Source organism: Tepidiphilus baoligensis (assembly GCF_012911495.1).
In the GTDB taxonomy this organism is placed as follows: domain Bacteria; phylum Pseudomonadota; class Gammaproteobacteria; order Burkholderiales; family Rhodocyclaceae; genus Tepidiphilus; species Tepidiphilus olei.
On record NZ_JAAAUB010000014.1, the window covers coordinates 1 to 47,962 of the forward strand.

Annotated in this window: 47 protein-coding genes, 1 tRNA gene, 1 rRNA gene and 1 pseudogene; 23 read left to right on the plus strand and 27 right to left on the minus strand. The window is 65.4% G+C overall.

Features of this window, described 5'->3' with window-relative positions:
* The first annotated feature begins 94 nt into the window (after window positions 1-94).
* The 5 genes from rrf (at window position 95) to GV368_RS09020 (ending at window position 3,859) form a co-directional block, all read left to right on the plus strand.
* A 5S ribosomal RNA gene (rrf, locus tag GV368_RS09000) occupies window positions 95-209 on the plus strand.
* A gap of 263 nt (window positions 210-472) precedes the next feature.
* Complete coding sequence (gene rssA / locus GV368_RS09005; protein ID WP_142805115.1) at window positions 473-1,354, plus strand: patatin-like phospholipase RssA; 882 nt, start codon at window positions 473-475, stop codon at window positions 1,352-1,354.
* Window positions 1,351-2,799, plus strand: a complete 1,449-nt coding sequence (locus tag GV368_RS09010; RefSeq protein WP_169116296.1) for an FAD-binding oxidoreductase — start codon at window positions 1,351-1,353, stop codon at window positions 2,797-2,799. The genes rssA and GV368_RS09010 overlap by 4 nt, the downstream gene beginning before the upstream one ends.
* Complete coding sequence (gene ispB, locus GV368_RS09015; RefSeq protein WP_169116297.1) at window positions 2,796-3,770, plus strand: octaprenyl diphosphate synthase; 975 nt, start codon at window positions 2,796-2,798, stop codon at window positions 3,768-3,770. The genes GV368_RS09010 and ispB overlap by 4 nt, the downstream gene beginning before the upstream one ends.
* 12 nt (window positions 3,771-3,782) lie before the next feature.
* A tRNA-Pro gene (locus GV368_RS09020) sits at window positions 3,783-3,859 on the plus strand.
* A gap of 8 nt (window positions 3,860-3,867) precedes the next feature.
* Here GV368_RS09020 and fliR read toward each other — a convergent pair.
* The 4 genes from fliR to GV368_RS09040 form a co-directional block, all read right to left on the minus strand.
* Complete coding sequence (gene fliR / locus GV368_RS09025; RefSeq protein WP_169116298.1) at window positions 3,868-4,671, minus strand: flagellar biosynthetic protein FliR; 804 nt, start codon at window positions 4,669-4,671, stop codon at window positions 3,868-3,870.
* Between the two features lie 133 nt (window positions 4,672-4,804).
* Complete coding sequence (fliQ, locus tag GV368_RS09030; RefSeq protein WP_142811176.1) at window positions 4,805-5,071, minus strand: flagellar biosynthesis protein FliQ; 267 nt, start codon at window positions 5,069-5,071, stop codon at window positions 4,805-4,807.
* 9 nt (window positions 5,072-5,080) lie between these two features.
* A complete protein-coding gene (gene fliP / locus GV368_RS09035) occupies window positions 5,081-5,833 on the minus strand; it encodes a flagellar type III secretion system pore protein FliP (protein ID WP_142811178.1) in 753 nt (250 codons plus the stop codon).
* Window positions 5,830-6,183: a FliO/MopB family protein gene (locus tag GV368_RS09040; RefSeq protein ID WP_169116299.1), complete on the minus strand. Its 354-nt coding sequence runs from the start codon at window positions 6,181-6,183 to the stop codon at window positions 5,830-5,832. The genes fliP and GV368_RS09040 overlap by 4 nt, the downstream gene beginning before the upstream one ends.
* Before the next feature lie 170 nt (window positions 6,184-6,353).
* On the opposite strand from GV368_RS09040, the gene GV368_RS09045 reads away from it, so the two are divergent.
* Window positions 6,354-7,127 carry an oxygen-binding di-iron domain-containing protein gene (locus GV368_RS09045; protein WP_169116300.1) on the plus strand — a complete coding sequence of 258 codons (774 nt, stop codon included), beginning with the start codon at window positions 6,354-6,356 and terminating at the stop codon, window positions 7,125-7,127.
* A gap of 62 nt (window positions 7,128-7,189) precedes the next feature.
* Here the strand turns inward: GV368_RS09045 and GV368_RS09050 are convergent, their stop codons facing one another.
* The 6 genes from GV368_RS09050 to tkt all read right to left on the minus strand — a co-directional run bounded on the left by GV368_RS09050 (window position 7,190) and on the right by tkt (window position 13,290).
* A complete protein-coding gene (locus tag GV368_RS09050) occupies window positions 7,190-7,615 on the minus strand; it encodes a DUF1841 family protein (RefSeq protein ID WP_169116301.1) in 426 nt (141 codons plus the stop codon).
* Entirely contained in the window at window positions 7,596-8,264 is a 669-nt protein-coding gene (gene nth, locus GV368_RS09055) for an endonuclease III (RefSeq protein ID WP_169116322.1), read from the minus strand. The genes GV368_RS09050 and nth overlap by 20 nt, the downstream gene beginning before the upstream one ends.
* An 88-nt stretch (window positions 8,265-8,352) precedes the next feature.
* Entirely contained in the window at window positions 8,353-9,030 is a 678-nt protein-coding gene (locus GV368_RS09060; RefSeq protein WP_206673371.1) for an RnfABCDGE type electron transport complex subunit B, read from the minus strand.
* Window positions 9,027-10,211, minus strand: coding sequence for a phosphoglycerate kinase (locus GV368_RS09065; RefSeq protein ID WP_169116302.1), 1,185 nt, complete (start codon window positions 10,209-10,211; stop codon window positions 9,027-9,029). The genes GV368_RS09060 and GV368_RS09065 overlap by 4 nt, the downstream gene beginning before the upstream one ends.
* A gap of 10 nt (window positions 10,212-10,221) precedes the next feature.
* Window positions 10,222-11,241 carry a type I glyceraldehyde-3-phosphate dehydrogenase gene (gap, locus tag GV368_RS09070; protein ID WP_169116303.1) on the minus strand — a complete coding sequence of 340 codons (1,020 nt, stop codon included), beginning with the start codon at window positions 11,239-11,241 and terminating at the stop codon, window positions 10,222-10,224.
* Window positions 11,242-11,271: 30 nt separating this feature from the next.
* On the minus strand, window positions 11,272-13,290 hold the full coding sequence (gene tkt / locus GV368_RS09075) for a transketolase (RefSeq protein WP_169116304.1): 2,019 nt from the start codon (window positions 13,288-13,290) through the stop codon (window positions 11,272-11,274).
* Window positions 13,291-13,401: 111 nt separating this feature from the next.
* Between tkt and GV368_RS11665 the strand changes: the two genes are divergently transcribed.
* From GV368_RS11665 to GV368_RS09090, 3 genes are read left to right on the plus strand one after another with little or no spacing between them, the layout of a single operon-like run.
* On the plus strand, window positions 13,402-15,924 hold the full coding sequence (locus tag GV368_RS11665; RefSeq protein WP_328514251.1) for a DNA translocase FtsK: 2,523 nt from the start codon (window positions 13,402-13,404) through the stop codon (window positions 15,922-15,924).
* On the plus strand, window positions 15,921-16,577 hold the full coding sequence (locus GV368_RS09085) for a LolA family protein (protein ID WP_169116305.1): 657 nt from the start codon (window positions 15,921-15,923) through the stop codon (window positions 16,575-16,577). Before GV368_RS11665 ends, GV368_RS09085 begins: the two co-directional genes overlap by 4 nt.
* A complete protein-coding gene (locus tag GV368_RS09090; protein WP_142805001.1) occupies window positions 16,574-17,875 on the plus strand; it encodes a replication-associated recombination protein A in 1,302 nt (433 codons plus the stop codon). The genes GV368_RS09085 and GV368_RS09090 overlap by 4 nt, the downstream gene beginning before the upstream one ends.
* On the opposite strand, the gene GV368_RS09095 is transcribed toward GV368_RS09090, so the two are convergent.
* Complete coding sequence (locus GV368_RS09095) at window positions 17,870-18,151, minus strand: hypothetical protein (RefSeq protein WP_169116306.1); 282 nt, start codon at window positions 18,149-18,151, stop codon at window positions 17,870-17,872. The two genes, GV368_RS09090 and GV368_RS09095, sit on opposite strands and share 6 nt — an antisense overlap.
* 197 nt (window positions 18,152-18,348) lie before the next feature.
* Here GV368_RS09095 and serS point away from each other — a divergent pair, with 197 nt between their 5' ends.
* From serS to GV368_RS09120, 5 genes are read left to right on the plus strand one after another with little or no spacing between them, the layout of a single operon-like run.
* Window positions 18,349-19,635 carry a serine--tRNA ligase gene (serS, locus tag GV368_RS09100; protein WP_169116325.1) on the plus strand — a complete coding sequence of 429 codons (1,287 nt, stop codon included), beginning with the start codon at window positions 18,349-18,351 and terminating at the stop codon, window positions 19,633-19,635.
* Between the two features lie 27 nt (window positions 19,636-19,662).
* Window positions 19,663-20,787 (plus strand): NAD(P) transhydrogenase subunit alpha, encoded by a 1,125-nt coding sequence (locus GV368_RS09105; RefSeq protein WP_169116307.1) that lies wholly within the window; start codon window positions 19,663-19,665, stop codon window positions 20,785-20,787.
* Between the two features lie 13 nt (window positions 20,788-20,800).
* Window positions 20,801-21,106: an NAD(P) transhydrogenase subunit alpha gene (locus tag GV368_RS09110; RefSeq protein WP_142805005.1), complete on the plus strand. Its 306-nt coding sequence runs from the start codon at window positions 20,801-20,803 to the stop codon at window positions 21,104-21,106.
* Entirely contained in the window at window positions 21,103-22,479 is a 1,377-nt protein-coding gene (locus tag GV368_RS09115) for an NAD(P)(+) transhydrogenase (Re/Si-specific) subunit beta (RefSeq protein WP_169116308.1), read from the plus strand. The genes GV368_RS09110 and GV368_RS09115 overlap by 4 nt, the downstream gene beginning before the upstream one ends.
* 11 nt (window positions 22,480-22,490) lie before the next feature.
* Window positions 22,491-22,814, plus strand: a complete 324-nt coding sequence (locus GV368_RS09120) for a hypothetical protein (protein ID WP_169116309.1) — start codon at window positions 22,491-22,493, stop codon at window positions 22,812-22,814.
* 24 nt (window positions 22,815-22,838) lie between these two features.
* Here GV368_RS09120 and GV368_RS09125 read toward each other — a convergent pair whose 3' ends face one another.
* The gene (locus GV368_RS09125) at window positions 22,839-24,320 is read right to left on the minus strand and encodes an EAL domain-containing protein (protein WP_169116310.1); all 1,482 of its coding nucleotides are present in this window, start codon (window positions 24,318-24,320) and stop codon (window positions 22,839-22,841) included.
* 203 nt (window positions 24,321-24,523) lie between these two features.
* Between GV368_RS09125 and GV368_RS09130 the strand changes: the two genes are divergently transcribed.
* Entirely contained in the window at window positions 24,524-24,961 is a 438-nt protein-coding gene (locus tag GV368_RS09130; protein ID WP_169116311.1) for a MaoC family dehydratase, read from the plus strand.
* A 56-nt stretch (window positions 24,962-25,017) separates the two neighbouring features.
* Here GV368_RS09130 and folE2 read toward each other — a convergent pair whose 3' ends face one another.
* The 11 genes and pseudogenes from folE2 to tsaE all read right to left on the minus strand — a co-directional run bounded on the left by folE2 (window position 25,018) and on the right by tsaE (window position 36,423).
* Window positions 25,018-25,824, minus strand: a complete 807-nt coding sequence (gene folE2 / locus GV368_RS09135) for a GTP cyclohydrolase FolE2 (protein ID WP_169116312.1) — start codon at window positions 25,822-25,824, stop codon at window positions 25,018-25,020.
* Window positions 25,825-25,886: 62 nt separating this feature from the next.
* On the minus strand, window positions 25,887-27,755 hold the full coding sequence (gene dxs, locus GV368_RS09140; protein WP_169116313.1) for a 1-deoxy-D-xylulose-5-phosphate synthase: 1,869 nt from the start codon (window positions 27,753-27,755) through the stop codon (window positions 25,887-25,889).
* A 6-nt stretch (window positions 27,756-27,761) separates the two neighbouring features.
* A complete protein-coding gene (locus GV368_RS09145) occupies window positions 27,762-28,664 on the minus strand; it encodes a polyprenyl synthetase family protein (protein ID WP_169116314.1) in 903 nt (300 codons plus the stop codon).
* Window positions 28,661-28,900 (minus strand): exodeoxyribonuclease VII small subunit, encoded by a 240-nt coding sequence (xseB, locus tag GV368_RS09150; RefSeq protein ID WP_169116315.1) that lies wholly within the window; start codon window positions 28,898-28,900, stop codon window positions 28,661-28,663. Before xseB ends, GV368_RS09145 begins: the two co-directional genes overlap by 4 nt.
* Window positions 28,897-29,838, minus strand: a complete 942-nt coding sequence (gene ispH, locus GV368_RS09155; protein WP_142805014.1) for a 4-hydroxy-3-methylbut-2-enyl diphosphate reductase — start codon at window positions 29,836-29,838, stop codon at window positions 28,897-28,899. Before ispH ends, xseB begins: the two co-directional genes overlap by 4 nt.
* Window positions 29,839-29,845: 7 nt before the next feature.
* Window positions 29,846-30,274 carry an FKBP-type peptidyl-prolyl cis-trans isomerase gene (locus tag GV368_RS09160; protein ID WP_142805015.1) on the minus strand — a complete coding sequence of 143 codons (429 nt, stop codon included), beginning with the start codon at window positions 30,272-30,274 and terminating at the stop codon, window positions 29,846-29,848.
* Window positions 30,271-30,786, minus strand: a complete 516-nt coding sequence (gene lspA, locus GV368_RS09165) for a signal peptidase II (RefSeq protein WP_142805016.1) — start codon at window positions 30,784-30,786, stop codon at window positions 30,271-30,273. The genes GV368_RS09160 and lspA overlap by 4 nt, the downstream gene beginning before the upstream one ends.
* Window positions 30,783-33,595 (minus strand): annotated as a pseudogene (gene ileS, locus GV368_RS11550) (isoleucine--tRNA ligase). Before ileS ends, lspA begins: the two are co-directional and overlap by 4 nt.
* Window positions 33,592-34,545, minus strand: a complete 954-nt coding sequence (locus tag GV368_RS09175) for a bifunctional riboflavin kinase/FAD synthetase (RefSeq protein ID WP_142805018.1) — start codon at window positions 34,543-34,545, stop codon at window positions 33,592-33,594. The pseudogene ileS and the gene GV368_RS09175 overlap by 4 nt, the downstream one beginning before the upstream one ends.
* A 58-nt stretch (window positions 34,546-34,603) precedes the next feature.
* On the minus strand, window positions 34,604-35,965 hold the full coding sequence (locus GV368_RS09180; protein ID WP_142805019.1) for an N-acetylmuramoyl-L-alanine amidase: 1,362 nt from the start codon (window positions 35,963-35,965) through the stop codon (window positions 34,604-34,606).
* Entirely contained in the window at window positions 35,938-36,423 is a 486-nt protein-coding gene (gene tsaE / locus GV368_RS09185; RefSeq protein WP_169116316.1) for a tRNA (adenosine(37)-N6)-threonylcarbamoyltransferase complex ATPase subunit type 1 TsaE, read from the minus strand. The genes GV368_RS09180 and tsaE overlap by 28 nt, the downstream gene beginning before the upstream one ends.
* A gap of 15 nt (window positions 36,424-36,438) precedes the next feature.
* On the opposite strand from tsaE, the gene queG reads away from it, so the two are divergent.
* Both queG and murI read left to right on the plus strand, forming a co-directional pair.
* A complete protein-coding gene (gene queG, locus GV368_RS09190) occupies window positions 36,439-37,542 on the plus strand; it encodes a tRNA epoxyqueuosine(34) reductase QueG (protein WP_169116317.1) in 1,104 nt (367 codons plus the stop codon).
* A complete protein-coding gene (gene murI, locus GV368_RS09195; RefSeq protein ID WP_142805022.1) occupies window positions 37,539-38,357 on the plus strand; it encodes a glutamate racemase in 819 nt (272 codons plus the stop codon). The genes queG and murI overlap by 4 nt, the downstream gene beginning before the upstream one ends.
* A gap of 17 nt (window positions 38,358-38,374) precedes the next feature.
* On the opposite strand, the gene GV368_RS09200 is transcribed toward murI, so the two are convergent.
* From GV368_RS09200 to GV368_RS09215, 4 genes are read right to left on the minus strand one after another with little or no spacing between them, the layout of a single operon-like run.
* Window positions 38,375-39,250: a sulfurtransferase gene (locus GV368_RS09200; RefSeq protein WP_169116318.1), complete on the minus strand. Its 876-nt coding sequence runs from the start codon at window positions 39,248-39,250 to the stop codon at window positions 38,375-38,377.
* Window positions 39,231-39,599, minus strand: coding sequence for a SpoIIAA family protein (locus GV368_RS09205; protein WP_142805024.1), 369 nt, complete (start codon window positions 39,597-39,599; stop codon window positions 39,231-39,233). The genes GV368_RS09200 and GV368_RS09205 overlap by 20 nt, the downstream gene beginning before the upstream one ends.
* A 30-nt stretch (window positions 39,600-39,629) precedes the next feature.
* The gene (locus GV368_RS09210) at window positions 39,630-40,991 is read right to left on the minus strand and encodes a sensor histidine kinase (protein ID WP_169116319.1); all 1,362 of its coding nucleotides are present in this window, start codon (window positions 40,989-40,991) and stop codon (window positions 39,630-39,632) included.
* Window positions 40,988-41,716, minus strand: a complete 729-nt coding sequence (locus GV368_RS09215) for a response regulator (protein ID WP_142805026.1) — start codon at window positions 41,714-41,716, stop codon at window positions 40,988-40,990. The genes GV368_RS09210 and GV368_RS09215 overlap by 4 nt, the downstream gene beginning before the upstream one ends.
* A gap of 184 nt (window positions 41,717-41,900) precedes the next feature.
* Between GV368_RS09215 and GV368_RS09220 the strand changes: the two genes are divergently transcribed.
* From GV368_RS09220 to secG, 6 genes are all read left to right on the plus strand, one after another.
* On the plus strand, window positions 41,901-42,437 hold the full coding sequence (locus GV368_RS09220) for a Spy/CpxP family protein refolding chaperone (RefSeq protein WP_169116320.1): 537 nt from the start codon (window positions 41,901-41,903) through the stop codon (window positions 42,435-42,437).
* Window positions 42,438-42,587: 150 nt separating this feature from the next.
* Window positions 42,588-44,507: an ATP-dependent zinc metalloprotease FtsH gene (ftsH, locus tag GV368_RS09225; protein WP_142805028.1), complete on the plus strand. Its 1,920-nt coding sequence runs from the start codon at window positions 42,588-42,590 to the stop codon at window positions 44,505-44,507.
* The gene (gene folP / locus GV368_RS09230) at window positions 44,507-45,352 is read left to right on the plus strand and encodes a dihydropteroate synthase (RefSeq protein WP_169116321.1); all 846 of its coding nucleotides are present in this window, start codon (window positions 44,507-44,509) and stop codon (window positions 45,350-45,352) included. Before ftsH ends, folP begins: the two co-directional genes overlap by 1 nt.
* A 58-nt stretch (window positions 45,353-45,410) precedes the next feature.
* Complete coding sequence (gene glmM / locus GV368_RS09235; protein ID WP_142811209.1) at window positions 45,411-46,796, plus strand: phosphoglucosamine mutase; 1,386 nt, start codon at window positions 45,411-45,413, stop codon at window positions 46,794-46,796.
* The gene (gene tpiA, locus GV368_RS09240; protein ID WP_142805031.1) at window positions 46,793-47,554 is read left to right on the plus strand and encodes a triose-phosphate isomerase; all 762 of its coding nucleotides are present in this window, start codon (window positions 46,793-46,795) and stop codon (window positions 47,552-47,554) included. Before glmM ends, tpiA begins: the two co-directional genes overlap by 4 nt.
* A gap of 9 nt (window positions 47,555-47,563) precedes the next feature.
* On the plus strand, window positions 47,564-47,911 hold the full coding sequence (secG, locus tag GV368_RS09245; RefSeq protein ID WP_142805032.1) for a preprotein translocase subunit SecG: 348 nt from the start codon (window positions 47,564-47,566) through the stop codon (window positions 47,909-47,911).
* Window positions 47,912-47,962: the final 51 nt, after the last annotated feature.

Below are 47,962 nucleotides of genomic sequence, written 5' to 3' on the forward strand. Positions count from 1 at the left end.
TGCCCGTGCGGCTTGATCCTATAGCCGTGCCATGCACCCCAGATCACACACCCCCACCCAACACCCCCTTGCCCCGCTTGTGACCCCGTCACTGTCTGACGCCCATGGCGCGCCGGCCCCACGCCTTCCCATCCCGAACAGGACCGTGAAACGGCGCCGCGCCGATGATACTGGAGCTCCGCCTCCGGGAACGTAGGTCAGCGTCAGACATCCCCTACGCCGCACACCAAAACCCCCTGCCAAACGGTAGGGGGTTCTTGCGTCAACCTCGTGGGAGACGCTGAATAATTGGCTGCACGGGCGAATCGCTGCGTTGCGCGGTGCTCGCTCCCTCGCCTATCCACTCGATATGTCTCGGTCGCTGCGCTCCGTGCGCCTTGCGCTTCANTGCTCGCTCATTTCTTCAGCGTCTCCCTTGTGCGCCTTTCCTTGAGCTAAACTGGCATTTTGTGTTTGTTTTTTGGTGCGTCCTATGTCGCGAATCGGTATTGCACTTGGCTCTGGAGCGGCGCGTGGATGGGCTCATTTCGGTGTGATTCGTGCCTTGCGTCGTCTCGGAGTGAAGATCGACGTGATCGCAGGGACGTCGATCGGTGCCATCGTCGGGGCGGCCTATGCTTCGGGGCGCTTCGATGCCATGCAGCAATGGGTAGAATCGCTTTCCTGGGTCGATGTGCTATCGCTGATGGACGTTTCCCTGCGCGGCGGTGCCCTTCAAGGCGACCGGGTGATCGACTATTGCGCAGAGCATTTCTTCGCGTCGCGATTCGATGAATTGACGATCCCTTTTGGTTGTGTGGCCACGGAACTGACGACCGGGCGTGAAGTCTGGCTACGGGAAGGCCCGTTGCGTCCAGCGGTGCGCGCTTCCATTGGGCTTCCTGGAATGTTCACGCCGACCAAGCTGCACGGCCGTTGGTTCGTCGACGGTGGGCTCGTCAATCCCGTGCCCGTGAGCTTATGCCGTGCACTGGGAGCCGAACTGGTCATCGCCGTCGAGTTGGGATCGAGTCGGATGGGGCGGCATTTCCGTTTACCCAACGGTAACGGTAGTGTGGAACGCTGGAAGAACCGCTTGTTCGCCATGGTGGGGTTGACTTCCTCGGGCGAGGCGGACCAAGCGGAATCGTTGCCGCCGATCGCTGCGGTGCTGGCCACTTCGGTCAACATCATGCAGATGCGTATCGCGCAGTCACGTTTGGCGGGGGACCCGCCCGAGGTGTTGATTTCGCCTCGAGTGGCAGATTTGTCGATCCTCGATTTTCACCGCGCAGCGGATGCGATCGAGGAGGGCGAGGCGGCTGTACAGCGGGTAGAGTGGCAGATTGCCGAATTGCTGGAGAGCGCGCGATGAGCGCTTCCGATCTGCTTCGTTCCCTGGCGCGCTGTGTGGGTGAGGCACACGTGCGTTGCGCCGAGTCTGAGATGGCTGCTTTCCTTCTCGACTGGCGTGGGCGATATCGCGGCCGAGCCTTGGCGGTGGTTCAGCCTGCCACGACAGACGAAGTGGCGGCAGTGGTGCGCCATTGCCGCGTGTATGGGGTGCATATCGTTCCCCAGGGCGGAAACACGGGGTTGGTGGGCGGCGCGACACCGCTCGAAGAGCAGGCCCCGGCGATCGTGCTGCACCTGGGGCGTTTGCGCCGAATCCGTAGCCTGGAGCCGCAGGAGTTCACCGTGGTCGCCGAAGCGGGGGTGACGGTACGGGAGGTGCAGGAGGCGGCGCGTTCGGCGAACCGCCTGTTTCCCTTGTCGCTCGCCTCGGAGGGCAGCGCCACGGTGGGTGGAGTGTGCGCGACGAACGCGGGGGGCGTACACGTCCTGCGTTACGGCACGACGCGCGATTTGGTGCTGGGCCTGGAGGTGGTGCTTGCCGACGGCAGCGTGATTTCTTCGCTCCAAGGCTTGCGCAAGGACAACACCGGCTATGCGTGGAAGCCCCTCTTCGTGGGCTCGGAAGGGACTTTGGGCGTCATCACCGCGGCGACCTTCAAGCTCTTTCCCTTGTCCACCGAAGTCGTGACTGCGTGGGTGGCCGTACCGGATCCGGCCGCGGCGGTGAGGCTCTTCTCCTGGCTGCGTGAGACGGTGGGCGAGGGGCTCGAGGCGTTCGAGCTGATGGGCCGCACGACGCTCGAGCTGGTATTGAAACACATTCCCCAGGCGAGGGTGCCCTTTTCGGGCGAACCTCCGGCATGGTCCGTGCTCGTCGAATTCGCCGAAGCCGGGCGAGGGGCGCAGTTGCAAGAGCGGGTAGAGCGGGCGATGACCGTGGCCATCGAGCGGGGTTGGGTGCAGGATGTGGCGCTCGCGGCCAATGAAGCGCAACGCCGGGCGTTGTGGGCGTTGCGTGAGAATGCCTCCGAAGCGCAGCGTTTCGAGGGATTCAGTTTCAAGCACGACGTCTCTCTGCCGATCCGGGCGCTTCCAGAGTTCATCGCCGAGTGTGAGGCGCGCCTGCGCCGGCATTGGCCCACCGTGACGCTCGTCTGTTTCGGGCATCTCGGCGACGGCAATCTGCACTACAATGTCTTTCCCACCGGGATCGAACCAGCCCAATGGCCGCTCATCGAACCGCGGCTCTCGGGATTGGTGCACGACACCGTGGCCGAATTCGGCGGTTCGATTTCGGCCGAGCATGGCATCGGACGCCTCAAGGCCGAGTTATTGCCGCGCTACAAGTCCGAGGAAGAGCTTTCTTTGCTGCGCCGGCTCAAGGCAGCGATCGATCCAGAGAACCTGTTCAATCCGGGCAAGGTCGTGCGTGGCGACGACCGCCCGTGTAGCGAGGAAACATGACGCCGACGATCAAGGAGATCCTTGCGCCGCTGCAGCCGGACATGGCGCGCACCGACGAGGTGATCCGGCGCGAACTGCATTCGGATGTGGCGCTGGTGCGCAGCATCGCCGATTACATCATCGCCGCCGGCGGTAAGCGCTTGCGCCCGGCGCTGCTCTTGGCGGTGGCCCGCGCCTTGGGCTATGACGGGCCGCACCATGCCACCCTCGCTGCCGTGGTCGAATTCATCCATACCGCCACCTTGCTGCACGACGACGTGGTCGACGAATCCGATCTGCGCCGAGGGCGTGAGACGGCCAATGCCGTCTTCGGCAACGCCGCGGCGGTCCTGGTAGGGGATTTTCTCTATTCCCGCTCGTTCCAGATGATGGTTTCGGTGGAGAGCATGCGGGTGATGGCGGTGCTCGCCGAGGCGACCAATGTCATCGCCGAGGGCGAAGTGCTGCAGTTGATGAACCAAGGCAATCCCGAGACCACGCTCGAGGATTACTTCCGCGTGATCGAATACAAGACCGCCAAGCTCTTCGAGGCGGCGGGCCGCCTGGGGGCGATTCTCGCCGGGGCGACGCCCGAGGTCGAGGAGGCGATGGCGGCCTTCGGCCGGGAACTCGGCTGTGCTTTTCAAATCATTGATGATGTGCTCGACTATGCGGCCGATCCGGCGGTGTCGGGCAAGAACGTGGGCGACGACCTCGCCGAGGGGAAACCGACCCTGCCGCTGCTGCACGTGCTGCATCATGGCACGACGGTGCAAGCGGACCTCGTGCGGCAAGTCATCGAGCACGGGGGGAGAGAGCATCTTTCCGCCGTGCTCGAGGCGATCGCGGAAACGGGAGCGCTGGAGGTCTCGCGCCGCGTCGCCGAGCGCTATGCCACGGCGGCCAAGGCGCGACTGGCGTGCTTTTCCCCTTCCCAATTCCGGGAATCATTGCTACAATTATCAGACTTTGCGGTGAATCGTTCTGCATGAATCGCAAAACGTCGGGGAATAGCTCAGCCTGGTAGAGCACTGCGTTCGGGACGCAGGGGCCGGAGGTTCGAATCCTCTTTCCCCGACCACCTCTTTTTCATCTTCCGCCGAATGCCTGGATTACTTGCCCGACGGCCTCGATGCCTTCGGCGAATCCCTGTTGCAGTATCCCTCCCATGGGGCTCAAACTCGCCAGCAAGGCGAGAAAACCCATCGTGATCGTGATGGGGAATCCGATCGCGAAGAGATTGAGCTGGGGGGCGGTGCGTGTGAGTATGGCCAGCGCGATGTTGGTGAGCAGCACCACCGCCGTGATCGGGAGCGACAGCAGAAAGGCGAATGCGAAGAGTGTCACCGGATAATGCAGCATCACTGCCATCCCTTCTTGCAGGGCGAGATCGGCGCCGAGGGGAATCCAGTCGAAGCTGACGACGATGGCATGCAGCAGCATCAGGTGGCCGTCGAGAGCAAGGAAGAGCAAGGTAGCTACCACCGCGAAGAATTCGTTCAGCACCGGTGTCTGGGTGCCGGAGGTGGGGCTATAGAACACCGCGAAAGACAACCCCATCTGGAATCCGACCATGGCGGCAGCCAGGTCGATCGCGGCGAAGATGAAGCGCAACACGAAGCCGCAGGTGATGCCGATGAGCAGTTCTTGGGCGATGATCGGATAGATCAGCCAGGAGTCGAGCGGAATGGATGGGGCAGGCGGCAGTACCGGCGCGATGGCCACCGTGATCGCCAGCCCCAGTACCAGGCGAATGCGGGTGGGTAGCGCTCGATTGGAGAATACCGGCGCCACCGCGAGTAGGGACAGGATGCGCACCGCCGGGAAGAAGTAAGCGGAGATCCATGCCGACCATTGTGCTTCCGTGATCGTCCACATTGCTTCAGGGCCCATGAATGGATGTGCTGCGCGGACAGAGTGCTTTTTCGCCCGCCGTGCGTTCCTCGCTTGCCGTCTCGATGGATCTCGTCGTGGCTTTTCGGGCGTTTGCTACGCTCTCTGCCGGCAATGATCGATTCACGGATCTTCAGCCGATGAGCGAGGGAAGCGAGGAGAGCAGCCGCGTGAGGTAGTCGGTGATCGTCTGACCCATCCATGGGCCCATCACGATGAGGGTGGTGAAGACGGCCACGAGCTTGGGGACGAAAGTGAGCGTCATTTCGTTGATCTGAGTGGCGGCCTGGAAGATGCTCACCAGCAGACCCGTGGCCAGGGCAGCGATGAATGGCGGGGCACTCAGTAGCAGGGCCGTGATCACGGCGTCGCGAGCGAAATCCATCAGCATGGGGGTCATGGTGGGTCCTCAGACGAGTGCGAAGCTTTTGACGAGCGAACCGATGAGCAGGGTCCATCCGTCGACGAGTACGAAGACGAGGAGCTTGAAGGGGAGCGCGACGATCACCGGCGACATCATCATCATCCCCATCGACATCAACACGGAGGCGACCACCATGTCGATGATCAGGAATGGGAGAAAGACGATGAAGCCGATCTGGAACGCCGTCTTGAGCTCGGAGGTGACGAAGGCCGGTATGATGACGCGCAGTGGCAGGTCCTCTGCCCGTTCGACCGGTGGCGTCTTGGCCAGGTCGGCAAAGAGGGTGAGGTCGTTGTCGCGCACCTGGGCGAGCATGAAGCGCTTGGTCGGAACCGCGGCGCGCTCCAGTGCCTGCGTGAAATCGATCTGGTTCGCTTGGAGAGGTTGCCAGGCTTCGACGTAGATCCGTTCGGCCACCGGCGCCATGATGAAGAAGGTGAGGAAGAGCGCCAGGCCAATCAATACCTGGTTCGGTGGCGAGGTTTGCGTGCCGAGTGCCATACGCAGCAACGAGAGCACGATGATGATGCGGGTGAAGCTCGTCATCATCAGGATTGCGGCGGGGATGAAGGTGAGGGCGGTGAGCAGCAGCAGCGTCTGCACCGTGAGGGAGTAACTTGTGCCACCGTCGCTGGCCGGGGTGGCCGTGGCCAGCGGAAGCCCTTGGGCGGCCGCGAGCGAGGGGAGGAGCAGGGCGGCAAACCCGAACAGCGCGATGTGCGCCCGTTCCGCTCTCATCGGCGTGCTCCTTCGCCTTCGCTGGTGGCAGGGGAGGGGGGTGCAGTGCGGCGTTCGTCGATGGCGGCGTTGAGCTGCTCGGTGAATGGAGTGGGCGGTTCGGGCAGGCGTTGTAGTAGCGTGATGGAGGAGGGGGTGACGCCGAGCAGTAGCCGTATGCCTTCGGCTTCGAGCAGGACGACGCGCTCGCGCGTGCCCACTGCGATCACCCCGACGATGCTCAGTCCCGTGCGTGCCCCTCGGCGACGCTGCAAGTTTTTCATGGCCGTGAAAACTGCCCATAGGGCGACTGCGGTCAAGCCGAGACCGAGTGCGAGCTGAGCCATGGGGTGAATCCAGTCGTAGGTCATGATGGAGCTCTCCTCGAAGATAGGATGGCATGAAAGGATGGAGACCATGTCCGGAAAAGAGGGGAGAACCCGAGGGTTTTCCTCGCTTCGCAGAAAAATACACGCCTCTTGGTGTGAAGTCCCCCGCTTCTTGGTAGAATGTTCGTATATCCGTTCCGTGGGATGGGATCATGGCGGTCGAACTATACAATGACGGAAAGCATATCTGTCTGGCGTTCTACGACCTGGTCGATGAGCAGGGGGATCATGCCGTTCAGTGCAATCAGTTCCTCGTCATCGACAACGGTCACGCGGCGCTGATCGATCCGGGCGGGAACATGACCCATACTGGTTTGTTGATGGGCATGAGCCGCTACTGTCGTCCGCAGAACGTCGACTACATCTTCGCGTCGCATGCCGACCCGGACATCATCGCTTCGGTGAACAAGTGGATGGTGACCACGCACGCCAAGGTCTTCATCTCCAAGCTGTGGACGCGTTTCGTACCCCACTTCACCACGGGCAAGGATTATTCTTCTCGCATCATCGGTATTCCCGATCCCGGTATGCGCATCCCACTCGGCAATAGCGAGCTCGTCGCCGTGCCGGCGCACTTTTTGCATTCGGAAGGGAATTTCCAGTTCTACGATCCCGTCGCCAAGATCCTCTTCTCGGGAGACTTGGGCGTGTCGCTGGTCGATCACGAGCAGGCGGCGAAACCGGTGGAGGATTTCGATCGCCACATCCCCAAGATGCAGGCTTTCCATCAGCGCTACATGATCTCCAACAAGATCTTGCGCTTTTGGGCCAACATGGCGCGTCAGATCGAGATCGAAATGTTGGTGCCGCAGCACGGGCAGCGTTTCGTCGGCAAGGAGATGGTACGTCGATTCATCGACTGGATCGAGACCTTGCCCTGCGGCGTCGATCTCATGACCCAGGACGCTTATCGCATCCCGCTCTGAGAGCGCCCTGAGCGCGGGCATACGAAGGCCGACGGAACCGCATTCCGTCGGCCTTCGGCGTTTCAGCGCCGGGTACGGCGGATGCGTTCGATATAGCGGGCGTTGTCGGGAGGGCGGCGGTCGCGCTGGGCTTCGTGTAGCGTTTCGCCCAGGGCTTCGAGTACGTCGTGCAAGGCTTCGTGGAGATCGCCACGCACGGCGAGCCGTTCCTGCCAGGCGGCGCGGATGCCTGGGGGCTGGTCGATCGAGAGCTGCTCGGCGATCGCCAGATGTAGCGACAGGTGCAGGAAGGGGTTGAGGCCGCCGTCTTCCGGCGTGTAATCGCGCGCGAGCGCCGCCTCGTCTTCCAGCAGAGGGAAATACTCCGGGTGCAGGGCGATCACGTCGGCGGCCATCGCCTCGATCGGCTCGAGCGGCTGCTTGTCGCGCCATTTGCGATAGGCTTGGGCAAAGAATCGCCGTACCTCGTCACGGTTGGGCGTGAACATCGTTTGTCTCCCTAGTGCCGGGGGGCTTGTGCGGCCAATGGCAGAGGTCATGAACCGGGCAGGCGTCGCAGCGCGGTGCCCGGGCGGTGCACGTATAGCGACCGAGCAGGATGAGCCAGTGATGCGCATGCCGCCGAAAGCGCGGCGGGATGCGCGCTGTGAGCGCTTCTTCCACGGCCCGGACAGTCTTGCCCGGGGCGAGGCCGGTGCGGTTGGCGACGCGAAAGATGTGGGTGTCGACGGCGATCACGGGGTGTCCGAAAAGGGTGTTGAGCACCACGTTGGCGGTTTTGCGCCCCACGCCGGGCAGGGATTCGAGGAAGGCCCGGTCGTCCGGGATCTCGCCGCCCGTGGTCTCCAGCAGCCGGCGCGAGAGTTCGTAGAGGTGTTTCGCTTTGCTGCGGTAGAGGCCGATGCGGCGGATGTGCTGGGCGATGCCTGCTTCACCCAGCGCCACCATGGCGCGCGCATCCGGTGCGACGGCGAAGAGGGTGCGCGTGGCCTCGTTGACGCTCTTGTCGGTGGCCTGCGCCGAGAGGACGACCGCGGCGAGCAACTGGAAAGGGGTGGCGTATTCGAGCTCGGTCGTGGGATGGGGATCGAGCGCGGCGAGTCGCTCGAAGAAGGCTTCGATCTCCTGCGGCGTCATGGGCGGGGCGGGGTCGGCAGCGGCCGCTTCCCCTGCACCGAGGCGTTTGCGCTGGCGGCGCCGTGCCTGCGTTCCGTCGGCCGTTGTTTCAGGGGGTCGAGCCATGCGTTTTTCCGCTTCGGGCACGCGCGAGGGCGGCCGCCACGAGCGTGCGTTTGAGCCGGTCTTCGTCGCGTGGACGGTGGATGCGCTTGCGGGGATCCTCGCCGCGTTCGAGCCGGGCCTGGCGACGCAGGAAACGCGCGCGCGAGGCGCTCGCTTCGGGAAAGGCGGGCACGGGCAGCAGGACGATGCAGTCGACGGGGCAGGGTGGTAGGCACAGGCCGCAGCCGGTGCATTCGTCCTCGATCACCGTGTGCATGCGCTTGGGTGCGCCGAGGATGGCGTCCACGGGGCATGCCTGCAAGCACAGCGTGCAGCCGATGCAATCCGCTTCGACGATACGGGCGACCTGGGGCGCTTGCGGTGGGCCGACTTCGGGATCGAGGGGGGTGGCGGGTACGCCGAGCAGGCTCGCCAGCCTACCGATGAGCGCTTCCCCGCCCGGAGGACAACGATTCGGCGTGGTCTCGCCGCGTGCGAGCGCCTCGGCATAGGGGCGGCACGCGGGGTAGCCGCAGCGGCGGCACTGCGTTTGCGGCAGCAGGGCGTCGATCTCGTCGGGCGTGGGCATCGTTTTTGGGTCGAAGAGTCGGGAAAAGACCGGTGCGGCGTCGACCGTCCGGGCCGAGAGGAGGTTCCCGGCCTGGACGGAATCAGGGCTCAACCGTCGCAGCGCGCTTCGAGCGCGGCGATGGCGGGCAGTTTTTTACCTTCGAGGAATTCGAGGAAGGCTCCGCCGCCGGTGGAGATGTAATCGATGTCCTTTTCCACGCCGAACTTCTTGATGGCAGCGATGGTATCGCCGCCGCCGGCGAGTGAATAGGCTTCCGAGTGCGCGATGGCGGAGGCGAGCATCTTGGTGCCGCCGGCGAACTGGTCGTATTCGAACACGCCCAGTGGTCCGTTCCACACGACGGTGCCGGCGTGCGCGACGATGTCGCAATAGCGCGAGGCGGTCTTGGGACCGACGTCGAGGATGCGGTCGTTCGGGCCGACTTCATCGACTGGGACGCGGTTGGCGCGCGCAAACGCCGAGACTTCGTCGGCGACGACGACGTCGACGGGCAAGGGGACTTCGGAGCCGCGCGCGGCCATCATGTCCATGATCGCCTGCGCTTCCACCACGAGTTCCGGCTCGGCGAGCGATTTGCCGATGCGCTTGCCCGTGGCGAGGAGGAAGGTGTTGGCGATGCCGCCGCCGACGATGAGCTGGTCGACTTTCTCGGCGAGCGACTTGAGGATGGTGAGCTTGGTCGAGACCTTGGCACCGCCGACGATGGCCACGAGCGGACGCTTGGGATGTTCGAGCGCGCGCGAGAGCGCCTCGATCTCGGCGGCCATGAGGAGGCCGGCGCAGGCGACGGGGGCGAAGTGGGCGATGCCCACGGTACTGGCTTCTGCCCGGTGTGCGGTGCCGAAGGCATCGTTCACATAGACGTCGCACAGGGCGGCATATTTGCGCGCGAGTGCCTCGTCGTTCTTCTTCTCGCCGACGTTACAGCGTACGTTCTCGAGCAGCACCACTTCACCCGGCTGGACGGTGAATCCGCCATCGACCCAGTGCTCGATGAGCGGCACCGGCCGACCGAGGAGCTCCGAGAGCCGCTCGGCGATGGGTGCGAGCGAGTCTTCGTGGGTGCAGGCACCTTCCTTGGGGCGGCCGAGATGGGATGTGACCATGACCGCGGCGCCTTGCTGCAGGCAGTATTCGATCGTCGGGACGGAGGCGCGGATGCGGGTATCGTCGACGATGCGCCCGGTCTCGTCTTGAGGCACGTTGAGGTCGGCACGGATGAAGACGCGCTTGCCGCGCAGTTCGACGTCCTTGAGGGTCTTGACGCGCATGGTCGGCTCCTCAGGCGCAGGTGGCGAGCGCCTTGGCGGCGTCGAGCATACGGCAGGAATAGCCCCATTCGTTGTCGTACCAGGCGAGCACTTTGACGAGCGTGCCCTCGATGAGGCGGGTTTGCGTCGCGTCGAAAATGGCGGAGTGGCCGTCGTGGTTGAAGTCGCAGGATACGAGCGGATCGTCATTCACCGCGAGGATGCCCTGGAGCGGACCCGCGGCGGCCTGGCGCATGAGTTCATTGATCTCGTCCTTGCTCGTGGGGCGGCTCGCGGTGAAGGTGAGATCGACGAGCGAGACGTTGAGGGTGGGCACGCGCAGGGCGAAGCCGTCGAATTTACCCGCGAGCGCCGGCAGCACCAGCCCGACGGCCTTGGCGGCCCCCGTCTTGGTGGGGATGATGTTCATCGCCGCGGCGCGGGCCCGACGCAGATCCTTGTGGCGTGCGTCGATGAGCTGTTGGTCGAGCGTGTAGGCGTGCGCCGTGGTCATCAGGCCCCGCTCGATGCCGATGTGTTCATGGAGCACCTTGGCCACCGGTGCGAGGCAGTTGGTGGTGCAGGAGGCGTTCGAGACGACTTGCATCTCGGGGCGCAGGATGCCGTGGTTCACGCCATAGACGATGGTGGCGTCGACGTCGTCGCCACCGGGCGCGGAGATGAGGACTTTTTTCGCCCCTTGTTGCAGATGGATCCGGGCCTTTTCCTTGGTGGTATAGGCGCCGGTGCATTCCAGCAGCACATCGACGCCGTGTTCGCCCCAAGGGGTTTCGAGGGGATTCTTCGTCGAGTAGAAGGGGATGCGGTCGCCGTCGACGATGAGCGTCTTGTCCCCTTCGGTGGCCACGGGGAAGGGGAAACGGCCGTGGGTGGTGTCGTATTTGGTGAGGTGCGCGTTGGTGGGTAGGTCGCCCGAGGCGTTGATCGCCACCACCTCGAATTCGTCGCGCCGGCCGAGCTCGTAGAGGGCGCGCAGGGTACAGCGGCCGATGCGGCCGTAGCCGTTGATCGCGATGCGGATTTTGCTCATGGGTCGCTCCTTGAAGGATGAAAGACGGGATCAGCGCGACAGCAGCAGTTTCGCCCGGGCGACGACGTGATCGACCGTGAAACCGAAGAACTCGAACAGGCGCGGCGCAGGAGCGGAGGCCCCGAAGCGGTCGATGCCGAGCACGTCGCCGTGACCACCGACGTAACGCCACCAGCCTTCGCCCGAACCGGCTTCGATGGCGAGTTTGGGCACGTCCGGCGGCAGCACCGCGTTACGGTATTCGATCGGCTGCTGGTCGAAGCGCCGTGTGCAGGGCATGGAGACGACGGTTGCGGCGATGCCGGACTGCGCCAGCGCCCCGCGCGCGTCGAGCGCGAGGGACACTTCCGAGCCGGTGGCGATCAGGATGAGGTCGGGGGTACGCTCGGCCTCTCGCAGCACGTAACCGCCACGCCCGATCGCTTCGATCTGCTGCGGCGAGCGTTCGATGAAGGGGAGGTTCTGGCGCGACAGCAGCAGGGCCGAGGGCCCGTCGGTACGCTCGAGCGCCAGGCGCCAGGCCACCGCAGTCTCGACGCTGTCGGCCGGACGCCAGACGTCGAGATTGGGGATGAGGCGCAGCGAGGCGGCGTGTTCGATGGGCTGATGCGTGGGGCCATCCTCGCCCAGGCCGATGGAATCGTGCGTGAGCACGAAGATCTGCCGCTGGCGCATGAGCGCGGCCATGCGAATGGCGTTTCTCGCGTAGTCGGAGAAGACGAGGAAGGTGCCGGTGAAGGGAATGTGGCCGCGATGCAGGGCGATGCCGTTGGCAATCGCCACCATGCCGAATTCGCGCACGCCGTAGTGGAGATAATTGCCTTCTCCCTCGGGTGTGACGGGACGGGCGCCAGGCCAGTCGGTGAGGTTCGAGCCGGTGAGGTCGGCCGAGCCACCCAGGATCTCGGGGAGGATCTTGGCATAGGCAGCGATGGCGTTCTGGCTTGCCTTGCGCGTGGCGATGTGCTCGCGCCGGGTGACGGTGGCGCGGATCACCTCGTCGGCCAGATCCGGCCAGCGCAAGGGCAAAAGCCCGGCGACGCGACGTTCGAACTCGTCGGCGAGTTCCGGATAGGCCCGGCGATAGGATTCGAAGCGTTCCAGCCAGGCGGCCTCGCGTTCGCGACCGGCTGTGCGCGCATCCCATTGGGCGTAGATCTCTTCGGGGATCTCGAAGGGGCCGTAGGGCCAGCCGATCGCTTCGCGTGCGGCGGCGATCTCGGCCTCACCCAAGGGGGCGCCGTGCACCTCGCTCGTGCCTTGTTTGTGGGGGGCGCCGGCGCCGATCACGGTGCGACAAATGATGAGGCTGGGGCGCTCGGTCTCGGCTTTGGCGAGCGTGATGGCCGCATCGATCGCGCTCATGTCGTGCCCGTCGATCGCCTCGATCACCTGCCAGCCGTAGGCGCGGAAGCGCGCGGCGGTATCTTCGGTGAACCAGCCTTGCACCTGGCCGTCGATGGAAATCCCGTTCGAATCGTAGAGGACGATGAGCTTGCCGAGCTTCCAGGTGCCGGCAAGCGAGCAGGCTTCGTGCGAGACGCCTTCCATGAGGCAGCCGTCGCCGACGAAGACGTAGGTGTGGTGATCGACGAGGGTGTGCCCGGGGCGGTTGAATTCGCGGGCAAGGAGCTTTTCCGCGAGCGCCATTCCCACGGCGTTGGCCAGACCTTGCCCGAGCGGCCCGGTGGTGGTTTCGACGCCGGGCGTCTCGCCGTATTCGGGGTGTCCCGGTGTTTTGCTGTGCAGCTGCCGGAAGCGCTTGAGATCGTCGAGCGAGAGGTCGTACCCGGTGAGATGCAGCAGTGCGTAGAGCAGCATGGAGGCGTGCCCGTTCGAGAGAACGAAACGGTCGCGGTCGCACCACTGGGGGTTGGCGGGGTTGTGTTTGAGGTGCTTGCGCCACAGCACCGTGGCCATCTCGGCCATGCCCATGGGGGCGCCGGGATGGCCGGATTTCGCCAGTTGCACCGCATCCATGGCGAGCGCGCGCAGGGCGTTCGCGAGCGGGCTGAACGTGCGCGGCGGGCGCGAGGCAGGCTGAGTCATCCGTTCGATCGTCCAGCGGGAAAAAGAGCCGTAATTATCGCTCAAAACGGGGCGCCCGCGAACTCGGGGCAGGCAGGTCGCTGGCGTATAATTTGCCGTGACTTCTTTTTCTTGGATACGGCTCGCTCGATGAATTGGATGACGACCTTGCGTTCGTCTCGTGGGGTGCGGGAGATCGCCTGGTTGGTGCTCGCCGCCTTGGGAGGGTATTTCGCGCTCATCTTGTTCGGCTATTCACCGTCCGATCCCGGATGGTCGCATGAGGCGTCGACCGAGACGATCGCCAATCCCGGCGGCCGGGTGGGGGCTTGGTTGGCGGATCTCTGCCTGTCGATCTTCGGGGTGTCCGCTTGGTGGCTTTTGGCGTTTGCCCTGCGCGGTCTGTGGTCGGCGTGGCGTCTGTGGCAGGGGGATGAACGCTCGACCGCGGGGTGGCGTGCTTCCATGGCCCTCGCTGGTGCGGGCTTGCTCGTGCTGCTCTCGAGCAGCAGTGCCTTGGAGGCCCTGCGCTTTCATGGGCACGGCATCGTGTTGCCCGCGGGGGCCGGCCCCGGGGGGTATCTGGGGGGAGAGCTCGCTCAGACCGTGGCGCGCTATTTCGGGTTCACGGGAGGGACTTTGCTGTTGCTCGTGGCGTGGATGGTGGGGGTGAGTCTGACGTTCGGCCTTTCTTGGCTCGACGTGTGTGAACGCGTCGGGGCTTGGGTGGAGACGGGTGTGCATCGCTTGCAAGGCCGCTGGGAGCGTCAGCGGGCCGAATCCTTGCGCGACATGGCTGCGGTCACGGTTTCGTCCGTACGGGCTGACGGAGAAGGGGGTGTGCGTGCTCGCTGGGAACGGTGGCGTGCCCGCATCGTGCAGGCAGGGCAAGGACTGCGCCGTTGGGCCCGGAGGGAAAGGTCGCCCGATTCGAGCCTGCCCCGGCAGCGGGTCGAGCCGGATCTTTCTGCTCCACCGGGGAAGGATACGGACGGGGCGTTCGATGCCACGGCCTCCGAGCCCGTGTCCACGATGCACACCGGTGCCCCGAGGTCCAGCCCGAAACGGCACGGGCGACGAGACCGAGACGAGGGAGAGAGCGTTTTGCAAAGTTCGCCCCCGTCCTCGAGTTCCGCCCTCGGCGCTCAAACTCCCTCTCAAGCGTCCGCCCCCCTGGAGCCGCGGCCGCCTTTGGCTCTGCTGGATGCACCGACGCTCGGCGGTGTGTCGGTGAGCGCCGAGGCGATGGCGGCCACCGCCCGGCTCATCGAGAGCAAGCTCGCCGAATTCGGCGTACGCGTGCAGGTGGTCGGAACGATTCCCGGGCCGGTGGTGACGCGCTACGAGATCGAGCCGGCCACTGGAGTGAAAGGGGCGCAGATCGTCAATCTGGCCAAGGACCTGGCGCGGGCGCTGTCGCTCGTATCCATTCGTGTGGTCGAAATCGTGCCGGGGAAATCCTGCATGGCGTTGGAAGTACCCAACCCGAAGCGCCAGATCGTGCGTCTGAGCGAAGTGCTCGATTCGCGCGCCTATCGCGAGATGGCCTCGCCCCTGACGCTGTGTCTGGGCAAGGACATCGCCGGACAGCCGGTGGTGGCGGATCTCGCCAAGATGCCGCATCTCCTGGTGGCCGGGACCACCGGTTCGGGTAAGTCGGTCGGCATCAACGCCATGATCCTGTCGCTCATCTACAAGTCGACGCCGGAGCAAGTGCGGCTCATCATGGTCGACCCGAAGATGCTGGAACTGTCGATCTACGAGGGGATCCCGCACTTGCTCTCGCCGGTGGTCACCGACATGCGGCTCGCGGCCCAGGCGCTCGACTGGTGCGTGGGCGAGATGGAGCGGCGCTACAAGCTGATGGCTGCGCTGGGGGTGCGCAACATCGCCGGCTACAACGCTTTGCTCGAGCGGGCGCGGCGCGAGGGCGAATATCTTGGCAATCCCTTCTCGCTCACGCCGGATGCACCCGAACCCTTGGAAAAGATGCCTTACATCGTCGTCGTGGTCGACGAGCTCGCCGACCTGATGATGGTGGTGGGCAAGCGCATCGAGGAGCTCATCGCCCGACTCGCGCAGAAGGCGCGGGCGGCCGGCGTCCACCTCATCTTGGCGACCCAGCGTCCTTCGGTGGACGTGATCACCGGGCTCATCAAGGCCAACGTGCCCACGCGCATCGCCTTTCAGGTTTCTTCCAAAGTGGATTCACGCACCATCCTCGACCAGATGGGGGCCGAGACCTTGCTCGGCATGGGGGACATGCTCTATCTCGCGCCTGGAACCGGTCTGCCGCGTCGGGTGCACGGGGCTTTCGTCGCCGACGACGAGGTGCATCGGGTGGTCGAATACCTCAAGCGGCTCGGACCGCCGCAGTACGTCGAGGCGGTGCTCGCCGAGCCGGAGGAGGGAGAGGAAGGAGGGGTGGAAGGTCCGGACGGGGGCGAGGAGAGCGACCCCTTGTACGATCAGGCGGTGGAGGTGGTGCTGCGTACGCGCCGCCCGTCGATCTCGCTGGTGCAGCGGCATCTGCGCATCGGTTACAACCGCGCGGCGCGGCTCATCGAGGCGATGGAACGCGCGGGACTGGTATCGCCGCCGGAGCACAACGGCAACCGCCAGGTGCTGGTGCCGGCACGGGGAGAAGAGGCGTGACGAAGGTGTTGGCCGGATGGGGGGTTGCGTTGTGGATGATGTTTGCCGGTGTGGCCCTTGCCCAGCAACCGGCAGTGGCCGAGGAGGCGGTGCGAAGGCTCGAAGCGTTCGTGTCGCAAACGAATGCAGCACAGGGGCGATTCCGTCAAGAGGTGCTCGATCGTCAGGGGCGAGTGCTGCAGCGTGCCGAGGGACGATTCCTCTATGAACGGCCGAGCCGTTTCCGCTGGGAAGTGCACTCGCCGGCGAAGCAGCTGGTGGTGAGCGATGGAACGGTCGTGCAGGTCTGGGATCCGGATCTGGAGCAGGTGATGGTGATGCAGTTCACCCACGCGCTCTCTGGCTCGCCCGCGGCGATTCTCGCAGACTCCCAAGCCTTGCATCGCGAGTTCGTCCCGGAGGGTGGGGAGATCGATGGCGAGCGCTGGGCGGTGCGCCTGCGGGCGCGTTCGGCCGAAGCGGGCATCGAGCGCGTCGTGGTCGAAGGCGAAGGAGAGCGGTTGCGGCGCATGCGCATCGAGGATCATTTCGGCCAGACGAGCGAGATTACGTTCACCGAGTTTCAGCGGGCCTGGTCGGTGCCGCCGGCCGAGTTTGCCTTTACTCCGCCGCCCGGCACCAAGGTGCTGGAAAACCACCCGGGGCGGCGATGAGCGGGGAGGCGCGCGCGCCGCTCGCCGAGCGCATGCGTCCGCAGCACCTCGACGAGGTGGTGGGGCAGGAGCATCTGCTCGGTCCGGGCAAGCCGCTGCGGGTCGCCTGGGAGCAGGGGCGGCTTTTTTCCATGATCCTGTGGGGACCGCCCGGGGTGGGAAAAACCACACTCGCCCGCTTGCTCGCGCAGGCGGTGGGGGCGCGCTTCATCGCCCTGTCGGCCGTCATGGCGGGGGTGAAGGAGATCCGCGCGGCGATCGACGAGGCCCGTGCCGAGCGCGAACGCGGCGGCACGACGGTGCTCTTCGTCGATGAAGTGCACCGCTTCAACAAGGCGCAGCAGGACGCCTTCCTGCATCAGGTCGAGGAAGGCTTGGTGACCTTCATCGGGGCGACCACCGAGAACCCTTCCTTCGAGGTCAATTCGGCGCTGCTGTCGCGCACCACCGTGTTGCGGCTCGAACCCCTGGATGCAACGGCACTCACGACGCTGCTCGCGCGTGCCGAGGCGCGTTTTCCCGAGGAGGCGGTTCCTTTGGACGAGGCGGCGCGCGCCATGCTGGTCGAACTCGCCGACGGGGATGCGCGGCGGCTGTTGAACGACGTGGAGTGGCTGTGGCAGGCGGCGCGGGCACGAGGGCAGGCGGTGATCGACGTGCCGTTCGCGCGTTCGGTGATGGGCGAGCGGCTGCGGCGCTTCGACAAGGGGGGCGACGCCTTCTACGACCAGATCTCGGCCCTGCACAAGGCGGTGCGCGGATCCGACCCCGACGCCGCGCTCTACTGGTTCGTGCGCATGCTCGACGGTGGCGCCGATCCGCTCTATCTGGGGCGGCGCATCGTGCGCATGGCCAGCGAAGACGTGGGTCTTGCCGATCCACGCGCGCTCACGCTCGCCCTCGATGCCTGTGCCGCTTACGAACGGTTGGGTTCTCCCGAAGGGGAGCTGGCGCTCGCCGAGGCGGTGGTGTACCTGGCCTGTGCACCGAAGTCGAACGCCGTGTACCTCGCGTACAACGCCGCGCGTGCCTTCGTGCGTCAGGACGGCTCGCGCCCGGTTCCGCTGCATCTGCGCAACGCCCCGACCCGGCTCATGAAGGAGTTGGGCTTCGGCAAGACTTACCGCTATCCGCACGACGAGCCGGAAGGGTACGCCGCCGGCGAGCGTTATTTCCCCGACGGCATGACGCCGCAGCGCTGGTATCGACCCGTGGAACGGGGGCTGGAGGCGAAGATCCGCGCCAAGCTGGAGCACCTGCGTGAATTGGATGCGCAGGCGCAAGAGCGCCGTTCATGAACCGGCGTTGGCAGGGGCGTGCAAGGGATGGTCGGCGAGCAGCCGCTTGCAGGCCTCATGGGCGCGTTGGGCCTTGGTGGCGTCACCTTGCGCCAAGGCTCGCTCGGCGATCTCGAGCAGCCAGTTGGTCAGCACGACGATGCCTTCGTCGGATTGGGAGAGGCTGCAGGCGATGAGGCCGGCAGCTTCGGCGGGAAGATCATGGTGCTCGGCCAGCAGCCCGATTTCTTCTTCGGTGAGGCTGCAGTAGTCGAGGCAGTCGCGTAACGTGAGCATGGCGAGGGGCCCTTCGAAAATATGCCGCACCGGTCACTGTAGGCGCTGCAACTCATTATTGCCAATGATTTTTTTGTTTCGGAATGATGTTCCGTCTTTGACCCTGACTATCGATCGTTTCTTCGCGCCCGATCGTTGTCGGATATGGGCAGAACTGGTATCGTTGCACCCCGTCAGACGATTGATCAGGATGTGTGATGCTCGACGTTCAGTGGTTGCGCACCCGGCTCGACGAAGTGAAGGCGGCGCTCGCGCGGCGTGGCGCGAAGATCGACTGGTCCCGGTTCGAGGCGCTCGAGTCCGAGCGCAAAGACCTTCAGACCCGCACGCAGGAGCTGCAGGCGCAGAGAAATGCCCTCTCGAAGGAAGTCGGGCGGCGTAAAGGGCGAGGCGAGGACGCCTCCGAGGTGCTTGCCCAGCTTGCCCTGATCACCGCGGAGCTCGACACCTGCGAAGAGCGCCTTTCGGCCCTGCTCACCGAGTTGGAATCCTTCCTCGCCACCTTGCCCAACCTTCCGCATCCTACCGTTCCCGATGGGACGAGCGAGGCCGACAACGTGGAGGCGTCGCGCTGGGGTACCCCGCGGACGTTCGATTTTCCCGTGCGCGATCACGTCGATGTGGGCGCGCCACTGGGGTTGGACTTCGAGGCGGCGGCGAAGATTGCCGGAGCGCGCTTTGCCGTGATGCGTGGCGACCTGGCGCGACTGCATCGGGCGCTGGGGCAGTTCATGCTCGATCTGCACACGCGCGAGCACGGGTACCTCGAAGTCTATGTGCCCTATCTCGTCAATGCGCGCAGTCTCTTCGGCACCGGACAGCTACCCAAATTCGCCGAGGATCTCTTCGCCGTCCCGCGCGATCCGGAAAACTTCTACCTCATTCCGACGGCCGAGGTACCGGTGACCAACCTCGTGCGCGACGAGATCCTCGAGGAGCGCGATCTGCCCCTCAAGTTCGTCGCGCACACGCCGTGTTTCCGCTCGGAGGCCGGCGCCTATGGGCGCGACACGCGGGGCATGATCCGCCAGCATCAGTTCGACAAGGTGGAGCTGGTGCGCATCGAGCACCCGGACCGCTCCTGGGAGGCGCTCGAGGAGCTCACCGGGCACGCGGAGGCGGTACTGCAGCGCCTGAATCTTCCCTACCGGAAAGTGGTCTTGTGCGCCGGCGATCTTGGGTTTTCGTCGGCGAAGACCTATGATTTGGAAGTATGGCTGCCGGGGCAGAATACCTACCGCGAGATTTCTTCGTGTTCGAACTTCGAGGCGTTCCAGGCCCGCCGCTTGCAGGCGCGATTCCGCCCCGCCGGCGGCAAGGGCAAACCCCAACCGGTACATACCTTGAATGGCTCGGGATTGGCGGTGGGGCGTACGCTGGTGGCGGTGCTGGAAAATTACCAGCAGCGCGACGGTTCGGTGGTGGTGCCCGAGGCGCTGCGTCCGTGGATGGGGGGGCAGGAGCTGATCGAGCCTCATCGGTGATCAAATGGAGAGAAGAGAGGGGATGACATGGGTGTGATCGTGGGGGTGGCAAGCGCGCCGCAGCCGCAGGAGCGGCGGATAGCGCTGGTGCCGGATCTGGTGAAGAAATACGAGGCGTTGGGGGCAAAGGTCGTGATGGCCAGCGGTGCGGCCAAGCGGGCGCATTGGGCTGACGAAGCCTTTGCCGGCGTGGAAATCCTGTCCGAGCCGGAGGAGGTGTTTCGCCGCGCGCAGTTGGTGCTGTGCGTGCAGCCGCCGCGCGACGAGGAACTCGCGCTCATGCCCGAAGGCTCGATCCTGGTGGGGGCGCTGCAGCCTTGGGCGAGCCGGGAGCGGGTCGAGCGGCTGATCGAACGGCGCATCACCTCCTTCGCCCTGGAGCTCTTGCCGCGCATCTCGCGCGCGCAGAGCATGGACATCCTTTCTTCCCAGGCGACGGTGGCCGGCTACGAGGCGGCGCTGATCGCCGCCGACCACAGCCCGAAGTTCTTCCCCATGCTCACCTATGCCGCCGGCACCATCCGTCCGGCCAAGGTGCTGGTGATCGGCGCCGGCGTGGCGGGGTTGCAGGCGATCGCCACCGCCCGGCGGCTGGGCGCGGCGGTGGAAGCCTACGACGTGCGCCCCGACACGCGCGAGCAGGTGGAGTCGCTTGGGGCGAAGTTCCTCGATACGGGGGTGCGCGCCGTGGGCGAGGGTGGCTATGCGCGCGAGCTCACCGAAGAAGAGAAAGCACTGCAGGCGGAGAAACTCGGCAAGGCCGTGGGGCAGGCCGATGCGCTCATCACCACCGCCTCCATCCCCGGGCGACCGGCGCCGCGCATCATCACCGCCGAGATGATCGCGCGCATGCGTCCCGGCGCCGTGGTGGTGGATCTGGCCGCGGAGACGGGAGGCAACGTCGAGGGGACGGTGCCGGGCGAGAAGACCTGGATCGGGGAAGTGCTGGTGATCGGTCCGACTTTTGTGCCGAGCCGTATGCCGGTGCATGCTTCCGAGATGTTCGCCAAGAACGTGTTCAATTTCGTCTCGCTCTTCCTGCGTGATGGGGTGTCGTCGCTGTCGTGGGACGACGAGGTGCTCGCCGGCACCTGCATGACACATGCCGGCGAGCTCAAGAGCGAGCGGGTGCGCCAATGGTTAGGACTGTGAGGAGGGGGCTGCGATGGACGGTATGAGCGCGTTGTTCATTTTCATGTTGGCGGCGTTTACGGGCTATGAGGTGATCGCGCGAGTGCCGGTCATTCTGCACACGCCGTTGATGTCCGGGTCCAATTTCATCCACGGCGTCGTCTTGATCGGGGGGATGATCGTACTAGGGCAGACCCCACCGGATGATGCGGCCTCGCTTGCCATTGGCTTCATCGCCGTGCTCTTGGGGGCGGCCAACGCGGCGGGGGGCTACGTCGTCACCGAGCGGATGCTGGCAATGTTCAAGTCGAACAAAGGTGCCGGGGAGAGCGGGCGATGAGTACGTTCATCCAGTTCGTCTATTTCCTCGTGGCCGTTGCTTTCATCGTTGGCTTGAAGGCGATGAGCTCGCCAGCCACGGCGCGCCGTGGCGTGCAGTGGGCGGGTTATGCCATGCTCGCGGCGGTGCTGGTCACGTTCTATCTGCCGGGGATGCACAACTACGGTCTGATGATCACCGCGATCGTGATCGGCGCAGCGATCGCCTGGTATCTCGGCAAGACAGTGAAGATGACCGACATGCCGCAGATGGTGGCGATCTACAACGGCATGGGCGGGGGCGCGGCGGCGGCGATCGCTGCGGTGGAGTTCATGCGCGCAGATGCGGTCCATCATCCTTCGGTCGGCTTGCTCGCGGCCTTGGGGGCGATCATCGGGGCGGTGGCTTTTTCCGGCAGCTGCGTGGCTTTTGCCAAGCTGCAGGGGCTCTTGAAGAAGACCTACCGGGTGCCGCAGCAAAACAACGTGGCCTTCTTCCTCGCCCTCTTCACTTTTGGCATCGGACTGACGATCGGGTTTTCTTCTCATCCGGGCGGGTTCGAGCTCACGGTTTTCTTCCTCCTCGCCCTGGCGCTGGGGGTGCTGCTGACCTTGCCCATCGGTGGGGCGGACATGCCGGTGGTCATTTCGCTCCTCAATGCCTTTACGGGCCTGGCAGTCGGTTTCGAAGGGTATGTGCTCGCCAACCCCTTGCTCATCGTCGCGGGGACGGTGGTCGGAGCTTCCGGCACCTTGCTCACCCTCCTCATGGCCAAGGCGATGAACCGCTCGATCCGCACCGTGATCTTTGCGCCGATCACCGGCGAGGCGCAGGAGGCAGAGGGTGAAGTGACGGGTTCGCTCAAAGAGTATTCGCCCGACGACGCGGCGGCCACCCTGCGCTATGCGCAGAAGGTGATCATCGTGCCGGGCTACGGCATGGCAGTGGCCGGCGCCCAGCACAAGGTATGGGAGATGGCGCAGCTCCTGGAAGAGGCGGGAGTGGAAGTGAAGTTCGCCATCCACCCCGTGGCCGGGCGCATGCCGGGGCACATGAACGTGTTGCTGGCCGAGGCCGGGGTGCCCTACGACAAGATCTTCGATCTGGAGGAGATCAACGCCGAGTTCGCCCAGACCGACGTCGCCCTGGTGATCGGGGCCAACGACGTGGTCAACCCCGCGGCGCGTACCAACAAGGCGAGCCCCATCTACGGCATGCCCATCCTCAACGTCGACCAGGCGCGCGAGGTGCTGGTGATCAAGCGCGGCAAGGGAACGGGCTACTCGGGCATCGAGAACGAGCTCTTCTACCGCGACAACTGCCACATGGTCTATGGCAGCGCGCAGGAAGTGGTGGCGCGCATCATCCAGCGCCTCAAGGAGCTGGAAGCCTGAAGCGGGCGGCGATGCGATATGTCGTGGTCGTGGCGTGCGTGCTCTCCGGTGGCGTTTTCGCGCAGGGGACCGCGCCGCCGCAGGCGGTGCCGCCACTTGCCGCTCCGGAAGTACGGCGGGACTTGCCGACTCCGCCGTTGCGCGAGGGGCCCGATCCGGGTTTTGCCGGTATTTGGGCGACTTCCATCGACTTGCAGACGCTCGCCCTGATGCTACAGCTGCGCGACTGGTGCCTGAACCGCAGCATTCCGGACGAAGTGCTGGAGCGCCAGCTCGGGCGACTCGGCGCGCTCACCGGCCGCGAGGAGGATTGCCGGACGGTGTTGTCGCGCTGATCCTTTCCCTGGCGCCGAGGCCGATCAATCCATCCCCTTGACGTGTAAAGGTTCGCCCGAGGTGACGGCCGGGCCGAACCAGGGGCCTTGTTGCAATCGAACGCCCAGCGCGGTGAGGAAATCGCGTTGTCCCGCCGTGGCCACGCCTTGGGCGCGGACTTCGAGATGCATGGCCTGCGCGAGCGATACCGTTCCCCCGACGAGGGCTTCGAGCCGTTCGTCCCGCCCGAGTCCCGCGACCCACGCAGCAGGCAGCATCACCCCGCTCCAAGGGAGGCGGGCGAGTTGCTCGAGCGGCAAGGCGGCCTCGTCGAGACCGGCGGCGATCCAGCGGATGCCGCGTCGGGAGAGGGCGAGCAGCGTCGCGGCCGCCTCGGTGTCGAGTGCGGCACAGGCGGGCAGATCGAGCGCGAATTCGAGCGCCTCGGGACGGATGCCGGCGGCGAGCGCCGCCTCTACCGCCGGGGGAAATTCGGGGTCACGCAGTGCCTCGGCCGCCAGGGTGAGCGTGAGCCGCCCCGGAATGCGCGCCGCGAGCTTGGGCAGTCTGGCCAGGGCATAGCGGGTGAGCTGCGGTACGGCCTGGGCGCGGCGTGCGAGTTCGGTGAGCCGTTCGGGGGCCAGGCCGGCGGTGGCAGGGTGATTCCACACGAGTCGGGCGTGGGCGCCGGCAAGCCGACGCTGCTGGAGATCGACGAGCGGTTCCAGCTGCAAGGCGAAGGATTCCGCCGGGCTTTCCCTCAGGGCAACGGCGAGTGGATCGAGCGACGGGGCCGACCGGGCGGGAGAGATGGTAGCAGGAGCGAATCGCGGCAGCCGCTCGAAGACGAGGACGCGCCATCCCAGCTGTGGCCCCTCGAGCACCCGGGCGCGTACCGGGGCCTCGCCCAGTCCCTCGATGCGGGCGAGCGGTGCCTCGCCTTCTTCCGGCCAGGAGACGGCGGCGAAGTGCGTGAGCGGTTGTAGCAGCCATTCTCGCCGTTCGGAAGGGAAGAAAGGTCGGGCGGCATCGTTGAGCGCGGCGATGCGCCCGGCGTCGTCGAGTACCACCACCGGTTGAGGCACGGCGGCGGCAAGCCGGGGCCAGAACGCATCGGTGTGCGCGACGTCGCGATATACCTCTCCGATCAGATCGGGCGAGAAAAGGATCGCGTGCAGGCCGGGGCGCAGGCGGGCGGCGGCGATGAAGCGGAAAAGGCGCGAACGGCCGCCGGGTAGCGCGATACGGATGCTGCCGCGGCTTTGCCCCTGGATGAACCAGCGAGCCCTGGCTTGCAGGAATTCCTTGTCCGAGGGGAAGAGCGTGGCAAGCGGCTGCCGGATCAGGTCACGGTAGTCGCGCTCGAGCAGTCGACAGGCGGCAGTGTTCGCCTCCAGGATGGTCTCGTCGCTGGTGAGGATGAGCCCTTCGTCGATGAGCTCGAGAAGGGCGAGATACAGGCCCGTTTCCGCGCCCTCGGAAAAGTCGGGCCGGAAGGGTTCGGCAGGCGGGGGCTGGATTCCCATGGTGGCGGAGGCTCGGGCGCAATGACTGATGCAGACACGATAACACCGCCCTATCGCCCTTCGGGGCGAGATAAGACGGCAGGAAAGGGCTTTTTTTCCTGCTTGGAACGTCTGGTGGGCGTTGGGGTTCCTGCAGGATTTTTTGCACTGCAGCATACCCATGGTAAACTGTATTTCCCAATTCAGAGCACAGGAGAAGAAGAATGGCAAGGGACTTCAATGCGATCATGGGCTATCGCTTCGAGGAGCTGCACGTCGGAATGACGGCGGAGACGAGTCGCACCGTCACCGACGCCGACATCCTCATGTTCGCCGGCGTCTCGGGCGACATGAACCCGGTGCACATGGACGACGAGTTCGCCGCTACGACCATGTTCAAGGGGCGCATCGCCCACGGCTTTCTCACCGTGAGCTTCGTCTCGTCGGTGCTGGGCACGAAGATGCCGGGCCCGGGGGCGGTATATGTGTCACAGACGGTGCGCTTCCTCGCCCCGGTGCATTCCGGCGATACGGTGGTGTCGCGGGCGACCGTCATCGGCCTGCTGCCGGAAAAGCGCCGCGTCACGCTCGATACGCGTTGCATCGTGCGCGACAAGGTGGTGCTGGAGGGCGAAGCGGTAGTGTTCATTCCGCCGCGCTGAGGCCGTACGGCAGGATTGAAAAGGCGCCGGGGCAGGCCGACCGGCGCCTTTTTGCGTCAACGGGGTTTGGTCTTGTCGCGCTCGATCAGCGCATAGGCCGAATGATTGTGGATGGACTCGAAATTTTCCGATTCGGCGATGTAGTGCACGATGCGCGGATCGGCATCGAGCCGGGCGGCGACGTCGCGCACCATGTCTTCGACGAACTTCGGGTTGTCGTAGGCGTGCTCGGTGACGTACTTCTCGTCGGGGCGTTTCAGGAGCCCGTAGAGTTCGCTGGAGGCCTCTTTCTCGGCCAGTTGCACGAGCTCTTCGATCCAGACGTGATCGATCGTGCGCGCGGTGATGGTGACGTGTGAGCGCTGGTTGTGCGCTCCATAGGCCGAGATTTTCTTCGAGCAGGGGCACAGGCTCGTGACCGGGACCACCACTTTCATCGTGAAGCGGTATTCGCCGCCGGAGAGAATCTCGCCGATGAAGGTGACGTCGTAGTCCATGAGGCTCGCCACGCCGGTTACGGGAGCGTGTTTCTCGATGAAGTAGGGGAAACTCATCTCGATGTGGCCGGTCTCGGCTTCGAGCCGCTCGACCATCTGCCGCAGCATGGGTTCGAAATTCTCGACCGAGATCTCGCGCTCGTGGGCATTGAGGATCTCGACGAAACGCGACATGTGCGTGCCCTTGAAGTTGTGCGGCAGCCCCACGTACATGTTGAAAGTGGCCACCGTGTGCTGCACGCCGCCGCTACGGTCGCTCACGCGGATGGGATGACGGATGCTCTTGATGCCGACCTTGTCGATGGCCATGTGGCGGTGATCGGCGAAGGATTGCACGTCGGGGATGGCTTGGAGGGGTTCGTTCATCGTCGGGTTCTCTCGTCTCGTTCTTGGGGTTCGGTCGTATCGTAGCCCGCCATGGGTTCTCGTCAAGCATCACCGTCATCGAAGCGCTCTATCGCCGCCAGGATGCCGTCGACGTCCAGCTCCAGCAGGTGCAGGAGTTGACCGTGCTCGCCGTGCTCGACGAAGCGATCGGGCAGGCCCAGTCGCAGTAGTCGCGGGGGAGTTTCCAGCGTCTGGCTGATGCGGGCGATCTCGCTGCCAGCGCCACCGATGACGGCGTTTTCTTCCAGCGTCACGAGCACCTCGTGCGTGGCGGCCACGGCGCGTATCGTGGTCTCGTCGAGCGGTTTGACGAAGCGCAGGTTGACCACCGTGGCGTCGAGCCGCTCGCCGACTTCGAGCGCCGGGGCTACCATCGAACCGAGGGCGAGCAGGGCGATGCGTCGGCCCTGGCGCAGCAGTTCGGCCTTGCCGATCGGCAAAGGCTCCAACCCCGGATCGACGGGGATGCCGGGGCCGTGGCCGCGGGGATAACGTACCGCCGCCGGACCGTCGTGCAGGAAGGCGGTGGTGAGCATGCGGCGGCATTCGTTCTCGTCGGCCGGTGCCATCACCACGAGATTGGGGACGCAGGCAAGGAAGCTCAGGTCGAAGGCGCCATGGTGCGTGGGTCCGTCGGCGCCCACCAGCCCGCCGCGGTCGATGGCGAAGACCACGGGCAATTTCTGCAGGGCGATGTCGTGGATGAGTTGATCGTAGGCGCGTTGCAGGAAGGTGGAGTAGATCGCCACCACCGGTTTGAACCCCTCGCAGGCAAGCCCCGCGGCGAAGGTGAGGGCATGCTGTTCGGCGATGCCGACGTCGAAGTAGCGTTCGGGGTATTCCTGGGCGAAGCGCACCAGGCCCGAACCCTCGCGCATCGCGGGGGTGATGCCGATGAGGCGTGGATCGCGCGCGGCCATGTCGCAGATCCAGTCGCCGAAGATCTGGGTATAGGTGGGGCGAGTGCCCTTGGTCGGCTCCAGCCCCCGGGCGTGATCGAAGCGCGATACGCCGTGATAGAGCACCGGGTCGGCCTCGGCGAGTTTGTAACCGCGCCCTTTTTTCGTGACGACATGCACGAAGCGCAAGCCGCCGAGTTTGCGGATGTTGGCGAGCGTCGGCACCAGCACGTCGAGGTCGTGCCCGTCGATGGGGCCGTAATAGTGGAAACCGAATTCCTCGAAGAGCGTACCCGGCGGCGAGATCATGCCTTTGACGTGCTCTTCGACGCGTCGGGCGAGCGCCTTGATCGGCGGGGCGGCGGAGAGCACCGTTTCGCCCACCCGGCGCGCGGTATTGTAAGGTTCGCCGCTCAGGAGCCGCGCGAATATCTGGGTGAGCGCCCCCACCGGCGGCGAGATCGACATTTCGTTGTCGTTGAGGATCACCGTGAGATCGATCCCGTCGAGGTCGCCGGCATGGTTGAGCGCCTCGAAGGCCATTCCGGCCGACATCGCCCCATCGCCGATCACCGCCACGCATTGGCGTTTCTCGCCGCGGGCCCGGGCGGCGACCGCCATGCCCAGCGCCGCGGAGATGGAGGTGGAAGAGTGTCCCGTGCCGAAAGTGTCGTAAGGGCTTTCCTCGCGCTTGGGGAAACCGGACAATCCTCCGAGTTGGCGCAGTGTGGCCATGCGGTCGCGCCGACCGGTGAGGATCTTGTGGCCGTAAGTCTGGTGCCCCACGTCCCAGACGAGGCGATCGTACGGGGTGTCGTAGACGTAGTGCAGCGCGAGGGTGAGCTCGACGGCGCCGAGATTGGAGGCCAGGTGCCCGCCGGTGCGGGCCACCGTCTCGAGGATGAACTGGCGCAACTCGGCGGCGAGCCGCTTGAGTTCGGGCAGCGACAGGCGGCGCAGATCGGCCGGGTCCTCGATGCGGGTGAGCAGGGGAAAACGTTCGGTCGTCATGATGGATCAGCGCCGGCGATCGGCGACGAAACGGGCGAGCTCGCACAGGCGCTCGGCAGGCGGTCCCAGGGCGGTGAATGCAGTGAGGGTTTCTGCCAGGGTATTTCGTGCAGCCTCGATCGCTCCCTCCAACCCCAGGAGCGTGACATAGGTGGCCTTGGCGTGGCGTTCGTCCTTGCCGGCGGTCTTGCCCAGGGTGGTGCTATCGGCAGTGGCGTCCAGGATGTCATCGGTGATCTGGAAGAGCAGCCCGAGGGCGTTGGCACCGCGCTCGAGCGTGGCATGGGCTTGCGCATCGGGTTCGTCGCAGTAAGCGCCGGCGAGGACCGCATAGCGGATGAGCGCCCCCGTTTTGCGCCGATGCAGGGCTTGCAGCGATTCCAGGGGGATCTTTCGGCCGGTGGCTTCCAGGTCGAGCGCCTGTCCTCCGGCCATACCGTGCGAACCGCTGGCGCGGGCGAGTTCGCGCACCAGGCAGAGCTGACGGTTTGCCGGCAGATTGGGTAGGGGCGTGGCCAGGAGCTGGAAGGCGAGTGTCTGCAACGTATCTCCGGTGAGTAGTGCCGTGGCTTCGTCGAAGGCCACATGGACGGTGGGGCGGCCGTGGCGCAGGGTGTCGTCGTCCATCGCGGGCAGGTCGTCGTGGACCAGCGAATAGACGTGGATGAGCTCGACCGCCGCCGCGACGGGCAACAGCGCTTCGGTCGGGGCCCCGAATCCCTCGCCGGAGGCGAAGACGAGCAGCGGCCGGATGCGTTTGCCGCCACCGAGCACGGCGTAGCGCATCGCTTCGTGCAGGCGCCGAGGTTCCGTGTCGGCCGGCGGAAGGATTTGTTCGAGGAAGTGTTCGACGAGGGCCCGGCGGCGCTCGCACCAGAGCTCGAACGGTTCGCGCACGGAGAGCGTCATCGTTCGACGGGAGGGTCTAGGGGCACGAGGGAGCCGTTTTCGATGGCGAGCAGGCGCTGCTCGGCTTCGTCGAGCACCTGACGGCAGCGACGCACCAGCGCCACGCCTTGCTGATAGCGTTGTAGGGCCGTCTCGAGCGGTAGGCGGCCGGTCTCGAGCGCCTGGACGATGCGCTCGAGTTCGGTGAGCGCGGCTTCGAAGTCGAGGTTCTCGGGTGCGGCGGCGGGTTCGTTCATGTCGCCTCCGTGAGGGTTTTGGGAAGGGTGAAACGGACGTTTTCCGCCACGCCCGGGAGTTCGGCGATGTCGCTGACCCCCAGCTGGCGTAGCCGGGCGAGGACGCGCTGTACGAGTTCTTCCGGGGCCGAGGCGCCGGCGGTGAGGCCGATGCGCCGTGCTTGGCCGAGCGTCTCGGCCGTGAGCGCCGTTTCGTCCTCGATGAGCCGTGCCGGGATGCCCAGCGCCGCGGCCACTTCCCGCAGGCGATTGGAGTTGGAGCTGTTGGGAGAGCCGATCACCAGCACGAGGTCGCATTGGGTGGCAAGCTGCTTGACGGCATCCTGGCGGTTTTGCGTGGCGTAGCAGATGTCGTCTTTCTTGGGGCCGAGAATGCGAGGATAGCGTGCGGTGAGCCGTGCGATGATGCGCCGGGCGTCATCGACCGAGAGTGTCGTCTGGGTCACGTAGGCACAGCGTTCGGGATCGAGCGAGAGCCGGTCAACCTCTTCTTCGGTCTCCACGAGGTGGATGCGATCGGGCACTTGCCCCATCGTTCCCTCGACCTCGGGATGCCCGCGGTGTCCGATCATCACGATGTCGTAGCCTTGGCGGTGCAGCCGCTGCACTTCGTGGTGCACCTTGGTGACCAGGGGGCAAGTGGCGTCGAGCACGGTGAGGCCACGCGCCCGGGCGCGCTCGTGGATCGTCTGAGCCACGCCGTGGGCGCTGAAGACGACGACGGCCCCGTCGGGGACTTCGTCGAGCTCTTCGACGAAAACGGCCCCGCGCGCGCGCAGGGTTTCGACCACGTGGCGGTTGTGCACGATCTCGTGGCGTACATAGATGGGGGCGCCGAAGCGTTCGAGTGCCCGCTCGACGATCTCGATGGCACGATCGACCCCGGCGCAGAAGCCGCGGGGGTTGGCGAGCATCACGGTGGGAGGAGTAGTAGCCATAGTGGGGTCAGCTGATGCCGATGATGTGCACTTCGAGCCGGACGGTCTTGCCGGCAAGGGGATGGTTGAAGTCCACGACGCCATACTCCTCGGTGAGTTCCCGTACCAGACCCGTATAGCGCGAACCGTCGGGAGCGGCGAACTCCATGAGCGTCATGGCCTCGGTGACTTCCGGTGGAAAATCGGCACGCGCCACTCGCTCGACGAGCTCGGGGCGGTGCGGGCCGAAGGCTTCTTCGGGTGGCAGCGTGAAGACGCGATGCTCACCCACGCTCAGTCCCACCAAACAGCGCTCGAGCGCCGGCAGCACTTCCCCCGTGCCAAGTTGTAAGGTGGCAGGGGTGGCCTCGAAGGTGCTCACCACGGCGGTGCCGTCTTCGAGGAGAAAACGGTAGTGGAGGGTGACGAGGCTGTCGGGGCGGACGGTGTCGGTCATGTCGGGGTCTCATTTGGTGGTTCGTTGGCGTGACGCGCCTGTTTGCCTTGCCGCCATTGGTGCCACAGCAGCAACGCCACGCCGACGGTGATGGCGCTGTCGGCGAGGTTGAAGGCGGGCCAAGCCCAACGGCCGGCGTGAAAGAGCAGGAAATCGTAGACTGCGCCATGCACCAGCCGGTCGATGGCATTGCCGAGCGCCCCGCCGACGATCAGACCATAGGCGAGGCGCTCCATCCGTCCTGCCTCTCTAGCCGCGGCGAGCCAAAGCAGCCATGCGCTCACGGCGAGCGCGAGCACGAGGAAGAACCCGCGCTGCCAGCCTCCGGCTTGCGCGAGAAAGCTGAAGGCCGCTCCCGGATTGTATACCGAGACGAGCTGCAGGAAAGGCGCGAGCACCAGGCGCTCACCCTCGGGGAGCCAACGCGAGAGGGCGAGCTTGCTACCCTGATCGAGCGCCATCACCGCCAGGGCAATGGCGAGCGTCGGCCGCAGGCGGGCGAAGGCGCTCATGCCCAGCGGCGCGTCTCGCCCGCGCCGTGTAGGTTGTCGATGCAACGCGCGCACAGGGTGGGGTGCTCGGGGTCGCTGCCCACGTCGGCTTCATAGTGCCAGCAGCGCTCGCATTTGGCGTGTGGGCTCGGCTCGACCTCGATTCCCTCGTCTGTGGGCGAGTCGACTTCCGCCAGACGCGCTTCCGAGGTGATGAGGGCGAACTTGAGCTCTGCGCCCAAGGCCGCGAGCGCGGCGTAGCGTTCGCCGTGGGCACGGATCGTGACTTCGGCCTGCAGCGAGGGGCCGACGCGGCCTTGCATGCGCACCGCCTCGATCGCCTTGTTGACCGCCTCGCGCGTCTCGAGCACGAGCGTCCAGCGACGTTCGATCGTCTCGGCGTCAGCGACTTCCGGAATCTCGTGCCAGGTATGCAGCATCACGCTGTCGTCGTCGCTGCCGGTGAGGTAGGTCCAGATCTCTTCGGCGGTGAAAGCGAGCACCGGCGCCATCAGGCGCACGAAGGCGTGCAAGATGTGGTGGAGTGCCGTCTGTGCCGACCGCCGCGGCAGCCCATCGGCCGGGGTCGTGTAGAGGCGATCCTTGAGGACGTCGAGGTAGAAGGCGCCCAGCTCCTCGGCGGCGTAGTTCTGCAGCGCCTGCACCACCTTGTGGAATTCGAAACGCTCGTAGTCGGCGCAGACCTGCGCCTGCAGGCGCGCTAGCCGCAGCAGGGCGTAGCGGTCGAGCTCCACCATGTCTTCCACCGGAACCGCATCCCGCGCGTACTCGAAGTCGGCCACGTTGGCGAGCATGAAGCGCAGCGTGTTGCGCAGTCGCCGGTAGACCTCGACGACGCGGTCGAGGATCTCCTTGGAGATGGTGAGCTCGCCGGAATAATCCGTGGCGGCGACCCACAGACGCAGGATTTCGGCGCCGAGCGTGTCGGCCACCTGCTGCGGTGCGACGACGTTGCCGCGCGATTTCGACATCTTCAGCCCTTGGCCGTCGACGACGAATCCGTGCGTGAGCAGCCCCCGGTAGGGCGGATGCCCGTCGATGGCGCAGCCGGTGAGCAGCGACGAATGGAACCAGCCGCGGTGCTGGTCGGAGCCTTCGAGGTAGAGGTCGGCCGGATGTTCCAGCTCGGGGTGCGAGCCGCGCAGTACGTGCACGTGGGTGGTGCCGGAGTCGAACCACACGTCCAGCGTATCGAGCACTTTCTCGTAGCGGTCGGCTTCCTCGCCGAGGAGGTCGCGGGGATCGAGCCGGAACCAGGCGTCGATTCCCTCGCGCTCGACGCGCCGGGCGACTTCCTCGATGAGCTGCGCCGTAGCTGGGTGCGGCTCGCCCGTGGTTTTGTCGACGAAGAAGGCGATCGGCACGCCCCAGTTACGTTGGCGCGAGATGCACCAGTCGGGACGATTGGCGATCATGGCGTGCAGCCGCGCTTGGCCCCAGGCCGGATAGAAGCGTGTGGCTTCCACCCCGCGCAAGGCTTTGTCGCGCAGGGTCTCGCCATCGGGCAGGGTGCGACCGGGGATCGTGTCCATGGCGATGAACCACTGGCCGGTGGCGCGGTAGATCGTCGGGCTCTTGTGGCGCCAGCAATGGGGGTAGCTGTGGCGGATCGGCGCGTGGGCGAAGAGCGATCCGACTTCTTCGAGCTTGGCGACGATCTTCGGGTTCGCGTCCCAGATCGAAAGCCCCCCGAAGAAGGGAAGCTCTGGATCGTAAGTCCCGTCGCCGCGCACGGGCATGAGGATGTCTTCCTGGCGTATGCCCGCCTTGAGACAAGTGACAAAGTCGTCGACCCCGTAGGCCGGCGCCGAATGCACCAGCCCCGTACCGGTAGAGGTATCGACGTAATCGGCCGCGATCACGAGACTGTCGCGGGGATGGAAAGGGTGGCGGAAACGCAGCCGGTCGAGCGCCGCGCCGTGCGCCGCGCCCAGCACACGCCCCTCGAGTCCGTAGCGCGTGAGCGCCTGTTCCGCAGCGCCGCGGCGAGGATGAGCGCGCCGCGGGGTGTGGCCACCAGTTCATAGACGACCTCGGGGTGCACGTTGATCGCCTGGTTGGCGGGGATGGTCCACGGCGTGGTGGTCCAGATCACGGCGTAGATCGGCCCTTGCGGCGGCTCGCTCAGGCCGAAGGCGTGGGCGAGGCGCGTGCGTTCGGCGGGGTCTTCGAGGGGGAAACCGACGTCGATCGCCGGCGAGGTGCGCTCGGCGTATTCGATTTCGGCTTCTGCCAGGGCCGAGCCGCAGTCGAAACACCAGTTGACGGGTTTGAGCCCCTTGTAGAGGTAGCCGCGCTCGTAGATTTTGCCCAGCGCCCGGATCTCGTTCGCCTCGTTGGCGAAGTTCATCGTGAGGTAAGGATCGTCCCAGTCGCCCAGCACGCCCAGGCGGATGAAATCTTTCATCTGGCGCTGGATCTGCTCGGCGGCGTATTCGCGGCAGCGGCGGCGGGCTTCGTCCGGCGGCAGGTGTTTGCCGTAGAGTTTTTCGATCTGATGTTCGATCGGCAGGCCATGGCAGTCCCAGCCCGGGACGTAGGGGGCATCGAACCCGGCCAGCGTCTTCGAGCGTACGATGATGTCCTTGAGGATCTTGTTGACCGCGTGGCCGATGTGGATGTCGCCGTTGGCGTAGGGCGGGCCGTCGTGCAGCACGAATTTGGGGCGGCCGCGGCAGACCTCGCGGATCTTGCGATAGAGCTTTTTCTGCTGCCATTGCGCGATCCAGCCGGGTTCGCGCTTGGCGAGGTTGGCGCGCATGGGGAAGGGGGTGTCGGGCAGATTGAGCGTGGCGCGGTAGTCGGTCATGGATGATCCTCGGTCAGGGGGAACGTCGCGCCGTGATGTCGATGCCATTGGCGGGCATGGACGACGTCTTCGGCGATCTGGGCTCGCAGGGCGTCCAGGCCGGCGAACTTGCGTTCCTCGCGCAGTTTGTGGAAGAAGGCGACGCACAGGCGGCGGCCGTAGCATTCGCCGTGCCAGTCGAGCAGGTGGACCTCGAGCCGCGGCAAGAGTCCGCCCACCGTCGGGCGCAGGCCGATGTTGGCCACCGCGGGCAGCGGCGAGGCGGCAAGCCCCGTCACGGCGCAGACATAGACGCCCGGCGGAGCGAGCCGGCGCGGCGACAAGGCGATGTTGGCGGTGGGAAAGCCGAGCGTGCGTCCGAGTTTCTCGCCGTGCATCACTCGGCCCTCGATGCTGTACGGGCGCCCGAGCAGACGTGCGGCCTGGGCGAGCTTGCCCTCGGTCACCAGGGTACGGATGAGGCTGCTGGAGACGCGCCACTGATCGATGCGCACTTCAGGGATCGGCTCGACGGTGAAACCATACCGTTCGCCGGCTTCGAGCAGTTCGGCGAGACCTCCGCTGCGTCGGGCGCCGAAACGAAAATCGTCGCCGATGACGAGGTGCTTGACGTTGAGACCGCGCACGAGCAGCGTTTCGATGAATTCCGCGGCTCCGAGCCGGGCAAGGCGCAGGTCGAATCGCAGCACGTGCAGGCGATCGAGCGCCGAGTCGGTGAGCGCGAGGAGCTTCTCGCGCAAGGTGCTCAGCCGCGGCGGGGCGGATTGCGGGGCGAAGAATTCACGCGGGTGAGGCTCGAAGGTGAGGGCGGCGGCCTGGATCCGGGCTTCGTCGGCGCGCTCGCGCACCAGGCGCAACAGAACCTGGTGTCCGCGATGGACACCATCGAAATTGCCGATCGTCAGCACGGTGGGCGGATGAGGTCCGCCGCTGCCTCGGATGACGCGCATGGCCGCTGTGCCGGAAAAAATTTTGATTATATCGGCTGTGCAGCGAAACGCCGTCTTTTCAGCCCCTTCCCTCGCGTGCAGCGATCAGCAGGCGGGGGGTCGGAGCCGTGGTCTCGAGGTAGCGTTGCAGTCCCTTGAGGATCGCCTGCGCCAGTTGCTCTTGGTATTTTGGGTCTTTCAGTCGCCGCTCTTCCTCTGGGTTGCTGATGAAGGCAGTCTCGACCAATATGGCAGGAACGTCCGGATTGCGCAACACGGCGAAGTTGGCGTATTCGATGTCGCGTTTGTGCAACGTATTGACTTGCCCGAGGGCGGTAAGGACGTGGCGCCCGAGCTGGGCGGAATCCTGCATGGTCGCCGTGAGCGAGAGATCGAGCAAGGTCTTGGCGACGTGCTCGTTCTGTTGCCCCAAATTGATGCCTCCGATGAGGTCGGCCTGGTTTTCTTTGTTGGCGAGCCAACGTGCGGTGGTGCTCGAGGCGCCGCGATTGCTCAGCACATAGACGGAGCTGCCGCGCGGTGCCGAGGAGGCCACGGCGTCGGCATGGATGGAAATGAAGAGGTCGGCCTGGGCCCTACGGGCTCGCCGTACGCGCTCGCCAAGGGGAACGAAATAGTCTCCGTCACGGGTCAGGGCACAACGTAGATTGGGTTGGGCATCGATGATGCGTTTGAGCCGGCGCGCGATGGCCAGGGTCACGTCTTTTTCGCGGGTGCCGAAGCGGCCGATCGCTCCCGGATCCTCGCCGCCGTGACCGGGATCGATCACGACCACGTAGGGGGCTCCGCCCGAGGCCCGAGCCGTGGTCGGGGCGCCTTTCGTCTGGGCAGGGGGAGGGGCTGAAGCGGTGAGATCGGGCGTTGCGCTCAGCGCGGAGGATGCCGCCGTGGGCGATGTGGCCGCTCGCTTGCCGTCGAGCTCGGCAAGCAGGGCCTCGATGGGGTCGCGCGGCGTTTTGGGATAGACGTCGATGACCAGCCGGTGGCGATACTGAGCCACCGGATCCAAGGTGAAAATCTGCGGTTCGGCCTGCCGTTTGAGGTCGATGACCACGCGCACCACGTCGGGACGGAACTGACCGATGCGCACGCCATGAATGTTGGGATCGTCGGCCGCGATCTTGTCTGGTAGGCTCTTGAGCACTTCGTCGATGTTCATGCCAGGCAGGTCGATCACGAGCCGGTCGGGGTCGGGAACGAAAAGATACTCGAAATGCAGTGGCTGGTTCGCTTCGAGGGTGATCCTCGTGTAATCTTCGGCCGGCCAGGCGCGCACGGCGACGAAGGTCGTTCCTTGTGCCCTGGCCAGATGGGGCGTGAGGGTGAAGGCGGCCAGGAGGGCGCCGGCCCGTCCGAGGAAACGGCGCCGAGGGACCGTTGCGGGTATGGGCGTCATGGTGCGGCGAGGCGGTTCAGACATTGGCGAGCCCTCGGGGTCGAGGCGGTTAGCCGAACTTCACGGCTGCCGTCTGGTCGTGGTTCGATCGTGATCGTCAGATCGGCTCCGGGGGCGAGTGCTGCAGCTTTTTCCGGCCATTCGACGAGGCAAACACCCGTGCCGTCGAAGTATTCCTCCAGCCCCGCGGCGTAGAATTCTTCCGGTGTCGCGAACCGATAAAAATCAAAGTGATACAAGTTTAATCCAGAAACAGGATAAAGTTCAACCAGTCCGTAGGTGGGGCTCTTGACGGGACCGGTGTGTCCCAGAGCACGCAGAATCGCGCGCACGAAGGTGGTCTTGCCTGCGCCCAAGGGGCCGACGAGGTGAACGACCCAGCCAGGGGCAAGGCAGGGGGTCAGACGTGCGGCGAGCGCTGCCGTGGCATTCTCGTCGCTGAGCGATAGGGTGATGGCCGAAGTTTCACGAGGCAGGGACATGGGGCGTTTGTGGAGATGACGAACTTGGTCGATTGGCAGGCGCGCAAACGCGCGATCGCCGAGGCGGCTGCCTCCTTGGGGTTTTCGGCGATGCGGGTGGCCGAGCCCGATTTGTCTCGGTGCGAACCGAGCCTGCTCGCCTGGTTGGAGGCTGGCTTCCACGGTGAGATGGATTATATGCGCCGGCATGGGCTTTTGCGTGCGCGTCCGGCAGAATTGGTGCCGGGCACGGTCCGGGTGATCTCCTTGCGCTTTCCCTATTGGCCTGTGGAGGAGGTGCCGGCACGGACGGTGCTCGCCGACCCGAGGCTCGGTTACGTGTCGCGCTATGCCCTGGGGCGGGATTACCACAAAGTCGTGCGCGCGCGCCTGGCAAAGCTCCTTGCGTTCATGGAAACGCTGGGGCCGCACCGGGGGAGGGTCTTCGTCGATTCGGCACCGGTGATGGAAGTGGCGCTCGCCGAGCGCGCGGGGCTCGGCTGGCGCGGCAAGCACACGCTCTTGTTGAACCGAGAGGAAGGGTCCTTCTTCTTTCTCGGCGAGATCTTCACCGATTGGCCCTTGCCGGTGGACGAACCGGTTGCGCCGCACTGCGGGAGCTGCACCCGTTGCCTCGATCTCTGCCCGACCCGGGCGATCGTGGCTCCCTATCGTCTGGACGCGCGCCGATGTATTTCCTATTTGACCATCGAGCATCCGGGGCCGATTCCCGAAGCCCTGCGCCCGATGATCGGCAATCGCGTCTATGGCTGCGACGATTGCCAACTCGTCTGCCCGTGGAACCGCTTCGCGCGGCGCGTCGATCTCCCCGAATTCGCGCCACGCCATGGGTTGGATGCGCCGGCGCTCACTTCGCTCTTTGCCTGGAGCGAGGCCGAGTTCCTGGAGCGCTTCGCCGGCAGCCCCATCCGGCGCATCGGCTGGGAACGGTGGCTGCGCAACCTGGCCGTGGTCCTGGGCAACGCGCCCACGAGTCCGGCGGTGGTGGCGGCGCTCATGGCGCGGCGCGAGCATCCCTCCCTCCTGGTGCGCGAGCACGTCGCCTGGGCGCTCGCGCGGCATGGAGCGTCTCGAGGGGCGGTGCTACACTCGCGCTTTTGCGGGGATGGCACAGGATGACGAAGGCGGAGCGCCCCATCGGGGTGTTCGATTCCGGGGTGGGCGGTTTGACGGTGGTGCGCGCCCTCATGGAGCGGCTACCGTTCGAATCCATCGTCTACTTCGGCGACACGGCGCGCGTGCCCTATGGGATCAAGTCGCCGGACACCATCGCGCGTTACGCGGCCCAGCTCACCCGTTTCCTGCTCGCGCAGGACGTGAAGATGCTGATCGTGGCGTGCAACACCATGGCGGCGGTGGCGCAGGAAGTGGTGCGTGCGCTCGCCGGGCCGAACGTGCCGGTGCTCGACGTGATCGAGGCCGGCGCCCGGGCGGCGGTGGCGGCCACGCGTAACGCCACGGTGGGCGTGATCGGTACCCCGACCACCATCAATAGCAATGCCTATGCGCTGCGCATTCACGCGCTGCGCGGCGACGTGCGGGTGCATTCACGAGCCTGTGCCCTCTTCGTGCCGCTGGTGGAGGAGGGCTGGCTCGACCATCCGGTGACGCGGCTTACCGCCGAGGAGTACCTCAAGCCGGTGCTCGCCGAAGGGGTGGACACCCTCGTGCTCGGCTGTACCCATTATCCCTTGCTCAAGCCGGTGCTCGCCGAGATCGCCGGGCCGCGGGTGCGTATCGTCGATTCGGCCGTGACCACGGCCGAGCAGGCCGCCCAGGTGCTCGATCGAGAAGAGGGACTGCGCGCCGGAGTCGGCGTCGTTCTCCGGCATCGTTTCTACGTGACTGACGTCCCTCTGCGTTTCCAGACGATCGCCGAACGCTTCCTGGGGCGGTCCTTGCCGGAAGTGGTGCGCGTCGACGTGCCGGAGTAGTCTGCTCGGGTCGTTTCTCAGGGTTCGGGCCCGGTGGCGACCGGACGGCGCGGATCGGCGCACCACTCGCTCCATGAGCCGGGATAGAGGCGCGAGCCGCAAAGTCCCACCCATTCCATTGCGAGCAGGTTGTGGCAGGCGGTGACGCCGGAGCCGCATTGATGTACCACTTCCGACGGATCGCGGCCGGCAAGGAGCGCCGCGAATTCGGCGCGCAGGGCCTTGGGTGGGCGGAAGCGGCCGTGCTCGTCGAGGTTGAGGCGGTAGCAACGGTTGACGGCGCCGGGAATGTGGCCCGCGACCGGGTCGAGCGCCTCGTTCTCGCCGCGATAGCGGTCGGGACTGCGGGCATCGAGGATGAGGAACCGGCCCGTTCCGAGTTGGGCGAGGAGTTCGTCGGCGGTGACGGTGGGCATGCACGGCTCGGGTGCGGCCGGGTAGGTACACGGCGCGGCTTGCCGCACGCTGCGGTCGAACGGCAGATTGTCGCTGCGCCAGGCGTTCCAGCCCCCGTCGAGCACGGCGACGCGCCGATGCCCGATCCAGCGCAGCAGCCACCACGCGCGTGCCGCGAACATTCCTCCGTCGTCGTCGTAGACGATGATCCGAGTCTCGGGCGTGAGGCCGCACGTCCCCACGAAACGGACGAAATCGCCATACGCGGGAAGGGGATGGCGCCCATTCGTGCCGGTGCGTGGACCGGAGAGATCTTCGTCCAGATGCCAGAAGATCGCCCCGGGGATGTGGGCCTCCGCCCAGGCCCGGCGGCCGAGCGTCGGATCGCTGAGGTCGTGCCGGCAGTCGATCACCCGCCAGGAAGGATCGTCCAGGTGTTCGGCGAGCGTGCGAACAGAGAGGATGGGGCCGACGCCGTCATGGATGGCCTGGTGCATCTCGTCCCTCTTTGAGCCAGGCGAGGGCTTCTTCCTCCGTGTCGAAAACCTTGATCTCGGCCTCGAGAAAGAGGCTTTCGAGCCAGGTCAGCACGGCAAGCCAGTCGTCTTCGGCGACGATGGCGATGCGACGGAAGTCGTTCGGATGTTGCCGGGCGAAGCGGAATTCTTCCCAGGCAGCGTCGATCGTAAACCCCAGCATGTTGCGCAGGTCGAGCAGTACGTCCACCGGACCGCCGAAGCGGTTGCGGTATTCGACCGCATCCTCGAATTCCTTGAAATCTTCGAGCGTGAATTCGCCGAACACGGCGGCGGAGATGAGGTCGTCGCGGACTTCGATGGTGATCACGGTGCGGTTCCTCGGGAACGAACACGCTCACTATAGCGATCCGTGCCCGCCCCCGCAACCCGTCGCGGGCTCGCACGGCAGCATGAGACGGGCGCACAGACCGCCCAGTGCGGAATCCTCGAGCACGAGCGTGCCGTTCATCGCGCGGGCAAGGTTGACGGCGATCGCTAGACCCAGCCCCGTGCCGCCGGTGTCGTAATTGCGCGAAGGGTCTAGCCGAACGAAGGGTTCTAGTACGGCGCGTCTCGATTCGCGGGGGATGCCTGGGCCATCGTCCTCGATGGTGAACTCGCAGGTTCGCTCCGCCGAGGGGCGCAAGGTGAGTCGCACGCGAGTGCCGTAGCGTGAGGCATTGTCGAGCAGATTCGAGAGGATGCGCCCGAGTGCTGCTGGGTCGACCGTTGCCGACAAGGGGGGAGCAGGCAGAATGGTTTCGATCTCCACGCCGCTTTCACGGTAGAGGGCGACGAGATCGGTAACGAATTCGTTGAGATCGACCTCCTGGTATTCGAGATGGGGGGTGAGGCTTCGGGCATAGTCGAGGCTGAGGTCGATGAGCTTTTGCATGTCCGCCAAATCGCGCTCGATCCCGTTGCGGATCTCGTCCTCGGGCAGAACCTCCACGCGCAGGCGTATGCGCGCCAGTGGTGTGCGCAGGTCGTGTGCGATACCGGCGAGCAGGGCGGTGCGGGCGGCGAGCAGCTGCTCGATGCGTTCCCGTAGGGCGTTGAGGGTGCGGGCAGTGAGTACGACTTCGTAGGGGCCGTGTTCGGGCAGTGGAGTGGCCGACGCCTGAGGGGTGGCAAAGGTCTCGAGCGCGCCGATGAGCCGCTCCAGCGGGGAAGTGACCCGGCGCAAGGCCCACAGCGTGATGAGCCAGGTCCCGATCCCGGCGAGTGCGAGCGCGGTGACGATGCGCCAGGGCAGGTTGGGTTGCGGCCGATGGAGTTGAGGTGGGAGCAAAGCGCTCAAAGGAGTGCCGTCTTCGAGGATGACGGTGGCTCCGCGGCGGGATCCGGCTTCGGTTTCGATTTCCCAGAAAGAGAGGTCTTCCAGCGAAAAGAAATTGGCGAGCGTTTCATGCCATACCGGCGGCAGGGGGAGTGGCCGAGCTCGTGGTGGAGGCGCGGCCGGAGCGACGATCAAGGGGGCGAATTCCCAATATTGAGCGGCCATGGGCCGTTCGCTCCAGGGCAGGGCTTCCATGACTGCAACGGCGCGCGCCAGTGCTTGGGCGGCGTCGCGTTGCAGACGCACTTCCGCGCTCGCCCGGCTTTGGTAGGCGAGCAAGGCCAGCGTCAGGGCAAAGAGGGCGACGACGGCGGCGCTGACCACCCAGGCGAGTCGGGTGCGCAAGCGTCGGCCGAAAGACAGCAGAGGAATCAGGCTCATTCGATCGATTCGACCGGCGCGGCGAGCACGTAGCCTTGACCGCGCACCGAGCGGATGGCCCGCGGTACCTGAGGATCGGACTCGAGTTTGGCGCGCAGGCGGCTGACGGCGATGTCGATGGCACGGTCGAACACGTCGGCGCCGCGCCCACGCGTGGCGCGCATGAGATAGTCGCGGGTGAGCACTTCGTTGGGGTGCTGTACGAAGAGCGACAGCAGGGCAAACTCGCTCCCGGTGAGCGGCTGGACCGTGCCATCCGGTAGGGTGAGGGTTCGTGCCACGGTGTCGAATTCGACCGGCCCGATGCGCCAGCGCCTGGGTGCGAGCGATGGCTGGGTGCCGGGGCTGCGCGTGCGTCGCAGGATCGCCTTGATGCGCGCCTCGAGCTCACGGGGAAGAAAGGGCTTGGTGAGATAGTCGTCGGCACCGATCTCGAGCCCAAAGACACGGTCGAACTCGTCGTTACGCGCGGTGAGCATCAGTACGGGGACTGCTCGGGTGCGTGGATTGGCCCGCAGCCGGCGCAGCACGCTGGGCCCGTCTTCACCGGGTAGCATCCAGTCGAGCACGATGAGATCGGGCAGACGCTGTGCCAAGAGCCCATCGAGCGCCGCAGCGTCGGCTACCGCTTCGACCGAAAAACCGCGTCGTCGCAAATCTTCGCCGAGCAAGCGGCGAAACTCATGGTCGTCATCGACCAGGATGAGGTGAGAGGTCGACTCCATTGGGGGCTTCGTATGTAACATCGACTGCATTATGGCGCACTTCACTCCAAAGGAAAAAGATACGATCGTCGGCGATAACAAACGTTACACGCCGAAACGCTGATGAGGCGCGAGGACGGCGGTTGCGTGCTCTAATGAACATGTCCGCAAGGGACGCAACGCAATGATGAATGAGGAGAAAACGATGATGGATGCTCGGATGAGGAAAAACGGTCTGACTCGCCGCTGGCGGCACGGCCTCGTCGCTCTGGCACTGATCGGGGTCGCGGGGGCCGGATTCGCACAGCAGCCGGCGCCAGCCCCCAGGGGGGGCGCTCCGATGGGGCCCGATGCCGGCCCGGCGGTACGCCCGCAGATGACGCCGGAGCAATGGCGCGAACGCATGCAGCAGCGCCACGACGCCGAAGTAAAGCGCCTGGAGGGGTTGCTGAATCTTCGCCCGGAGCAGCGTGCCGCCTGGGAGGAACTCCTCGCCGTTTGGAGTGCGCACCGGGAGCAGTTCTTCTCCTATCGCTGGGAGCAAAGCCAGCGCCCCGTGACGGCTTTGGGGAGGCTACAGGAGCGCGAAGAGCGCTTGGCGGCCCATCTCGAAGCGGTACGCAGCCTGCGCGAGGCGGTGCAAAAGTTTTACCTCCAGCTCGACGATACGCAGCGCGACGTGTTCGATCGGGAATTCATGCGCTGGGGTAAAGGGAAAGGAGGGGATCCGCGGCCGCGCTGAGCGTCTCGCCGGGACGATCGCGGCGCGTGATTGCCTGGTCACGTCGCCGCGATCGTTTTTTTCGATCGTCTTTCCTCTTGGCGCACGGAACAAACGCCTCTAGAATGGGCTCTGAAGCAACACTGGTAGCATCATCTAGGAGTTCGTCCCTTGAACAACGTCGTCAAAAATCTCGCGATCTGGATCGTCATCGGCATGGTGTTGATGACGGTGTTCAACCAGTTCAACGATCAGCGCCCCGTTTCCGCCAATACCATGGAATATTCTCAATTCATGGAAGAGGCGAAGTCCGGCCGCATCACCAAGGCCGTCATCGATGGGCGCGTCGTCAAGGCACTCACCGTGGACGGACGCCAGATAACCGTCTATACCCCTGGGGTTCAGGACATATGGATGGTGTCCGACCTGATGCAGGCGGGAGTGCGCATCTCTGCGACCAAACCCGATGAAGGGCCTTCGCTGCTCACCAACATCCTCATTTCGTGGTTCCCCATGCTGCTGCTCATCGGGGTGTGGATTTTCTTCATGCGCCAGATGCAGGGCGGCGGCAAGGGTGGGGCGTTCTCCTTCGGTAAGTCGCGGGCGCGCTTGCTCGACGAGTCGAGCAACACGGTGACGTTCGCCGACGTTGCCGGTTGTGACGAAGCCAAGGAAGAGGTGCAGGAGCTCGTCGATTTCCTGCGCGATCCCACCAAGTTCCAGAAACTCGGCGGGCGCATTCCCAAGGGCGTGCTGATGGTGGGCCCTCCGGGTACGGGCAAGACGCTGCTCGCCAAAGCGATCGCCGGCGAGGCCAAGGTGCCCTTCTTCAGCATCTCCGGTTCGGATTTCGTCGAGATGTTCGTCGGCGTGGGGGCGGCGCGGGTGCGCGACATGTTCGAACAGGCGAAAAAACACGCCCCCTGCATCATCTTCATCGACGAGATCGACGCCGTGGGCCGCCAGCGCGGTGCTGGGCTCGGCGGGGGCAACGACGAGCGCGAGCAGACGCTCAACCAGCTGCTCGTCGAAATGGACGGGTTCGAGGGTGCGAGCGGCATCATCGTGATCGCCGCCACCAACCGTCCCGACGTGCTCGATCCCGCGCTGCTACGCCCGGGGCGCTTCGACCGGCAGGTGGTGGTGTCGTTGCCCGACGTACGTGGCCGTGAGCAGATCCTCAAGGTGCACATGCGCAAAGTTCCGATCGCACCCGATGTAGACCCCTCCATCCTCGCTCGTGGCACCCCGGGATTTTCGGGTGCGGATCTCGCCAACTTGGTCAATGAGGCGGCGCTCTTTGCCGCGCGCAGCAACAAACGCCTCGTCGACATGGACGACTTCGAGCGAGCCAAGGACAAAATCATGATGGGGGCCGAACGGCGCTCGCTCATCATGTCCGAGGAAGAACGGCGCAACACGGCCTATCACGAAGCCGGGCACGCCGTGGTGGCCAAGCTCCTCGACAAGACCGACCCGGTGCACAAGGTCACCATCATCCCGCGCGGCCGCGCTCTGGGCGTGACCATGCAGCTGCCCGAGGGGGATCGCTACAGCCAGGACAAGGAGCGTTTGCTGCAGATGATCGCCGTGCTCTTCGGCGGGCGTATCTGCGAAGAAATCTTCATGCACCAGATGACCACCGGAGCCTCCAACGACTTCCAGCGCGCCACCGACATCGCCCGCAAGATGGTCACGCAGTGGGGCATGTCCGACGCGCTCGGTCCGATGGTCTATGGAGAGGAAGAAGGCGAGATCTTCCTGGGACGTTCGGTGACCACCCACCGCAACGTTTCCGAGGCCACGATGCAGAAAGTCGACGCCGAGATCCGGCGCATCATCGACGAGCAATATGCGCTTGCGCGGCGCCTCATCGAAGAGAACCGCGACAAGGTCGAGGCGCTCGCCCAGGCCCTTCTGGAATATGAAACGCTGGATGCCGAGCAGATCGACGACATCATGGCCGGTCGCCCGCCTCGTCCCCCCAAGGATCGGGGTGACATGGGCGCCTCTCCACGCGGTGGCGCGTCTGGTCCAGCGAGCGAGCCCAAGCCCGGAGCGGCGCCTGATTCGCCCGAACCGGTGGTGTGATGCGGTGGCTGCAGGCGGGGCGCTTTCGGCTCGATCTCTCCGAGCCGAAAGTGATGGGCATCGTCAATCTCACCGAGGATTCCTTCTCGGGCGATGGGCTCGGCGCGCAGCGCGATCGGGCGCTGCGTCAGGCTGACGCTTTCATCGCGGCGGGGGTCGATCTGCTCGATTTCGGCGCGGAATCGACGCGGCCCGGTGCCGAACCCGTGCCGGCCGAGCGCGAGCTCGAGCGCCTGTTGCCGGTGCTGGAATCCCTGCGTGGGGCGCCGGTGCCGCTGTCGGTCGACACGATGAAGCCCGAAGTGATGCGCGAAGTCTTGCGCGCGGGGGCCGATCTCATCAATGACGTGGCCGGATTCCGCCTGCCCGGCGCCATTGAGGCGGTGGCCGCCAGCGACTGCGCCTTGTGCGTCATGCACATGAAAGGCGAGCCACGCACCATGCAGCACTCTCCCGTCTATACGGACGTGCTCGCCGAGGTCGAGGACTTCCTCGAAGAACGAACCGCGGTGCTGCAAGCGGCTGGCGTGGCGCGCGAACGCATCCTTTGGGACCCGGGGTTTGGTTTCGGCAAGACGCTGGAGCACAACGCAGCGCTCTTTCGCGCCCTGCCGCGCTTGGCGGCGCGCCAGCCGCTCCTGGTGGGGGTGTCGCGCAAAACCATGATCGGCCAGATCACGGGCCGGCCCGTGGGCGAGCGGCTCGCCGGCAGCCTCACGGCCGCCGTGCTCGCCTGGGTTCATGGCGCCGCCATCGTGCGCGTACACGACGTGGCCGCCACGGTCGATGCCCGTGAAATCCTGCGCGCGCTCGGGCCCTCTTCTGGCGACGCAACGACGGTCTGAGCCTTTTTCCCCTGATTTCGTGCGACAATTCGCACCCTGCGCAGCATAGGGTCTAAGAATGGGTCGTTATTTCGGTACCGACGGGATTCGCGCGCGCGTCGGCGAGCCGCTGATGTCGCCGGAGTTCGTCCTCAAGCTCGGGCATGCCGCCGGGCGGGTGCTCGCGCGTCACGCGCACGGTGGCGCCAAGCGGGCGGCGGTACTCATCGGCAAGGATACGCGCATCTCCGGCTACATGATCGAGTCGGCTCTCGAGGCCGGTTTGTCGGCGGCCGGCGTCGACGTGGTGCTGTGTGGCCCCTTGCCCACGCCTGGGGTGGCTTATCTCACCCGCGCCTTGCGCTTGGAGGCAGGAATCGTGGTGAGCGCCTCGCACAATCCCTATCCCGACAACGGGATCAAGTTTTTCGGCCCGAATGGCGAGAAACTGCCCGATGAATTGGAGGCCGAGATCGAAGCGACGGTCGAATCGCCTCTCGTTTGCCGCGAAGCGCACGAGCTGGGACGTGCCAGGCGCTTGGACGATGCCGCGGGGCGCTACATCGAATTCTGCAAGAGTACTTTCCCCGCTTCGATGTCGCTCGATGGGCTGCGTCTGGTACTGGATTGCGCCCACGGCGCCGCCTATCAGGTCGCGCCGGCGGTGTTCCACGAACTCGGCGCCGAGGTGGTGGCGCTCGCCAATCAGCCCAACGGATTCAACATCAACGAGGGCGTCGGGGCGACGCATCCCGAATACCTGCAGGCCATGGTACGAGCGCACCGTGCCGACTTGGGCATCGCCTTCGACGGCGATGGCGATCGGGTGATCATGGCCGACGCCGAAGCACGCCTCTACGATGGCGATGCGCTCCTCTACGTGATCGTGCGCGATCGTGTGCTGGCAGGGCAGCGCCTCGGCGGAGTGGTCGGTACGCTGATGTCGAACCTGGGGCTGGAGCACGCCGTGCACAGGCTCGGGGTGCGATTCGAGCGCACCAAGGTAGGCGATCGCTACGTTGCGGAGGCGCTGCGCGAGCGCGGGTGGGAGTACGGCGGCGAGAGTTCTGGGCATTTGCTGTGCCTCGGCGTACATACCACGGGCGACGGTATCATCAGCGCCTTGCAGGTCTTGGCCGCTTTGCGCCGCCGCGGTGAGACCCTGGCGCAAGCCTGCGCCGACCTCGTGCGCTACCCCCAGGTGCTGCGCAATGTCTCTGTACCGCGCGGCTATGACTGGAAGGACCATCCGGGGGTGCTCGCCGCTTGCCGCGCCGCCGAGGCCGAACTGGCCGCGCAAGGGCGCATCCTGTTGCGCCCCTCGGGAACCGAGCCGTTGTTGCGCGTCATGGTGGAAGGGCGCGATGCCTCGCTCGTACAGCGTTGGGCCGATGCGCTTGCAGCGGCGATCGAGTCGTCGCTCGCCACGGAAAGCGCATCGATGCACTCGGGGGGTAATCCATGAAGAAAATCGTACTCGGCAACTGGAAGTCGGTCGGCGATACGGCCAGTAACGTCGTGCTGCTCACTGCGCTCGCCCAACATGCTCCTGCTGCCGGCGTGGAACTCGGTGTATGCGTCCCTTATCCGTATCTGCCCCAGGCGAAAGCGATACTGGAAGGCACGGAGATCGGCTGGGGGGCACAGAACGTCAGTCCGTTTGGTGCCGGCGCCTACACGGGCGAGGTCCACGCAGGAATGCTCGCCGAATTCGGCTGCCGGTATGCCCTCGTCGGGCATTCGGAACGGCGTCAGTATTTCGGTGAGACGGATGAGCTGATTGCTGGTAAAATCGATCGTTTGTTGGCAGCCAACGTCCGGCCCGTGGTCTGCGTCGGCGAGACGCTCGCCGAACGTGAGTCTGGCGCTTGGCGCGAGATGCTCGAGGGGCAGGTGAGGGCGCTCGTCACTCGGCTCGGAGTCGATAAATGCGCCCGCGCCTGGTTTGCGTACGAACCGGTCTGGGCGATCGGCACCGGGCGCAGTGCTGAGCCACGGGACATCGCCGAGGCGCATGCGTTTTTGCGCCGGCAGCTGGTGGCGTTGGGTGTGCCGCAGCGCGATCTCGTGCTTCTCTATGGCGGCAGCGTCAAGGCGGACAATGCTCAGAGTATTTTCGCCGTTCCGGGGTGCGACGGCGTGCTCGTCGGTGCGGCCTCCCGTGTCGTCGGAGAATTCGCTGCCATCGCAGCGGCGGCCGCGCGTGCGGTGCAAGGAAGTTAGGAGAAGAGAATGTCGGGAGTCTGGTTTTCGGTCATATTGACGGTCCATGTCTTGATTGCGGTCGCCTTGATCGCTTTGGTGCTGCTCCAGCGGGGGAAAGGGGCCGACGCAGGGGCTGCCTTCGGAGGTGGCTCTTCGGCCAGTCTCTTCGGGGCGAGCGGCGGGGCGAATTTCCTCAGCCGTACCACCGCGGTGCTCGCAACGCTGTTTTTCTTGACAAGCTTGGCTTTGACGTATTTGGCCAGTCAGCGCCTCGAGCAAGGCAGCGGCAGCGTCATGGAGGCGGCGCCGGTCGAAGCGCTGCCGCAACCGAGTGCTCCCGTGCCCGGTTCTCAAGCACCGGCCGTGCCACAATAAAGAAGAGCCGCTGTTGTCAACAAATAGAACTGTCCGGTTTCGTAGCACATA

What these genes read in the sequence shown, in the direction of transcription:
- GV368_RS09065 (WP_169116302.1), bottom strand. Translation starts at nt 10,211, where the DNA reads ATGCGCGTCAAGACCCTCAAGGACGTCGAACTGCGCGGCAAGCGCGTC.
- glmM (WP_142811209.1), top strand. Translation starts at nt 45,411, where the DNA reads ATGGGTCGTTATTTCGGTACCGACGGGATTCGCGCGCGCGTCGGCGAG.
- ispH (WP_142805014.1), bottom strand. Translation starts at nt 29,838, where the DNA reads ATGGCTACTACTCCTCCCACCGTGATGCTCGCCAACCCCCGCGGCTTC.
- tkt (WP_169116304.1), bottom strand. Translation starts at nt 13,290, where the DNA reads ATGACTCAGCCTGCCTCGCGCCCGCCGCGCACGTTCAGCCCGCTCGCG.
- serS (WP_169116325.1), top strand. Translation starts at nt 18,349, where the DNA reads ATGCTCGACGTTCAGTGGTTGCGCACCCGGCTCGACGAAGTGAAGGCG.
- murI (WP_142805022.1), top strand. Translation starts at nt 37,539, where the DNA reads ATGACGAAGGCGGAGCGCCCCATCGGGGTGTTCGATTCCGGGGTGGGC.
- folE2 (WP_169116312.1), bottom strand. Translation starts at nt 25,824, where the DNA reads ATGAACGAACCCCTCCAAGCCATCCCCGACGTGCAATCCTTCGCCGAT.
- GV368_RS09110 (WP_142805005.1), top strand. Translation starts at nt 20,801, where the DNA reads ATGGACGGTATGAGCGCGTTGTTCATTTTCATGTTGGCGGCGTTTACG.
- GV368_RS09050 (WP_169116301.1), bottom strand. Translation starts at nt 7,615, where the DNA reads ATGTTCACGCCCAACCGTGACGAGGTACGGCGATTCTTTGCCCAAGCC.
- tpiA (WP_142805031.1), top strand. Translation starts at nt 46,793, where the DNA reads ATGAAGAAAATCGTACTCGGCAACTGGAAGTCGGTCGGCGATACGGCC.
- GV368_RS09090 (WP_142805001.1), top strand. Translation starts at nt 16,574, where the DNA reads ATGAGCGGGGAGGCGCGCGCGCCGCTCGCCGAGCGCATGCGTCCGCAG.
- rssA (WP_142805115.1), top strand. Translation starts at nt 473, where the DNA reads ATGTCGCGAATCGGTATTGCACTTGGCTCTGGAGCGGCGCGTGGATGG.
- GV368_RS09160 (WP_142805015.1), bottom strand. Translation starts at nt 30,274, where the DNA reads ATGACCGACACCGTCCGCCCCGACAGCCTCGTCACCCTCCACTACCGT.
- GV368_RS09045 (WP_169116300.1), top strand. Translation starts at nt 6,354, where the DNA reads ATGGCGGTCGAACTATACAATGACGGAAAGCATATCTGTCTGGCGTTC.
- secG (WP_142805032.1), top strand. Translation starts at nt 47,564, where the DNA reads ATGTCGGGAGTCTGGTTTTCGGTCATATTGACGGTCCATGTCTTGATT.
- ispB (WP_169116297.1), top strand. Translation starts at nt 2,796, where the DNA reads ATGACGCCGACGATCAAGGAGATCCTTGCGCCGCTGCAGCCGGACATG.
- GV368_RS09115 (WP_169116308.1), top strand. Translation starts at nt 21,103, where the DNA reads ATGAGTACGTTCATCCAGTTCGTCTATTTCCTCGTGGCCGTTGCTTTC.
- xseB (WP_169116315.1), bottom strand. Translation starts at nt 28,900, where the DNA reads ATGAACGAACCCGCCGCCGCACCCGAGAACCTCGACTTCGAAGCCGCG.
- GV368_RS09120 (WP_169116309.1), top strand. Translation starts at nt 22,491, where the DNA reads ATGCGATATGTCGTGGTCGTGGCGTGCGTGCTCTCCGGTGGCGTTTTC.
- GV368_RS09145 (WP_169116314.1), bottom strand. Translation starts at nt 28,664, where the DNA reads ATGACGCTCTCCGTGCGCGAACCGTTCGAGCTCTGGTGCGAGCGCCGC.
- GV368_RS09095 (WP_169116306.1), bottom strand. Translation starts at nt 18,151, where the DNA reads ATGCTCACGTTACGCGACTGCCTCGACTACTGCAGCCTCACCGAAGAA.
- GV368_RS09175 (WP_142805018.1), bottom strand. Translation starts at nt 34,545, where the DNA reads ATGCGCGTCATCCGAGGCAGCGGCGGACCTCATCCGCCCACCGTGCTG.
- fliP (WP_142811178.1), bottom strand. Translation starts at nt 5,833, where the DNA reads ATGAGAGCGGAACGGGCGCACATCGCGCTGTTCGGGTTTGCCGCCCTG.
- GV368_RS09180 (WP_142805019.1), bottom strand. Translation starts at nt 35,965, where the DNA reads ATGTCTGAACCGCCTCGCCGCACCATGACGCCCATACCCGCAACGGTC.
- GV368_RS09200 (WP_169116318.1), bottom strand. Translation starts at nt 39,250, where the DNA reads ATGCACCAGGCCATCCATGACGGCGTCGGCCCCATCCTCTCTGTTCGC.
- gap (WP_169116303.1), bottom strand. Translation starts at nt 11,241, where the DNA reads ATGAGCAAAATCCGCATCGCGATCAACGGCTACGGCCGCATCGGCCGC.
- GV368_RS09040 (WP_169116299.1), bottom strand. Translation starts at nt 6,183, where the DNA reads ATGACCTACGACTGGATTCACCCCATGGCTCAGCTCGCACTCGGTCTC.
- GV368_RS09220 (WP_169116320.1), top strand. Translation starts at nt 41,901, where the DNA reads ATGATGGATGCTCGGATGAGGAAAAACGGTCTGACTCGCCGCTGGCGG.
- GV368_RS09215 (WP_142805026.1), bottom strand. Translation starts at nt 41,716, where the DNA reads ATGGAGTCGACCTCTCACCTCATCCTGGTCGATGACGACCATGAGTTT.
- GV368_RS09010 (WP_169116296.1), top strand. Translation starts at nt 1,351, where the DNA reads ATGAGCGCTTCCGATCTGCTTCGTTCCCTGGCGCGCTGTGTGGGTGAG.
- tsaE (WP_169116316.1), bottom strand. Translation starts at nt 36,423, where the DNA reads ATGTCCCTGCCTCGTGAAACTTCGGCCATCACCCTATCGCTCAGCGAC.
- folP (WP_169116321.1), top strand. Translation starts at nt 44,507, where the DNA reads ATGCGGTGGCTGCAGGCGGGGCGCTTTCGGCTCGATCTCTCCGAGCCG.
- fliQ (WP_142811176.1), bottom strand. Translation starts at nt 5,071, where the DNA reads ATGACCCCCATGCTGATGGATTTCGCTCGCGACGCCGTGATCACGGCC.
- dxs (WP_169116313.1), bottom strand. Translation starts at nt 27,755, where the DNA reads ATGACGACCGAACGTTTTCCCCTGCTCACCCGCATCGAGGACCCGGCC.
- lspA (WP_142805016.1), bottom strand. Translation starts at nt 30,786, where the DNA reads ATGAGCGCCTTCGCCCGCCTGCGGCCGACGCTCGCCATTGCCCTGGCG.
- nth (WP_169116322.1), bottom strand. Translation starts at nt 8,264, where the DNA reads ATGACGCCGCAGGAGATCGAAGCCTTCTTCGAGCGACTCGCCGCGCTC.
- GV368_RS09130 (WP_169116311.1), top strand. Translation starts at nt 24,524, where the DNA reads ATGGCAAGGGACTTCAATGCGATCATGGGCTATCGCTTCGAGGAGCTG.
- fliR (WP_169116298.1), bottom strand. Translation starts at nt 4,671, where the DNA reads ATGGGCCCTGAAGCAATGTGGACGATCACGGAAGCACAATGGTCGGCA.
- GV368_RS09105 (WP_169116307.1), top strand. Translation starts at nt 19,663, where the DNA reads ATGGGTGTGATCGTGGGGGTGGCAAGCGCGCCGCAGCCGCAGGAGCGG.
- GV368_RS09210 (WP_169116319.1), bottom strand. Translation starts at nt 40,991, where the DNA reads ATGAGCCTGATTCCTCTGCTGTCTTTCGGCCGACGCTTGCGCACCCGA.
- queG (WP_169116317.1), top strand. Translation starts at nt 36,439, where the DNA reads ATGACGAACTTGGTCGATTGGCAGGCGCGCAAACGCGCGATCGCCGAG.
- GV368_RS09125 (WP_169116310.1), bottom strand. Translation starts at nt 24,320, where the DNA reads ATGGGAATCCAGCCCCCGCCTGCCGAACCCTTCCGGCCCGACTTTTCC.